General features: G+C 68.7%; 50 protein-coding genes and 9 pseudogenes. 26 read left to right on the top strand and 33 right to left on the bottom strand.

The features are described from left to right. The 9 genes and pseudogenes from ACIRB1_RS45320 to ACIRB1_RS45280 all read right to left on the bottom strand — a co-directional run. A pseudogene (locus ACIRB1_RS45320) lies at positions 1-110 on the bottom strand (LLM class F420-dependent oxidoreductase); the annotation flags it as partial. 123 nt (positions 111-233) lie between these two features. Next, positions 234-488, bottom strand: a complete 255-nt coding sequence (locus tag ACIRB1_RS45315) for a CDGSH iron-sulfur domain-containing protein (protein ID WP_403469822.1) — start codon at positions 486-488, stop codon at positions 234-236. Further along, positions 469-798: pseudogene (locus ACIRB1_RS45310) on the bottom strand (methyltransferase); the annotation flags it as partial. The gene ACIRB1_RS45315 and the pseudogene ACIRB1_RS45310, both read right to left, overlap by 20 nt. Before the next feature lie 77 nt (positions 799-875). After that, complete coding sequence (locus tag ACIRB1_RS45305) at positions 876-1,619, bottom strand: SOS response-associated peptidase (RefSeq protein ID WP_403469821.1); 744 nt, start codon at positions 1,617-1,619, stop codon at positions 876-878. A 946-nt stretch (positions 1,620-2,565) separates the two neighbouring features. Next, positions 2,566-2,769: a recombinase family protein gene (locus ACIRB1_RS45300; RefSeq protein ID WP_403469820.1), complete on the bottom strand. Its 204-nt coding sequence runs from the start codon at positions 2,767-2,769 to the stop codon at positions 2,566-2,568. A 123-nt stretch (positions 2,770-2,892) separates the two neighbouring features. Beyond that, the gene (locus tag ACIRB1_RS45295) at positions 2,893-5,307 is read right to left on the bottom strand and encodes a tetratricopeptide repeat protein (RefSeq protein ID WP_403469818.1); all 2,415 of its coding nucleotides are present in this window, start codon (positions 5,305-5,307) and stop codon (positions 2,893-2,895) included. Between the two features lie 170 nt (positions 5,308-5,477). Beyond that, positions 5,478-5,936 (bottom strand): hypothetical protein, encoded by a 459-nt coding sequence (locus ACIRB1_RS45290; RefSeq protein WP_403469817.1) that lies wholly within the window; start codon positions 5,934-5,936, stop codon positions 5,478-5,480. Between the two features lie 666 nt (positions 5,937-6,602). Then, positions 6,603-6,875 (bottom strand): hypothetical protein, encoded by a 273-nt coding sequence (locus tag ACIRB1_RS45285; protein WP_403469816.1) that lies wholly within the window; start codon positions 6,873-6,875, stop codon positions 6,603-6,605. Continuing rightward, positions 6,875-7,108, bottom strand: coding sequence for a hypothetical protein (locus ACIRB1_RS45280; RefSeq protein WP_403469815.1), 234 nt, complete (start codon positions 7,106-7,108; stop codon positions 6,875-6,877). The genes ACIRB1_RS45285 and ACIRB1_RS45280 overlap by 1 nt, the downstream gene beginning before the upstream one ends. Before the next feature lie 935 nt (positions 7,109-8,043). Between ACIRB1_RS45280 and ACIRB1_RS45275 the strand changes: the two genes are divergently transcribed. From ACIRB1_RS45275 to ACIRB1_RS45240, 8 genes and pseudogenes are all read left to right on the top strand, one after another. Next, positions 8,044-9,177: a serine hydrolase domain-containing protein gene (locus ACIRB1_RS45275; RefSeq protein WP_403469814.1), complete on the top strand. Its 1,134-nt coding sequence runs from the start codon at positions 8,044-8,046 to the stop codon at positions 9,175-9,177. Positions 9,178-9,444: 267 nt separating this feature from the next. Next, positions 9,445-9,720, top strand: a pseudogene (locus tag ACIRB1_RS45270) (biotin carboxylase); the annotation flags it as partial. Positions 9,721-9,727: 7 nt separating this feature from the next. Then, positions 9,728-11,701: pseudogene (locus ACIRB1_RS45265) on the top strand (CocE/NonD family hydrolase). Between the two features lie 149 nt (positions 11,702-11,850). Continuing rightward, entirely contained in the window at positions 11,851-12,168 is a 318-nt protein-coding gene (locus tag ACIRB1_RS45260; RefSeq protein ID WP_403469813.1) for a DUF3040 domain-containing protein, read from the top strand. Beyond that, on the top strand, positions 12,159-13,217 hold the full coding sequence (locus ACIRB1_RS45255; RefSeq protein ID WP_403469812.1) for a DNA topoisomerase IB: 1,059 nt from the start codon (positions 12,159-12,161) through the stop codon (positions 13,215-13,217). Before ACIRB1_RS45260 ends, ACIRB1_RS45255 begins: the two co-directional genes overlap by 10 nt. 38 nt (positions 13,218-13,255) lie before the next feature. Beyond that, a complete protein-coding gene (locus tag ACIRB1_RS45250) occupies positions 13,256-14,782 on the top strand; it encodes an FAD-dependent oxidoreductase (RefSeq protein ID WP_403469811.1) in 1,527 nt (508 codons plus the stop codon). Beyond that, complete coding sequence (locus ACIRB1_RS45245) at positions 14,689-15,594, top strand: polysulfide reductase (protein ID WP_403469810.1); 906 nt, start codon at positions 14,689-14,691, stop codon at positions 15,592-15,594. Before ACIRB1_RS45250 ends, ACIRB1_RS45245 begins: the two co-directional genes overlap by 94 nt. Positions 15,595-15,799: 205 nt before the next feature. Then, positions 15,800-16,102: an ANTAR domain-containing protein gene (locus ACIRB1_RS45240; RefSeq protein ID WP_403469809.1), complete on the top strand. Its 303-nt coding sequence runs from the start codon at positions 15,800-15,802 to the stop codon at positions 16,100-16,102. 255 nt (positions 16,103-16,357) lie between these two features. Here the strand turns inward: ACIRB1_RS45240 and ACIRB1_RS45235 are convergent, their stop codons facing one another. After that, the gene (locus ACIRB1_RS45235; RefSeq protein ID WP_403469808.1) at positions 16,358-17,149 is read right to left on the bottom strand and encodes a SigB/SigF/SigG family RNA polymerase sigma factor; all 792 of its coding nucleotides are present in this window, start codon (positions 17,147-17,149) and stop codon (positions 16,358-16,360) included. Between the two features lie 630 nt (positions 17,150-17,779). Here ACIRB1_RS45235 and ACIRB1_RS45230 point away from each other — a divergent pair. The 3 genes and pseudogenes from ACIRB1_RS45230 to ACIRB1_RS45220 form a co-directional block, all read left to right on the top strand. Next, positions 17,780-18,298: pseudogene (locus ACIRB1_RS45230) on the top strand (TIGR03557 family F420-dependent LLM class oxidoreductase); the annotation flags it as partial. 88 nt (positions 18,299-18,386) lie between these two features. After that, complete coding sequence (locus tag ACIRB1_RS45225) at positions 18,387-18,713, top strand: plasmid stabilization protein (RefSeq protein WP_403469807.1); 327 nt, start codon at positions 18,387-18,389, stop codon at positions 18,711-18,713. Between the two features lie 93 nt (positions 18,714-18,806). Next, positions 18,807-19,343, top strand: a complete 537-nt coding sequence (locus tag ACIRB1_RS45220) for a cysteine hydrolase family protein (protein ID WP_403469806.1) — start codon at positions 18,807-18,809, stop codon at positions 19,341-19,343. A 22-nt stretch (positions 19,344-19,365) separates the two neighbouring features. On the opposite strand, the gene ACIRB1_RS45215 is transcribed toward ACIRB1_RS45220, so the two are convergent. From ACIRB1_RS45215 to ACIRB1_RS45195, 5 genes are all read right to left on the bottom strand, one after another. Beyond that, complete coding sequence (locus tag ACIRB1_RS45215; RefSeq protein WP_403469805.1) at positions 19,366-19,713, bottom strand: hypothetical protein; 348 nt, start codon at positions 19,711-19,713, stop codon at positions 19,366-19,368. A gap of 130 nt (positions 19,714-19,843) precedes the next feature. Beyond that, positions 19,844-20,332 carry a hypothetical protein gene (locus ACIRB1_RS45210; protein ID WP_403469804.1) on the bottom strand — a complete coding sequence of 163 codons (489 nt, stop codon included), beginning with the start codon at positions 20,330-20,332 and terminating at the stop codon, positions 19,844-19,846. Positions 20,333-20,338: 6 nt separating this feature from the next. Next, positions 20,339-20,959 carry a hypothetical protein gene (locus ACIRB1_RS45205; protein ID WP_403469803.1) on the bottom strand — a complete coding sequence of 207 codons (621 nt, stop codon included), beginning with the start codon at positions 20,957-20,959 and terminating at the stop codon, positions 20,339-20,341. 144 nt (positions 20,960-21,103) lie between these two features. Next, positions 21,104-23,614, bottom strand: a complete 2,511-nt coding sequence (locus tag ACIRB1_RS45200) for an ABC transporter permease (RefSeq protein ID WP_403469802.1) — start codon at positions 23,612-23,614, stop codon at positions 21,104-21,106. Positions 23,615-23,681: 67 nt separating this feature from the next. Then, complete coding sequence (locus ACIRB1_RS45195) at positions 23,682-24,437, bottom strand: ABC transporter ATP-binding protein (protein WP_403469801.1); 756 nt, start codon at positions 24,435-24,437, stop codon at positions 23,682-23,684. 122 nt (positions 24,438-24,559) lie between these two features. On the opposite strand from ACIRB1_RS45195, the gene ACIRB1_RS45190 reads away from it, so the two are divergent. Next, positions 24,560-25,708 (top strand): sensor histidine kinase, encoded by a 1,149-nt coding sequence (locus ACIRB1_RS45190; protein WP_403469800.1) that lies wholly within the window; start codon positions 24,560-24,562, stop codon positions 25,706-25,708. Continuing rightward, the gene (locus tag ACIRB1_RS45185) at positions 25,705-26,352 is read left to right on the top strand and encodes a response regulator (protein ID WP_403469799.1); all 648 of its coding nucleotides are present in this window, start codon (positions 25,705-25,707) and stop codon (positions 26,350-26,352) included. The genes ACIRB1_RS45190 and ACIRB1_RS45185 overlap by 4 nt, the downstream gene beginning before the upstream one ends. Positions 26,353-26,388: 36 nt before the next feature. Here ACIRB1_RS45185 and ACIRB1_RS45180 read toward each other — a convergent pair. After that, positions 26,389-26,530, bottom strand: a pseudogene (locus ACIRB1_RS45180) (transposase); the annotation flags it as partial. 796 nt (positions 26,531-27,326) lie between these two features. Between ACIRB1_RS45180 and ACIRB1_RS45175 the strand changes: the two are divergent. Continuing rightward, positions 27,327-28,316 carry an ornithine cyclodeaminase family protein gene (locus ACIRB1_RS45175; protein WP_403469798.1) on the top strand — a complete coding sequence of 330 codons (990 nt, stop codon included), beginning with the start codon at positions 27,327-27,329 and terminating at the stop codon, positions 28,314-28,316. Positions 28,317-28,438: 122 nt separating this feature from the next. On the opposite strand, the pseudogene xerC reads toward ACIRB1_RS45175, so the two are convergent. Next, a pseudogene (gene xerC / locus ACIRB1_RS45170) lies at positions 28,439-30,081 on the bottom strand (tyrosine recombinase XerC). A 160-nt stretch (positions 30,082-30,241) separates the two neighbouring features. On the opposite strand from xerC, the gene ACIRB1_RS45165 reads away from it, so the two are divergent. Further along, a complete protein-coding gene (locus tag ACIRB1_RS45165; protein WP_403469797.1) occupies positions 30,242-30,493 on the top strand; it encodes a helix-turn-helix domain-containing protein in 252 nt (83 codons plus the stop codon). A 161-nt stretch (positions 30,494-30,654) separates the two neighbouring features. Here ACIRB1_RS45165 and ACIRB1_RS45160 read toward each other — a convergent pair whose 3' ends face one another. The 10 genes and pseudogenes from ACIRB1_RS45160 to ACIRB1_RS45115 all read right to left on the bottom strand — a co-directional run bounded on the left by ACIRB1_RS45160 (position 30,655) and on the right by ACIRB1_RS45115 (position 40,760). Continuing rightward, positions 30,655-31,455: an aminoglycoside phosphotransferase gene (locus ACIRB1_RS45160; RefSeq protein WP_403469796.1), complete on the bottom strand. Its 801-nt coding sequence runs from the start codon at positions 31,453-31,455 to the stop codon at positions 30,655-30,657. Positions 31,456-31,574: 119 nt separating this feature from the next. Beyond that, complete coding sequence (locus ACIRB1_RS45155; RefSeq protein WP_403469795.1) at positions 31,575-32,228, bottom strand: class I SAM-dependent methyltransferase; 654 nt, start codon at positions 32,226-32,228, stop codon at positions 31,575-31,577. Between the two features lie 69 nt (positions 32,229-32,297). Then, positions 32,298-32,799 (bottom strand): annotated as a pseudogene (locus ACIRB1_RS45150) (hypothetical protein). Positions 32,800-32,985: 186 nt separating this feature from the next. Beyond that, positions 32,986-34,053, bottom strand: coding sequence for a protein-L-isoaspartate(D-aspartate) O-methyltransferase (locus ACIRB1_RS45145; RefSeq protein WP_403469794.1), 1,068 nt, complete (start codon positions 34,051-34,053; stop codon positions 32,986-32,988). Between the two features lie 91 nt (positions 34,054-34,144). Further along, positions 34,145-34,999: a radical SAM protein gene (locus ACIRB1_RS45140; RefSeq protein ID WP_403469793.1), complete on the bottom strand. Its 855-nt coding sequence runs from the start codon at positions 34,997-34,999 to the stop codon at positions 34,145-34,147. A 350-nt stretch (positions 35,000-35,349) separates the two neighbouring features. Then, a complete protein-coding gene (locus ACIRB1_RS45135; RefSeq protein WP_403469792.1) occupies positions 35,350-36,729 on the bottom strand; it encodes a glutamine synthetase family protein in 1,380 nt (459 codons plus the stop codon). Beyond that, positions 36,729-38,240 (bottom strand): amino acid permease, encoded by a 1,512-nt coding sequence (locus ACIRB1_RS45130; RefSeq protein ID WP_403469791.1) that lies wholly within the window; start codon positions 38,238-38,240, stop codon positions 36,729-36,731. The genes ACIRB1_RS45135 and ACIRB1_RS45130 overlap by 1 nt, the downstream gene beginning before the upstream one ends. Before the next feature lie 127 nt (positions 38,241-38,367). Then, positions 38,368-39,345, bottom strand: coding sequence for a hypothetical protein (locus ACIRB1_RS45125; RefSeq protein ID WP_403469790.1), 978 nt, complete (start codon positions 39,343-39,345; stop codon positions 38,368-38,370). A 159-nt stretch (positions 39,346-39,504) separates the two neighbouring features. Next, a complete protein-coding gene (locus ACIRB1_RS45120; RefSeq protein WP_403469789.1) occupies positions 39,505-39,879 on the bottom strand; it encodes a hypothetical protein in 375 nt (124 codons plus the stop codon). A gap of 401 nt (positions 39,880-40,280) precedes the next feature. Continuing rightward, a complete protein-coding gene (locus ACIRB1_RS45115) occupies positions 40,281-40,760 on the bottom strand; it encodes an ATP-binding protein (protein WP_403469788.1) in 480 nt (159 codons plus the stop codon). A 310-nt stretch (positions 40,761-41,070) separates the two neighbouring features. Between ACIRB1_RS45115 and ACIRB1_RS45110 the strand changes: the two genes are divergently transcribed. The 4 genes from ACIRB1_RS45110 to ACIRB1_RS45095 all read left to right on the top strand — a co-directional run bounded on the left by ACIRB1_RS45110 (position 41,071) and on the right by ACIRB1_RS45095 (position 45,219). After that, positions 41,071-42,414, top strand: coding sequence for a hypothetical protein (locus tag ACIRB1_RS45110; protein WP_403469787.1), 1,344 nt, complete (start codon positions 41,071-41,073; stop codon positions 42,412-42,414). Between the two features lie 349 nt (positions 42,415-42,763). Next, positions 42,764-44,023, top strand: a complete 1,260-nt coding sequence (locus ACIRB1_RS45105) for a hypothetical protein (RefSeq protein WP_403469786.1) — start codon at positions 42,764-42,766, stop codon at positions 44,021-44,023. Beyond that, positions 44,008-44,547: a GNAT family N-acetyltransferase gene (locus tag ACIRB1_RS45100; protein WP_403469785.1), complete on the top strand. Its 540-nt coding sequence runs from the start codon at positions 44,008-44,010 to the stop codon at positions 44,545-44,547. The genes ACIRB1_RS45105 and ACIRB1_RS45100 overlap by 16 nt, the downstream gene beginning before the upstream one ends. Positions 44,548-44,751: 204 nt before the next feature. Further along, on the top strand, positions 44,752-45,219 hold the full coding sequence (locus ACIRB1_RS45095; RefSeq protein WP_403469784.1) for an SAM-dependent methyltransferase: 468 nt from the start codon (positions 44,752-44,754) through the stop codon (positions 45,217-45,219). Between the two features lie 594 nt (positions 45,220-45,813). Here ACIRB1_RS45095 and ACIRB1_RS45090 read toward each other — a convergent pair. The 5 genes from ACIRB1_RS45090 to cutA form a co-directional block, all read right to left on the bottom strand. Beyond that, complete coding sequence (locus tag ACIRB1_RS45090) at positions 45,814-46,527, bottom strand: plastocyanin/azurin family copper-binding protein (protein ID WP_403469783.1); 714 nt, start codon at positions 46,525-46,527, stop codon at positions 45,814-45,816. Further along, positions 46,515-47,039, bottom strand: coding sequence for a hypothetical protein (locus tag ACIRB1_RS45085; protein WP_403469782.1), 525 nt, complete (start codon positions 47,037-47,039; stop codon positions 46,515-46,517). The genes ACIRB1_RS45090 and ACIRB1_RS45085 overlap by 13 nt, the downstream gene beginning before the upstream one ends. Before the next feature lie 101 nt (positions 47,040-47,140). Beyond that, on the bottom strand, positions 47,141-48,172 hold the full coding sequence (locus ACIRB1_RS45080; protein WP_403469781.1) for a plastocyanin/azurin family copper-binding protein: 1,032 nt from the start codon (positions 48,170-48,172) through the stop codon (positions 47,141-47,143). Between the two features lie 58 nt (positions 48,173-48,230). After that, complete coding sequence (locus ACIRB1_RS45075) at positions 48,231-49,565, bottom strand: copper resistance CopC/CopD family protein (RefSeq protein ID WP_403469780.1); 1,335 nt, start codon at positions 49,563-49,565, stop codon at positions 48,231-48,233. Between the two features lie 1,511 nt (positions 49,566-51,076). Next, positions 51,077-51,403, bottom strand: coding sequence for a divalent-cation tolerance protein CutA (gene cutA / locus ACIRB1_RS45070; protein ID WP_403469779.1), 327 nt, complete (start codon positions 51,401-51,403; stop codon positions 51,077-51,079). A 43-nt stretch (positions 51,404-51,446) separates the two neighbouring features. Between cutA and ACIRB1_RS45065 the strand changes: the two are divergent. The 7 genes and pseudogenes from ACIRB1_RS45065 to ACIRB1_RS45035 form a co-directional block, all read left to right on the top strand. Beyond that, positions 51,447-51,587 (top strand): annotated as a pseudogene (locus ACIRB1_RS45065) (S-adenosylmethionine-dependent methyltransferase); the annotation flags it as partial. Between the two features lie 281 nt (positions 51,588-51,868). Continuing rightward, positions 51,869-53,644, top strand: coding sequence for a hypothetical protein (locus ACIRB1_RS45060; protein WP_403469778.1), 1,776 nt, complete (start codon positions 51,869-51,871; stop codon positions 53,642-53,644). Continuing rightward, positions 53,632-54,123 carry a hypothetical protein gene (locus tag ACIRB1_RS45055; protein WP_403469777.1) on the top strand — a complete coding sequence of 164 codons (492 nt, stop codon included), beginning with the start codon at positions 53,632-53,634 and terminating at the stop codon, positions 54,121-54,123. The genes ACIRB1_RS45060 and ACIRB1_RS45055 overlap by 13 nt, the downstream gene beginning before the upstream one ends. A 144-nt stretch (positions 54,124-54,267) precedes the next feature. Then, a complete protein-coding gene (locus tag ACIRB1_RS45050; RefSeq protein ID WP_403469776.1) occupies positions 54,268-55,038 on the top strand; it encodes a hypothetical protein in 771 nt (256 codons plus the stop codon). Next, a complete protein-coding gene (locus tag ACIRB1_RS45045; RefSeq protein ID WP_403469775.1) occupies positions 55,035-55,523 on the top strand; it encodes a hypothetical protein in 489 nt (162 codons plus the stop codon). Before ACIRB1_RS45050 ends, ACIRB1_RS45045 begins: the two co-directional genes overlap by 4 nt. Positions 55,524-55,848: 325 nt before the next feature. Then, positions 55,849-56,022, top strand: coding sequence for a hypothetical protein (locus tag ACIRB1_RS45040; RefSeq protein WP_403469774.1), 174 nt, complete (start codon positions 55,849-55,851; stop codon positions 56,020-56,022). 94 nt (positions 56,023-56,116) lie between these two features. Further along, a complete protein-coding gene (locus ACIRB1_RS45035) occupies positions 56,117-56,512 on the top strand; it encodes an ANTAR domain-containing protein (protein WP_403469773.1) in 396 nt (131 codons plus the stop codon). A gap of 245 nt (positions 56,513-56,757) precedes the next feature. Here ACIRB1_RS45035 and ACIRB1_RS45030 read toward each other — a convergent pair whose 3' ends face one another. Further along, positions 56,758-57,126: a hypothetical protein gene (locus tag ACIRB1_RS45030; RefSeq protein ID WP_403469772.1), complete on the bottom strand. Its 369-nt coding sequence runs from the start codon at positions 57,124-57,126 to the stop codon at positions 56,758-56,760. Between the last annotated feature and the right edge of the window lie 97 nt (positions 57,127-57,223).

Below are 57,223 nucleotides of genomic sequence, written 5' to 3'. Positions count from 1 at the left end.
TCTGACGTGACGGAGAAGTCGAAACCGGCGCGCTCCGCGCCGACCACATGGTCCACCAGCTCCCGTGGGCCGGCCTGCTCGGTCATCATCGTGTACCCGATCTTCACCATGCCGCTCATCTCCTCGTGGGTCACCTACGCGCATACGATCTTCACTGGGGCGAGTACCCCTCTCATGGCCTCTCGCACGACCGGAGTTCTCCGCGACACGCGGAGCGCCGACCGGGCGGCTCGTCAGTCGGAGGCGGCTCCGCCGTCCGGCCTCCTCGGCGGTTCGGACCTGTGGTGACTGGTGTCGCACCACGGATAGGTGCGGCTGCGCCGGCAGGTGCACAGGGCGACGCAGAACCGGTCGGACGACACGGTGGTGCCGTTCTCCAGCGTGACGTCCACCGGCCCTTCCACCAGGAGGGGCCCCGCGCGCCGGGCCAGGATGCGGCAGCGCCGTTCACCGGAGTCGTACGTCACGTCATCGAGGTCGTACGGCACGAATGACCACCAGCTCTTCCTTCTCGGCGTCGTCCTCGATCAGGCCACGGTCGTGCAGCCAGCCGCTGCGGGAACGCAGGACCGGGCCGAAGGCGACACCGCGGCGTTCCACGATGTCGGCGCGCAGGCCCGTCGCCCGCAACCGCCGCAGCGATTCCTCCGGGCGGCTCAGCGCGGACTGGACCACGAGCAGCACCCCGCCGGGCCTCAGGAGTCCGGGGGCGTCCTGGCAGATCCGGTCCAGTACGAGGCGGCCGTCGTGCCCCGCGTCCCAGGCCCGGGCTATGCCCCGCCGGGGGCAGGCACTGGCGCGATCGGCAGGCTTCGCGTTCGGTGTCCCCGCCGTACCGCGCAAACGTGCGTAACTCGTCCGGGGTGGCGCGGCGGCTACGGCGTGACCGGGTCGAGGAGGTGCTGGCCGTTGTTACGGACGCTGTTGACGGCTGTGGACACGGGGCGGGTGTCCAGATGTCCATCGGCGGGTCGCCCGAGGAGGGCGCGAATCTCGTCGGCATCCTGGTTGGCTGGGTCGAGCCAGGCGTCGTAGTGGTCCTCGGCGAGAGCCAGAGGCATGCGGGGGTGGACACGGCCTGCCGCGTCGGCGGCCTCGGTGGTGATGATGGTGCAGGTCATCAGCCAGGCGGCGGGGTCGTCGTCCTGCTTGACCGCCGGATCGCGCCAGTACTCGTACAGGCCGGCGAGCGCCATCAACTGGTCGTCCTCGGGGTGGATGAAGTACGGCTGCTTGCGGGCCTTGCCCGTGTCCTGATCTTTGATCTGCTGCCACTCGTAGAAGCCGTCGGCCGGCAGCAGGCAGCGGCGCTTGGCGAACGCGCGGCGGTAGGCGGGCTTCTCGTGCACGGTCTCCACCCGCGCGTTGATCATCCGGGCACCGACCTTTACGTCCTTCGCCCACGACGGCACCAAGCCCCAGCGCAGCGGCCGCAATTGCCGGCCCGCCGGAGCGCCGTCGTCGTGTCCGCGCGGGATGCGCTCAAGGACGGCCCACACATCGTTGGTCGGCGCGACGTTCCAGTTCGGGGCGAGCGCCTCCTCGGCATGCCAGTCGGTGACCTGGAAGAGCCGGACCAGATCCTGGGGACTGCGGGTGGAGACGTATCGGCCGCACATACAGCCACTGTGCCACCGGCGCTGCTCGAAGGCTCTCCAAAGGTCGCGTGACTAGCCCACCGATGAGCAGCACAGCGGCACCTCACGCGGACGGCACTGCTGATCGTGCACGGGCATTCGACTCGCTCTCACTGAACTGAGCCCTATTCACGATCAGATTGCGAGAAGCCGCAGGTCACCGCCTTCGAATGGGGCGGCGGTTGGTGGGAGTGTCCTCCCGGCCCTGCAGTTGCGCGGCCAATCGCCGCCTGCCCCATCGTGCTCTTGGTCTGCCGACGGCAGCCGCTCCCCCGCGTTCTCTGCGCACGCGAACGCGCACCCGATCCCTACGGAGGCATCCCGTGATCACGTCCTTCAATGGCCGCGTCCCTCAACGCCTCTGCCGTTTCCTGCGAGCTGCCGCCCCGCTGGAGCCGTGTGCCTTCCGCGGGGACCGCTGGAGGCCTCACCGGAGCGCCCCCTGGCGCCTGCCCGCTGCCAGTCGTAGCTCGGAGTGTCCGGGAATCAGCGAGGGGGGGGAACGGCGCGCGGGATTCTCGTTACGCTTGCAGCACGTCACCCTCGGGCGGGGCTTTCAGCTCATCAGGGACGCTCTCACGACAGAGAGCCGTACGGCCGACCGCGCGGCACGCCCCCTGCGGACGACACCAGGCAGGTGTCCGCCACCGTCTTCCTCCGCATTCGAGGAGCCCTGACGTGTTCTCGCGTCCACTCACCGTCTCCCGCGTCGGCGGTGCCAGCCGACTCTGCAGCCGTTGCACCTCCCGGAGCACGGTATGAACGTCTCCTCCGTCACCGGTGTCGTCACGGGCGGCCTGCTCTCAGCCGTCGCCGATGCACCCTGGTGGGGCAGTTGCGCCGTCGTCGTCATCATTTTCGGGATCTGCAGCCGGTCCAGCGACGGGACGACGAGGGTGTCACCCTCGCGCAGGTAGTCGAGGGCCTTTCACAGTTCCTCGCGTTTGGCGTTCCTGCCGGACTTCTTGTCGGCGAAGATCCGGATGCACCCTGCTTCGGTGAGTGCGTGGATCTGCCGGTCGAGCAACTGCCCCTTGGTGGACACGCGTGCGTATCCCACGAGGCCGCCGGTCCGTACGGCCGGTACGGGGGCGAGGAGATCGGCGGTGTCGTCGTCTTGGGGTGACTGCACCCGCCAGATCGTACAGAAAAGGGTGCTCCTCAAGTTCTTGAGCACGTCGACTTTCTGACACCGTTTTATGGGCATGGTCGGGTGCCGATCCGGCCGTGAGCCCTCGCTTATCGATCTTGCTCATCAATCGGTCGATTGATGAACGCTGGCGCCCTCCGCCCGTCCCCTCCAGTGGGAGAGGCTGCGCCGGGCGGTGAGTGTGTGGGGGTGGTCCGGGCCCAGCACGCGCCACGTGTGGTCCAGCAAGTCGGCGAATGCCGCCACGGCTCCGGCCGCGTCGCCCGCTCGTCCGCGCCACTGGGCGAGATTGCCGCGTGTGGCGAGGGTGTGGGGGTGGTCCGGGCCCAGCACGTGTAGCAGATGCTCCAACACCTCGGCATATGCCGCTGCGGCTCCGGCCGCGTCGCCCGCCCGTCCCCGCCACTGGGCGAGGTGGCTGTGTGCGGCGAGGGCCTCGAGGTGGTCCGGGCCCAGTACGCGCAGCGTGTACTCCCACTGCTCGGCGAATGCCGCTGCGGCTGCGGCCTCGTGCCCTTCCTCCCCCAGCCAGGAGGCGAAGACTGTGTGTTGGGCGAGGGTGTGGGGGTCGAAACCCAGGATCCGCAGCCGTTCCATGAGCTGTTTGGCGTATGCCGCCGCAGATCCTGCCGCGTCCCCCGCCTGCGCCAGCCAGAGGGCGAGTTCATACCGGGCATTCAGGAGGTCTGGATGGTCTGGGCCCAGGATCCGCAGCCGGTCGCCGAGCAGTTCGGCGAGGGCGGTTGCGGCTCCGGCCGCGTCCCCCGCCTTCCCTCGCCAGACCGCGAGATTGCTCCGGACAGTCAAGGCTTCTGGATGGTCCGGGCCCAGGATCCGCCGGATGACCACCTCCAGTTCGGCGAAGGCGGCGGCGGCTTTGGCCGCCTCCCCCGCTTCGCCCCAAGAACGGGCAAGGAGGCCCCGGGTGGTCAGGGTGTGAGGGTTGTCCGGGCCGACAACCTGTTCGAAGTCGTCGAGCAACTCGGCGAGGGCGGCGGCGGCTTCGGCAGGTTTACCCGTCTTGCCCTGCAACGCGGCAAGGCTGCCGCGGATGGTCAGGGTGTGCAGGTGGTCCGGACCGACAACCTGTTCGAAGTCGTCGAGCAACTCGGCGAAGTCGGTGGCGGCTCCTGCCGGATCCCCTGCCTCGTCCCGCCAGTGGGCACGGTGGTCCCGTGCGGTCAGAGTGGCGGGGTGATAGGGGCCGAGGCGGTTTCTTGTTTCGGTGGCCAAGTGCTGGAAGTGGTCGCGGGCCGCTGCGGCTTGGCCGGATTGACCGAGGCTTCGGCCGGTCCGGAAGAGCACGAGGTGCGCGCCGCCGGCCTGGTACAGGGCGTCTTCGGCGTGGCGGGTGAGGGTGTCGGTGTTGGCGCGCAGGGCTTGGGCGAGGGCGGTGTCGCGTTCGATGTCGGGCCAGGCGTCGATGAGGGCGTCTGCGGCGGCGCGTGCGGCTCGGCCGCGCTGGTCGGAAGGGAGGTTGTCGCGGGTGGCGCGTTGGATGAGCTGGTGGATGCGGACGCTCTGGTGGGGAGTGCCGGGGGTGTGGTCGACAAGGCTGAGCCGGTGCAGGGCCCGCAGGGCTTCGACGGCGTTCTCGGCGGTTACCGGGGTAGGTTCCCGCTCGCCGGGGGTGCGGTGGGTGGTGAGGTGGGCCAGGGCAGCATCGCTGGTCAGAACGGTTTCCGGGATACCGTTGGGGTCGAGCATCGCGGCGAGCTGGAGCATGGGCCGAGCGAGGCCGACAGGGCGCAGCCGGTCGGCGTGTTCGATGGACAGTGACCAGGTGGCCGCCACGGTGGTGGCCTGGTCGTCGGGCAGCACACTGGGCTCGGGCAGCAGGTCGGCGAGCTTCCTGCGCCGGTCCGCCAGCCGCTGGCGGTAGTCGGCGCAGGAGATGGCGGCGTTGACGATGTAGGCGGCGGCCTGGGCCAGGGCGAGGGGCAGGTATCCCAGGTCGGCGGCGAGGCCGTCGATCTGGTCGGTCGGCTCGTGGCGGTGGTTCTCGTCGAGTACGGCGGTGAGGTACTCGGCGGCCTTCTGCGGGGTGAACAAGCCCACGGCGATCACGCGTCGGCCTGCTCCGGTCAGGACGGCCTCGCGGCGGCGGGTGGTGACCAGGACACGGCCGTGCGGGCTGGCGGGCGGCCACCAGCCGCGCATATCGGCAGGATCTGCGACATCGTCCAGTACGACCAGCCACCGGCACGGCTTCTGGCCGGCTTTGGGCTCCAGCCAGGCCAGGAACGCCCGCGCGCACTGCTCGGGCTTGTCGGGGTCCGCCGCGAGCAGTTCGATGCCCGCCTGTGCGTATCCGGCAATGATGCCCTGGCGGCTGCTCGCGCTGATCCACACCAGCACGTCCACCGTGCCGTTCTTCAAAGCGGTACGGGCGTAGTCGGCAGCCAGCTGGGTCTTGCCCACCCCGCCGGTGCCGGTCAGTACCTGGCTGAGCACTGCCGTACCCCCGCTGTCGAGCGCCGTCCGCAGCTGGTCGGCCTCGGCCCGGTGCCGGAAGGCCAAGGCGCACGGCGGGATGTCGCCGACCCCGTGCGGCCAGACGGCCGGTGTGCGGGATGGAGCGTGGTGGTGGTGATGGACTTCCCTGGCGTAGCCGACGGCGACGCTGCCGTGGTCGGCGAAGACGCCGCCGATGGTCTGAGGCGGCGCGGCCGAGGCGGTACCGGGTACGCTCAGTCCTGGTGCGGACCCGGCTGGGAAGGGTTTCCCAGGGTCACGTTCCCCATGGTCACAGCGGCGGCGGACCCGTTGTCGGCCTGGACGTTCAGGTCTCCGCCGACGGCCAGCCCACTCTGGCCGGCCAACACAGCCCTGTGGGAGGTCTGTTGGGCCTGCAGGGTGCGCAGCTCATCCACGACCCGGGCCCGCTCGACGTCCTCCAGACTTTCCAGCAGGGCCTCGATCCGGCCCTGCCACGCCGCTTCCTGACGGATACGCACCCGCTCCGCCTCGGCTGGCCGAGCCGCCTCCAACTCGGCCGCGGTCTGATCGAGGTGCTCCAGCTCGACCTGCACGCGCTGCGGATTCCCCCGACCGAACCAACGGGCCACCTGCTCGCGTATTCCTGTCCATGCGTCCGTGCCTGCGGCCTGCACCACCGCAGTGCCTCCCGCCGCGGCCAGCGCGGTCATTGCCTCCGACAGCATCCTCGCCCTTCCCCCTGAGAGATCAGTCCGGACGTGGGGCACGCACCACACCAGTGTCTTCAGTACATCACTCCATCAAACACGCACTGCCGTTGTCCTTGGTTCCGTCGAGAGAGCGGGCGTGGCACGGGGGCCGGGCACTGCATCTGGGGTGAGATTCAGCCGGGCGTCCATGTCGAGGTTCACCTCCCGGTGCGGGCGCACGTGAGACCAGAACAGCGGGGTCAGGCCGCGCCGGTCGGCGGACGTGAGGAGGTTCGCCCACTCCGGTTCGCCGAGGATGTTCTGGAGCATCAGGGTCAGGGCGCCCGACGCGCACAGCGAGCGAGCCCGTCCACCGGCCGGGCGGGGCGAGCCACAGGTCGGCGTGGGACTGGAGCCGCTGTTCGTCGGAGCGGTAGTCGAGCACGGTGCCGCACGGCATCGTGCCGTTGTCCGGGTGGTCGACTACGCCGGGCCATCCGTCCAGGTCCACGGTGTGCACGGGGCACAGGTACGCGAGCCAGGCCGCGCCGGTTCCGGAGTCCTGCGCCGGGCCTTCGCGGAGCGCGGTGGCCTTGAAAGGACACTCCACCACCGCTCGGAGCCCTCCGAGCTCGCGGTGGCCGGAGAGCTCCTGGACGATCGACGGCACAGCGGCTCCTTCGCTGGTCAGACTTCGATGTACGCGACGACGACCACGGTGCGAAGCGCCGTGACCCAGTACAGGAGGCGTACGCGCTCGAGGTCGTCGGTGTACTGGCGCAGCTGGGGACCAGAGGCGTCGCCGGGGATCGGCTCACCGATGTCCGGGTCGACGGAGACGACCACCAGGGCGCGGTCCAGGGCATGGATCTCCGCCTCGCTGGTGATGCTCTCCAGCTGCTTGGCCGCGGAGTCGGAGAAGGCGACCCGAGCGCGGCGGGAGCCGTGCTGTGGGGCCATCAGGCGACGGCCGGCCGCTGCTTGGCGAGCCGGGCGAGGTGGGCCTCGCGCAGTTCCTCCCACGGCGTGCAGTCCTCCACCGAAGGCAGCCCGTTGGCGGCGATGTCCTCCAGGACGGCGGCGAGCTGGTCGGCGCTCTCGCGGGTCCTGGCCGCGTACGCGCGCAGCCCGTTCGCGGCGTCGGGCTCCAGCTGCTGCCGGGCGTGGCCGGAGGGGGTCGGCTGTTCGCTCATCGAGGCCTCCATGGCGGGGGACTGCCTTCCTCTGCAACGGTATCGGCCGGCCCGGCCCGGGGGGACCACTCCGGACGAAACCCGGCCCGACGAAGGTGCAGGACCCGGGGGCCCAGGCTCTGGAGGGCTGGGTCCACCAGGGTCCGCCCGCGCGATGACACAGATCAGCTGAGCAGTGACACAGATGAGTGGACCCACCTGGGGAAACGGGGGGTTGATGACACAGGTCGGCCGGACTGTTCAGGCGGGATGCCCGACAGGACCTGGCCGTTGGTGGTCTGGAGGCGGGCGGTCAACGCGCGGCCGTCACCCGCCATCTACCGACCGTCGCCATCGTTACGTTCTGTCACGAGCGCTGGCGATGCATGATCACGAGCGTCACGCTCCGCCTTCGAATCCCGCCCTGGAGAGGCTCACAAGATCCAATAGCTGAACATACCGGGACACATTTGAGGCGGCGTGACATTTTTCCAGAGGCGCGTGACAGACAGCGTCACGCTCACGCTGTGTCAGCGTGACACTTCGAGCAGCAGGTCTGCCTCACAGGCCTCGGACCGAGATCTGTCCCGTCTCAACGGACCTGGTCCCAATCTCGGATGATCTGGTCCGATTCGCTCGTCGCCTCAGGTGATCTGGTTCGCGTGGATGTGCTGTCCCGGATCGATGAATGTGGCGAAGTCCCGGAACGATGAGGGACACGGAGCCCCGTGCCTAGACACTGGAGAGAGCCAACGGAGAGGTCGGCGGGCAAGGATGACGGGGCTTGTTCCCGACGACCCCTAGGTGAACCCCTGAACCCGGCGTCGGGGCGGGCGGCCCTTTGTTCCGGGAACCCCCTTCGTTCCCGGGGTGGATCCGTCGTACTGGCGTGGACGGGCACCATCGTCCACGCCAGTACGACACGGACCACAGGGAACAGCGAGGGCGGGAGAACGATGAGGGGCTCACGATTCGGGGCGTTGGCGCTGCTGACGGTGTGTGCGCTGGCTCCCACTGTGGGCGGTGCGGTCGCCGCACCGCCCACGGTGGTACCGGACGCAACCGCGTTGCAGGCGGCGCTGGATGAGGTGACGGCAACCGGAGCGGTCAGCGCGGTCGCCGAGGTCCGGCAGGGCGATGCCATATGGCGGGGCAGCAGCGGCAGGTCCAGGCTCAACGGCCGGCAGCCCGCCCCCGTCGAGGGCCGCTTCCGTGCCGGAAGCGTCACCAAGACGTTCACCGCCACCGTTGTGCTCCAACTGGTGGGCGAGGGGCGACTGCGTCTGTCCGACACCGCCGAGCGGTGGCTCCCCGGCCTCGTCCCTGCCCCCGGAGGTGACGGGATCACGGTCGGGGACCTGCTCCAGCACGCCAGCGGCCTGCCCGAATACACCGACAGACTGCTCGACGGCGAGCGCCCCCTCGACCGCTTCCGCACCTGGACTCCCACCGAGCTGGTCCGACGGGCCGTCAAGGACGGCAACCACAACCGCCCGCTGCTGTTCCCGCCGGGCACCGACCACCACTACTCCAACACTGACTACATCGTGCTCGGCATGATCATCGAGAAGGTCACCGGCCGCTCGTACCGCACCGAGATCGACCAGCGCATCATCCGCCCCCTCGGACTCCGAGACACCCGCCTGCCGGGCTCCTCTCCCTTCATCACCGGGCCCCACTCCCACGGCTACGAACCAGTCGAGAAAGCGGACGGGACACTCGTCCCGGTCGACTACACCACCGTCAACATGTCCATCGCCGGCGCCGCGGGCGAGATCATCTCCACCACCGCCGACCTCGACCGCTTCTTCCGCACCCTGCTCAACGGCGGCCTCCTGCACCCGGCCGAGCTGCGCGAGATGACCGCCGACCCCAGTGGCCGTGGCTGGGGTCTCGGCCTGGAGATCGCCGTTCTCCCCTGCGGCACGATCGTGGGCCACGGCGGCGGCACTCCCGGCTACCGCACCGTCTCCTTCCACACACTCGACGGCACCCGCCAAGTCACCGTGGACTGGACCGACTGGGGCACCGACGCCGACGCCAGCCCCGCGGCCCTCGCCCTGATGACCGCCGCCCTCTGCCCCTCGTAGCCACCAACAACCGAGCGTCCCGCACTCCGGAACGAGGTAGCAGTTGGAAATGGTGGAACCGGACCAGACCAGCTGAGACGACAACCGGCATCCCTGCACCGGTGACAGACCAGCTGAGAATCTCGTCTGCCTGGCATCTCAGTTGTTCTGGTCACTGCAGGTCACAGTTCCAGTCTCGAACCAGATCATTTAAGACGGGACAAGATCATCTGGTCCACGGATTTTTGAACCTTCGGCAGGAACGCCGCGATTGTCTCGTCAGTGGGTTGGTACCACCGCTGGTTCGCCGACGGAGTCGTGCGCGAGGTGCCGTCGCCCGAGGAAGTGGCCCGTATCGAGAAGGAGATACCCGGCGTCCGGATCGACATCGTGCCCGACGAGGGGCAGCGCCTCTCGGACGTCGACCGACAGGACAGCTACAGCTACGAGGTGGCGCACATCTTCACCGGCGGCGCCGACGAGCACGATCTGCGCGAGAAGTACGACCGCTGCGTCGCCGCGCTTCGCCTCGCCTTCGACCAGCCGACCGACCGCACGACCTGAGAGACATATGCGATACATCGAGAACCTCCCCACACCACCAGGCAGGAGGACCACGTCAGGATCCCGATGCCGGACGGCGTCCACCTCTCGGCACGCGTCTGGCGTCCGGTGTCCTCGGACGACTCCCCCATCCCCGCGATCCTGGAGTACATCCCGTACCGCAAGGGGGACTTGAGTTCCGTCCGCGACTCGATCCATCACCCCTACATCGCCGGGCACGGCTACGCGTGTGTCCGCGTCGACCTGCGCGGTACCGGCGACTCCGAAGGCGTCCTCGCCGACGAGTACCTGGAGGTCGAGCAGAGCGACGCCGAGACGGTGCTCGACTGGCTGGCCGCGCAGCCCTGGTGCGACGGCACCACCGGCATGATGGGCATTTCCTGGGGCGCGTTCGCGGCGCTGCAGGTGGCCGCCCGGCGGCCCGCGAGTCTGCGGGCCATCGTCATCTCCTCGTTCACCGACGACCGTTACGCCGACGACATGCACTACATGGGCGGCGCGATGCTGTCCGACAACCTCGCCGAGGCGGGCACCATGTTCGCCTACGCCACCTGCCCGCCGAACCGTGGGTCCTGAACTGGCTGCGCCACCAGCGCCGCGACGCCTACTGGCGGCACGCGTCGGTGTGCGAGGACTACACAGCCGTACGCTGTCCCGTCCTCGCCTCCAGCGGCTGGGCCGACGGCTACTCCAACGCCGTGACCCGTCTGCTCGCCCACCTGGACGTGCCGCGCAAGGGGCTGATCGGGCCCTGGTCCCACAAGTACCCGCACCTGGGCGAGCCCGGACCCGCCATCGGCTATCTCCAGGAGGTGGTGCGCTGGTGGGACCACTGGCTGAAGGGGGCGGACAACGGGGCGATGGACGGTCCGATGCTCCGCGCGTGGATGCAGGACAGCGTGCCGCCCTCCACATCGTACGAGGACCGCCCGGGCCGGTGGGTCGGCGAGCCCGCCTGGCCCTCGAAGCACGTTCACGACACCGCGTACGCGCTGCGCTCCCGCCACCTCACCGCCGAGGACGAGGCCCCCGACGACGAAACCCTTTTCGACGCGGGGATCCAGACGCTGAAGTCCCCATTGTCCGTGGGCCAGTTCGCCGGAAAATGGGCTTCCTACAACGCCCCGCCCGACCTGCCCTACGACCAGCGCGAGGAGGACGGCGGCTCCTTGGTCTACGAGACCGAGCCTCTGAAGGACCGGCTGGAGATCCTCGGGGCACCGCGCGTCGAACTGGAGGTGAGCGCCGACCAGCCCGTGGCGATGGCGGCCGCCCGGCTGTCGGACGTGGCCCCGGACGGCAGCGCCACCCGGGTCACCTACGGCGTCCTCTACCTCACCCGCCGGGACAGCACGGACAAGCCCGCTCCCTTGAAACCGGGCCAACTCCACCGGGCCACAGTGCACTTGAACGGCGTGCGCAGACGTTCACGCCAGGGCACCGGGTCCGGCTCTCGCTGTCCACCTCGTACTGGCCATTGGCCTGGCCACCGCCACGGCCCACGCTCCTGACCGTTCACGAGCGGCCGTGCCGCCTCGTCCTGCCGGTCCGCCCGGCCGGCCAACCGGACATCCCGGCCCCCTTCGAGGCACCGGAAGGCACGGCCCCCATCACGACAACCCAGGTGACCCCGCCTGAGCAGCGCTGGGAGGTGAGCCGCGACCTGATCGACTACGGCGCCGCGTTGAACATCGTCAAGGACCGCGGCACGGTCCATTACGACGCGATGGACCTGGACGTCGGCTGCCGCGTCCACGAGCGGTACACCTCGATCGCCGACGATTTCGCCTCACCGGCCGGCGAGGTGACATGGACCATGAGTTTCCGGCGCAAGGAGTGGGACGTACAGGTCCGCACGAGCACGACGTTGACCTGCGACACCGAGGAGTTCCACGTCAACGCCACGCTGGACGCCTACGAGGGCGGCCAACGTGTCGCCTCCCGCACCTGGAACGAGTCGGTCCCCAGGGACGCGCTGTAGACCGTGCCCGCAGTCACCGCCCACCGGCCTCAGGAAGGCATCGGTCGGCTTTCGCGGGGCACTCGTCCCGTCATCAGCACCGAGGACTCCCGCGCCGGCCCGGAGCGGGGAGGTCCCGTGCCGCAGCCCGGGAGAATGAGGTACTCACCGTGGAAAGCAGAAACAACCCCGATGACGTAGCACTGTCGTCGCACGAACGCCTCGCCCTGTGGCGGATCGAAGCCGAACTCCGCCAGGACCGACGTCTCGCCCGGCGGATGCGCCACCCGGTGGCCCGGCCGTGGCTGCCCCTGTCGGTGGCCGCCCTGACATGCGCGTCGCTGCTCCTCCTCGTCGTGGGAATCCTCACCTCCGACTCCGCCGCCCTGTGGTGCCTCGCCGCGCTGTGGCCGACCACCATCCTGTTGGCTTTCCGCATGCTGCGCCGTCCGGCCGGCACCGGGGACCGCATCAGGTCATGGCGGTGAACTCCGTGCCGTCGCAAGGCAGTTCACGGCGGCAGGTCCGGTTGCGCGACAGCGACATCCACCGGCCGGGAATCACCCGGATCCGCTGCGGGCGAGGGTTCCGCTACGTCGACCCCGGCGGCCGCCCCATCTCCGACGGGGTCGAGCGGCAACGCCTGCGCGAGCTGGCCGTACCGCCGGCGTGGACGGACGTGTGGATCTGTCCTGAAACGAACGGACACATCCAGGCGACCGGTACCGACGCCGCGGGGCGGCGCCAGTACCTCTACCACCCGCGGTTCCGGGAGCAGCAGGAGGCGGCCAAGCACGAGCACGTGCTCGAAGTGGCCCCCGCCCTGCCCCTGTTTCGGAAGCACACGGCCGAGGACCTCAAGGCCCGGGGACTGTGCCGGGACCGTGTGCTGGCCTGCGCGGCACGCCTGCTCGACCTGGGGTTCTTCCGGATCGGCAACGAGTCGTACCGCCGCGACAACGAGACGCACGGTCTCACCACGCTGCTCCGCGAGCACGCCTCGTGCCGCCACGACGAGGTGCGGTTCGCCTATCCGGCCAAGGGCGCGAAGGACGTGTCACAGGCACTGGCCGAGGAATCCGTGTGCCGGGCCCTGCGCGCGCTGCTGCGCCGCCGTGACGACGGCGAGCGCCTCTTCGCCTACTGGCAGTCCGGCGCCTGGCACGACGTGCACGCGGACGATCTCAACGCCTATCTGCGCGAGCGCTCGGACACCGACCTCACGGCCAAGGACTTCCGCACCTGGCACGCCACCGTCCTCGCGGCCGTCGCCCTCGCCGTGGCGGAGCCCGTCGCCGCCGCATCCCGCACCGCCCGCAGACGCGCAGTGACGCACGCCGTCCGTGAGGTGGCCGGCTACCTGGGAAACACGCCCGCGGTCTGCCGAGCCTCGTACATCAACCCCAGAGTCGTCGAACTCTTCCAGGAGGGCCGGACCATCGCCCCGGCCATCGACGACCTGGGCGCGGGCGTCCGCTTCGGCGAACCGGCCACGCAGGGTGCCGTGGAGGAAGCGGTGCTGAGGCTCCTGGCATAGCTTCGAGTACCCCGTCACCACAGGGGCACCCGGCCGTCATGAACGCCACGGCAGAAACCAAGGGATCGTACTGGCTGGAGACCGCACCACCCGGCGAGCCGGCTCCCCCGCCGTCGCACGACCTCTCCGTCGACGTCGCGGTGGTCGGCAGCGGCATCGCGGGGCTGAGCACCGCCTGGGAACTGGTCCGGCAGGGACGCGAGGTGGCCGTACTGGAGGCCGGACGGCTCGCCGCCGGGGTCACCGGCCGCACGACGGCCAAGCTGACCGCCCTGCACACGCTGGTCTACGACCGTCTCCGCCGCACCCGTGGCCCCGAGGGCGCGCGGCTGTACGCACGCTCGCAGTCCGCCGCGATCAGCCACGCCGCCGAGATCGTCGAGGAGCTGGGCATCGACTGCGAGTGGGAGGAGGCGGCGGCCTTCACCTACGCCGAGGACCTCCAGCGCGTTGCGGAGCTGCGGGCTGAGGCGGAGGCGGCCCGCGAGGCGGGGCTGCCGGCGGACTTCGTCACCGAGACCGATCTGCCCTTCCCGGTGGCCGGCGCGGTCCGGGTGACGGGGCAGGCCCAGTTCCATCCCCGAAAGTACCTGCTGGCGCTCGCCGACGACCTGCGACGGCGCGGCGGTGCCGTGTACGAGGACACGCGGATCGTGGCTCTCAGCGAGGGCGAACCCTGCGTGCTGACGACCGACGCCGGGGTGTCGATCCGCGCCGGCGAGGTCGTGATCGCCACGCACTACCCCGTGTTCGACCGCGCCCTGCTCTTTACCAGGCTCTCCCCCAGGCGGGAACTGGTGGTGGCCGGCACCGTCGACGAGGCGATCGCCCCACGCGGGATGTACATCACGCCCGAGCAGGCCACACGGTCGGTGCGCAGCGCACCGTACGGCGACGGCAAGCGCCTGCTGATCGTCACCGGGGAGCACTTCACCCCCGGCGCCGCCGACGTCGAGGAACGCTTCGCCCGACTGTCCGCCTGGGCTCAGGACCGCTTCCCGGGTCTTACGCTCACGCACCGCTGGGCCACCCAGGACAACGACTCCAGCGACTCCGTGCCCCTCGTCGGCCCCCTCCACGCCGGCAGCCGGCACACCTATGTGGCCACCGGGTTCGGCGGCTGGGGCCTAAGCGGCGGCATCATGGCGGGTGGCCTGATCGGGGACCTCGTCGGCGGACGCGCGTGCGAGTGGAGCGGCCTCTACGATCCGCGCCGCCTCGTCTCGGTGATCCGCGAGGGCGGGTCCTTCCTGAAGCAACAGGCCGACGTGGCCCGGCACTTCGTCGGCGACCGGCTGCCACCGCTGACGGGCCCAGCACCGGAGGACATCCCTCGCGGCGAGGGTGCAGTGGTGCGAACCGGCGGTCGGCAGTGCGCCGTTCACCGCGACGAGACCGGCCAGCTCCACGCGGTCTCGGCCCGCTGCACCCACCTCGGCTGCATCGTGGCCTTCAACCGTGCGGAACAGGCATGGGAGTGCCCGTGCCACGGTTCCCGCTTCGCCCCGGACGGACAGATCCTCCAGGGGCCCGCGGTACGGCCGTTGGAGAAGCGCGACATCTGAAGCGTCGTGACCGTGCCCACTGCCCGGCTTCCGTGCTCGCGGCGGGCGCCCAGCTCACGGGACGTACGACCACCGCCACGGCGATGAAGGTGTCCTCGCTCGCGGCGGTCTCGCTGTCCGCCGCTGCGCTCGTGCACGACCTCGGGGTACCGAGCCGGTTCCCGAACATGCTGCGGGTCCTCAAGCCGACCTCACCGATGAGCGTGGGTTCGTGGCTGCTCGCCGGCTACGGTCCGGCCGCCGGCGCGGCCGCCATCAGCGCCGTCACCGGGCGACTGCCCCGGGCGGGCGCGCTCGCGACTGCGGCGGCTGCCCTGCTGGGCCCGGCGGTCGCCTCGTACACGGCCGTCCTGGCGGCGGACACCGCCGTCCCTGCCTGGCACGGCGCACACCGCGAACTCCCGTACGTCTTCGCCGCTTCCGCGACGGCGGCCGCCTCCGGCATGGCCCTGGCCCTCGGTCCCGCACCCGAGTCGGGGCCCGTCCGCTGCGCCGCGGTCCTGGCCGCCGGGGCCGAGGAGGTCGCCACCCGGGCGGCCGAGCGGCGCCTGGGCATGGTCGCCGAGACCTACCGCCAAGGCCGGGCCGGAACCCTGCTGCGGACCGCCCGCGTGCTCACCGCCTCCGGTGCCACGACCGCACTGGTCCTCGGCCGCCGCAGCCGATCGGCGGCCGTCGTCGCAGGTCTCGCCCTCCTCGCGGGCTCGGCGTGCACCCGTTTCGGCATCTTCGCGGCCGGAGTCGCCTCGGCGGAGGACCCGAAATACACCGTGGTGCCCCAACGGGCCGACCCTCAGCCCGACGAGAGCTGAGGGTGGGGTTCCGGGCGAGGGCTCTGATGCGTCTCATGCCTCCTGTCCCTCTGGCACGGGCGCGCCCGGTTGGCGACCATATACCTGAAGGACGACGACACAGGACCGGGATCGCGACTCGGAGAAAACGATGACTTCAGACACCCGTTCGGCAGACGGCGTGCCACATGACGGCCCGACAGAGCCCTCCGTGCCCGCGGAGGTCATGGAAGAGATCGTGGAACTGCGGGAAGAGGTCGGCCAGTTGAAGGAGGCCGTCACCTCGCACGCCACGGTGGACCAGGCCATCGGCATGATGGTCGTCCTCGGCCGTGTCACGCCGGACGAGGGGTGGGCCGTGCTTCGCGAGGTCTCCCAGCTCACCAACATCAAGCTGCGCAACATCGCGGAACTGATCCTCATCTGGGGGCGCAACGGAGACCTCCCGTCCGATGTCCGGGCACCGCTGGAAGAAGCCCTCGACAAGTACGGGCCCACCCAGATTCCCGGAGCTCCGCCCCCACCGTGATCCACGGTTGCTGTTTGCGGCGGGCCCAGCCCGGTAGTCGGAAGAGAGGCGGACACTTGCCCAACCGCTCCCGGGAGGGTTCGGCAGTGAGCCCGCCACCGGCCGCCCTCGGGAGAAATCCCGCAGGACGGCCGGCCCGCCGCTGAGGCGGGCCCTGAAGGGCCCTGACGGGGCGCGGGGAACTGCGCGACCAGCCACGATGGCGCCGCAGCCGAACAACAGCCACAGCCCATCGCGGCACTTCCAGCGGAGCGCCTACGCGGCGTCGGCCAGCACGCGTTCGCGCACCTGGGCGCAGGAGGTGCTGATCAGCCGGGAGACGTGCATCTGGGAGACACCGAGCCGCTCCGCTATGCAGCTCTGGGTCATGCCCCGGAAGAAACGGAGGTAGAGGATGGTGCGCTCACGCTCGGGGAGCTTCTGAAGGGCGGGTTTGACCCCCTCTCGGTCGACAACCAGGTCGAACCCGGCATCCCGCTCCCCCAGCACGCCCGCGAGCGTCATACCAGGGTCCTCCCCCGGTGTCTCAGCATCCAGCGAGAGCGCGGCGAAGCTGTCCAGCGCTTCCAGACCTGCCTGTACGTCCTCCTCGCTCAGCTGCGTGTACTCGGCGATCTCCGCGATGCCCGGGCGCCGGTCAGGGCCCGTGGCGGACAGTTCCCGCAGGGCGACGCGCACCCTGTTGCGGAGTTCCTGCACCCGGCGCGGGACGTGCAGGGCCCACATGTGGTCGCGGAAGTGACGCTTGATCTCGCCGGTGACGGTCGGGACGGCGTAGCTCTCGAAGGCGTGGCCCCGGTCGGGGTCGTAACCGTCGACGGCCTTGACCAGACCGAGTGCCGCGACCTGACGCAGATCCTCGAAGTCCTCGCCCTTACCCCGGTAGCGGCCTGCGATGCGGTCCGCCATGGGCAGCCAGACCCTGACGAGTTCGTCGCGCAGTGCGTCCCGCTCGGGTCCGTCGGCCAGGTGCGAGAGGCGGGCGAAGGCGGCGGCGGTGTCCGGAGCGTCGTCGTGCGGATGGCGCTTCCTGGTGATGGTGTCCATGGTGCTCACAACTCCCTCACGGGGGTGTCGACTGGACGGTCCCCATGGGAGCGAGCACGCGCTGAACAGGTGGAACACACCCGCAACCCGGCGTATACCGGCTCCCACGGACGTGCCTCCTGTCCGAAGCACTCCATCTCCGCCTTCCCGCGCGGAGACCCCCGAAACAGGTTCACGCAACGATCACACGGAGCCAGAAAAGACCAACAAATCGTGATGAAAGGCGTGAGGGCAACGGTCGCGAAGCTGAGGTTCTGCCGCGCGGCAGGCCGGAGCGGGATGGGCCCGTGGGGCTGCGGATCGCTTCTCTTCTCGCCGTGTCGGGCGGGGACGCTCCGCAGCCCCACTCCCCTTGACCACCCAGCACCGGCCGGGTCCCCCTTGCCGGACGCTTCAAACAGCGCCGCGCGATCAAGTCCCCGCGGTCACCTGGCGGATTCGGAAGCACGCTCACGCGGCCGTACGGTCCGCGACCGCTGCGGCTGCCCGTCGCGCTGATCGTCGTGCCGCGCGAGGGCGGACAGCAGCGCTTCGACCGCCATCCCGGCCTCGGCCGGATGCCGCAGGATGGTCCCTGGCTGGATCCGATATGCGTTGGTCCGGCCCTCCCGCGTATGGGTTAGATAGCCAGGCAAGCACTACACGGTGGAGAACGCCCGCCTGTACACCGTCCCCGACGAGCCGGCGCCCATCGACGTCTCCGCGTTCGGCCCACACACCGCCGAGGTCGCCGGCCGCATCGGAGACGGATTCATCACCATGGCACCGGACACGTCCGCCATCGAACGATTCCGGCGCAGCGGCGGCGGCACCAAACCCGTCTCCGCGGGACTCAAGGTCTGCTGCGCGACCGACAAGGACGAAGCCGTCCGTACGGCACACCGCCTCTGGGCCAACGAACAGCTCCCCGGCGAACTCGCCCAACTCCTGCCCACCCCATGCCACTTCGAGCAGGCCTCCGAGCTCGTCGGCCCCGACCGCATCGAAGCGAGCCTCGCCTGCGGCGACGACCCGGACGCCCATGTGGAGGCGGTCAAGGAGTACGTCGACGCGGGCTTCGACACCGTCTACGTCAACCAGATCGGACCGGACCAACAGGGTTTCTTCGACTTCTACCGCACCAAGGTGCTGCCCCAGCTAGGCAACTGACAAGGCCGCGCGGCCGTTACGCGGCGCGCCGAAGGGGAACCCGTGTAGCGATTCGGGAGGCAGCAACGCACAGGAGAGGAGCAACGCGATGCCGGCAGGATCGAACAAGAAGAGGGAACGACAGTACGAGCACGTGAAGGAGAGCGCCGAGCAGCGGGGCGAGTCCACGCGCCGGGCGAAGGAGATCGCGGCCCGCACGGTGAACAAGGAGCGCGCCCGCACCGGAGAGTCGAAGACCGCGAGCAAGACCTCCACGCGGGACCCGAAGTCCGCCTCCCAACGCGGCGGCCAGCGCTCGCACAGCGGCGCCGAGGGACCCACGAAGGACCAGCTCTACGCCGAGGCGAAGAAGCGCAACATCCACGGCCGCTCCTCCATGGACAAGGGGCAGTTGCGGAAGGCCCTCGGCCGCTGATCACGACGCCCGGCCCGCGGCGACGTCTCCCGGCGGCGTCCCCGCCCCCTCCACAGGGCGCGCGGACGCCGTCGCCGACGCAGGGTGGAAGACATGGCACAGAGCGCACTCATCGTCATCGACATGATCAACACGTACGACCACGACGACGCAGCCCTGCTGATCCCCTCGGTGGAAAAGTCCCTGCCCGCCGTGACCAGGCTGCTGCACCGCGCGCGCGAACTCGACGTCCCCGTCATCTACGTCAACGACAATTTCGGGCAGTGGCGGTCCCACCACGGCGAGATCCTGGAGACGGCCCTGAAGGGGCCGCACGCCGACCTCGTACGGCCCGTCGCACCCGACGACGCCTCGCTCTTCGTCGTCAAAGCACGGCACTCCGCCTTCTACGAGACCCCCCTCAGCTATCTGCTGACCCAGCAAGGCGTCGACCACGTCGTATTGTGCGGGCAGGTCACCGAGCAGTGTGTGCTCTACTCGGCCCTCGACGCCCACATCCGGCATCTGAAAGTGACCGTGGCTCGCAACGCCATGGCCCATATCCACCCGGATCTGGCCGAGGCCGCCCTGCGGATGATGGAACGCAACATGGGGGCGCGTATCTCCACCGCGGAGGACGTCCGGTTCTGACCCGCGACGCCGCGTGGACGCCCTACCGGAGTCCCCTGCGTCGTATCACCGCTCCCACCCCCATCGTCACCGCTCCCGTCGCGGCGGCCAGCACGAGCCCGGGGTGTCGTGCGAGTGCCGCCTGGGCCGACCGGGAGTGGGACCTCTCGTCGAAGGTGCCGTGTGCTCCGTAGTCGCGTTCGGGGGCTTGGTCCGCCGGGTGCCAGAGGTTGGTCTCGCGGGTGCCGGGTTCGTCGGCGTCGGTCCGCTGCGAGGCGTAGCCGGTGCGGGCGAGATAGCGGTCCAGCAGCGCGGGTGCCAGTTTGTTGGCGAGGACGGTCGCGGCGGTGGACGCGCCCACGTAGTACTGCTTGCCTGTCAACGCGATCAAGGCAGGTAGTGCGGTTACCTGGCTGCCCGCGCTGTAGTACCGCTGCGCCCAGTACTTGGCAGTCGACGTCGAGGTATCGAGGTGGACCTCGGTGCCGTCATCCAGGTAGAGCAGGATCGTGTTATGAGCTCTACGTCTCCGATTCCTCCAGGCCAACCGCTCTCTTCAAGACCTGCACGTGAGGATTTCCGGCAAGCGACGGATATTCGGATACAACTCTCCCCAATTCTCTACGGATGAATTCGCGTCCAGCCGCAACGAATTCATCGACCGTGCAGGCCACTGCGCATTCCAGATAGCTAGGAACCACACGAAGGGATCCAGAGTTTCGATCCAGCTCGAAATCTATGGACTCATCATTCTCTGTAAAATCTATCCTACCAAGCCCTTGACCGCCTTGAGAAAAGAGCATCATCTGCTCAAGACCGTACATTGCATCAAATAGCGGCACCCACCCCCACGGGGGGCCGATATCGACGCCAGCATGCGTCAGACGCAAGGCCCCCAAAAAGTAGTACCACCTCAGGTCGGCTCGCGACACCGCCGCCAAGTCGTCGCCGCACAGCTTCTCTCGCCCATGACCCGAATACTCTGTACCCGAATCAAAAGATATTTCCATTTACACTCACTTCACCGGGAAGGCGTTCCGGACATAATTCAGGTCAGGGTCGTAGTAGACGCGGAGCGCGTAGAGCGATGTCCCTCTCGCATCCCGCATTTTCCCAACCGGCTCCTCATAGGTAAATTCCTTCACTATGCCATCCTTGTTTCCCGTATCTCGGTTGACCCTACCGCGCCTCAGCACATCCTTGATGAGCGCCGCTCGCGACGCCGGAGTGGTCTCGGGCAGCCACTCCGTCTTGGACGTGTCATTTGACCACATTCCCTCGGGTGTGTGACCGTTAGCGATGTGCGCATCGTTGATGGTTACGTTGTCGTAGACATCGGCGTTACCGGAACTTCCCGACGCAGAATCACCCTTCGCTTCCCTGAGTGCCTTTCCCAGCCCGTCGTTGATGCGTCCGATGCCGTCGGCCGTTCCGACAGCCCCGACGCCGACCAGCGTCACACCGCCGGCGATGGCAGGGGCTCCGACGATGCAGCCGACAAGAGTGAGGCAGAGGGCCCCGCCTCCGATGACCGCATCACCGCCGACACCCATCAGGATCATGCTCGCGACGGTCTCCGCCCCACCCCGCCAGACGTCAGGTTGCGAGAAGATCGCGGTCCCGTAGTCGACGACCACCCCTGGACCGGGGGGGTGGAGCATCCTCCCTGACGTCCACCGGCTCGTCCGATCAGTCGGCGGGACGTTGCCCCGAACGCTTGGGGCGGGGGATATGGCCCTACGAGCCACCCCGAAGGCATCGCTCCAGGCCGCCCTAGAGGGTCAGTCCGTACTGATGCTCTCCAGCATGTTCAGCCTCGCGGCCCGTCGGGCCGGCCACACCGCCGCCAGCAGACCCACCAGGGCCGCACCAACAACGTACGCGGCGAGCTGCGCGTACGGGATGACGGTCGTGAGTCCGGTCATCGCACTGCTCGACAGCCGCACGCCGGCCCAGGCCAGGAAGCTGCCGATGGCGATGCCCAGTGCCGCGCCGAAGGACGCGATCAGGACCGACTCCAGGCGGACCATCCGCCGCACCGCACCGCGGGACAGTCCGACCGCTCTGAGCATGCCTATCTCGCGCTTCCGCTCCAGTACGGCCATGGAGAGGGTGTTGACGACGCCCAGGGCCGCAATGATCACGGACATGGCGAGCAGTGCGTACATGGCGTCCAGCAGCAGGTTGATCTGCGAACTGAAGTGGTCCCGCATCTGCTGTTTGGTGCGGACGTTGATGAGCGGGTTGTCGCCGGTGGAATCCTTGAGCGCCTGCTGCAGTGACGCCGTTGCCCCTGCGACCCCTTTGACCAGGACCGTGCTGTAGAACGGCGCGATGGTGTGCGGGCTCAGCACCGACCGGCTCATCAGCGCGGATCCGAGTACCTCGCTGTTCTGGTAGACCCCGCCGACCGTCAACCGGCCGCTGCTGCCGTCCGGGTAGGTCACCGGGACCGTACTGCCGACGGTCCAGTCGTCGTTGACCGCGTGGTCCTGATCGACGAGGATCTGGCCCCGCCGGAGGGCCGTGGTGGAGCCGCTGACCATGTTCGGGACGATCAACTGGTCGAAGCTCTTCGCGTCGACGCCGGTGACGGGAAGGTCCTTGCCGCCCGTACGGAGGTGCTGGTCGTCCAGCGCGCTGTACGCGGCCACGCCCGGGGTCCTGGCGATCGCGGGCAGCAGCGTCGGAGCGACCGGCAGACTGAGCAGCGCGCTGACCGCGTAGTCGGCCCTCATGTTCTGGGTGACCTGCTTGTCGATGGCGTGGGTGACGGATGCGCCGAGGACCGTCAACGCGCTGATCAAGGTGATACCGACGGTGAGTGCCGAGGCGGTCGCGGCGGTACGCCGCGGGTTGCGCACCGCGTTCTGCCGGGCCAGTGTGCCGGAGATCCCGAACAGCCGGGTGCAGAGCGGGCCGGCCAGCGCGATCGCCGGCCGGGACAGCGCGGGGGTGAGAACGAACACACCGACCAGCGTGCTCACCGCACCACCCGCGACCAGCAGGTTACCGGCCGAGCCACCCCTGACGGCCCCCCAGAGGACCAGTGCCAGGCCGACTCCGGCCAGGGCGACGCCGATGCTGTTGCGAACGACGAGGCTCTTGCGGGTGGCCGGGGTGTCGATGCCGCGCATCGCGGCGACCGGCGCCACGCGGGAGGCACGCAGACCGGGCAGCAGAGTCGCGAGGGTGGTGACCATGGTCCCGGTGAGCAGGGTGACGAGAACAGTGGTGGGCGAGACGACCAGTGTGCGGGTGGAGACCTGGCTGCCCATGGAGCCCATGAGGCCCTGGAGCGCGGCACCGATCCCGATGCCCGTGAACAGGCCGGCCACCGAGGCACCGACACCCACGAGCAGGGCTTCCAGCAGTACCAAGTTGGTGATCTGGCGGCGACTGGCTCCGAGGGCCCGCAGCAGAGCCAGCTCACGGGTGCGCTGTGCGATCAGCATGGTGAAGGTGTTGGCGATCAGGAAGACGCCGACGAACAGGGCGATCCCCGCGAAGGCCAGCAGTACATTCCTCATCCCGGACATGCCGCTCCGCGACTGTGCGGCCATGTCCGCGTCGAGCCGGGCGCCGGTCTTCACCGTGATGTTCCCGCTGTGCGGGACGACCGGCAGGATCTCACCGCGCAGCTCGTTCTGGCTGACGCCGGGCGTCGCGACGACCTGGATGCTGTCGTACTGACCCGGCTCGAGGTAGAGGCGCTGCGCGGTGGCGGTGTCGAACAGGACGAGTGAGCCGCCTGCCCTGACCTGCGGGTCGTCGGTGGTGAAGATGCCGGTGACGGTCATCTCCAGCACGGGCCCGTTGACGGCCGCCCGCACGGTGTCGCCGACCTTGAAGTCGTTGTCCCTCGCGGTCCTTTGATCGATGGCGATCATGCCTGCCGAGGTGGGTCCGGTGCCCTGTATCATCGGGTACTCGGGGTCCTGTCCGCCCGCGGAGGGAACCCAGTTGGCGCCCCGGGTGTTGCCGCGGCCGCCGATGAGGTCGCCGTGCGGGTCGGAGAGTCCGGCGAAGCCGGTGACCGTGCCGCGTGCCGAACGCGTTCCCGGCAGAGCGGCGACCCTGCGCACCGTGGACTCGGTCAGCGGGCTCCGGGCGCCGGTGTTCTGTCCGGCCCCCGAGTCCGCGTCCGTGCTCACGGCGGTGTCGGTGACCTGGACCGAGATCCGCGAGTAGCTGTCGGAGACGCTGTCCTTGACGGACTGTCCGAGGGAGTCGGAGAAGATCAGGGTTCCGGAGACGAAGGCTGTGCCGAGGAGCACAGCCAGCATCGTCATCAGCAGACGGCCTTTATGGGCCCGCACAGTGCGAAGTGCGGTCCGAAACATGGTGGTCGGCTCCTGTTCAGCTGGTGCGGGCCACGGCGTCAAGACGACGCACGCGGTCCAGGACGCTGTCCGCGGTCGGGGCCCGCAGGTCGTCGACGATGCGACCGTCCACGAGGAACACCACGCGATCCGCGTACGAAGCGGCTAGCGGGTCGTGGGTGACCATCACCACGGTCTGTCCGAGATCGCGCACGCAGTCGCGGAGGAAGGCGAGAATCTGCGCGCCGGAACGCGAGTCCAGGTTGCCGGTGGGCTCGTCAGCGAAAATGATCTCCGGTTTGGAGGCCAGAGCACGGGCGCAGGCCACCCGCTGCTGCTGGCCGCCCGAGAGCTGGGACGGTCGGTGGCCGAGGCGGTCGGCCAGGCCGACGGCTGCCACCACCCGGTCCAGCCAAGCCTGGTCGGGCTTTCGTCCGGCGATGGCCAGGGGGAGAGTGATGTTCTCCAGCGCGGTGAGTGTCGCCAGCAGGTTGAACGACTGGAAGACGAAACCGATCCGGTCCCGGCGCATCGCGGTGAGCCGCTTGTCGTCGAGGCCACCCAGTTCGGTGTCGCCGATCCGGGCAGAGCCCGCGGTGACCGGTTCCAGGCCGGCCATGCAGTGCATCAGGGTGGACTTGCCGGAGCCGGACGGACCCATGATGGCGGTGAACCGCCCCCGCAGGAACTCGACACCGAGGTTGTCCAGGGCAGTGACGTGGGTCCCGCCCTCGCCGTAGGTCTTGCTGAGGCCGACAGCGGACGCTGCCGCTGTGAGGGAATCGTTGGTCACCAGGCTTCTCCAGTCGTAAGAGGCCCTCAAGGTGACGGGCGGGCGGTACCCGGCGCATCTGCCTGGAGGCATACGCCGCAGGGCCGATGCCCCCGCCCTTCCCGCGTGCCTACGCTCGGGCCATGCGTCCTGATCCGCGTCCCCCGCTGCCGGCACGGCTACGGCCCAGGCACCGGCTCGCGCTGGAACTCGCGGGTTCCACCGCGTACGGCCTGTCGGCCTGGGCTCTGCCGAGCCACGGCACCGGCCTTCGGCTCGTGGCTGCAGCCGCCGCAGCCGTACTGCTCACAGCGGCATGGGCAGTCGGCCGGCACCGTCCGCTCGCCGCCTTCGGCGCGGCACTGACGGCCTTCTGGCTGGCCCCGCTGGCCGAGGTCCCGCCGGGCGGGACACTCGGATTCCTGGCGTCGGGGCCGATGGCGTGGGCGCTGTACCTCGTGGCCACCGGCTGCCGCATCCGTACGGCGGCGGTCGCGCTCGCACTCTCCCTCTCCGGCGCGGTGGCCACCGCACTGCCGGACTTCACGCACCGCGGCGGGATCGTCCCCTTCGGGCTGGTGCTCGTCACCGCCTGGACGACCGGCTACGCGGTACGCCAACGGCGCGGGTACGCGCGGGAACTGCTCGCGCAGACCATCGCCGAGGAACGGTTGCGGATCGCCCGGGAGCTGCACGACGTGGTGGCCCACGGCATGAGCGTGATCACCGTCCAGGCGGGCTACGGTCACTTGGTGATCGACGAACGACCCGACCAGGCGCGCGCCGCACTCGGCGTCATCGAGACCACAGGCCGCGAGACGAGCACCGAGATGCGGCGGCTGCTCGGCGTGCTGCGTACGGAGGACACCGCCCCCGCGCTCGCTCCGGCCCCCGGTCTTGCCGACCTGGACCGACTGCTGGCTTCCACGGCCGAAGCGGGCGTACAGGTCGAGCTGACGATCACTGGCAACCGGCGCGCCCTGCCCGTCGGGATCGACACATCGGCGTACCGAATCGTCCAGGAGGCCCTCACCAACGTGGTGAAGCACGCCGAGACCTCCCGCGCCGGCGCCCGCATCAGCTACGGGCCGGACCAACTGCTCATCGAGATCACCGACCACGGGCAGGGCCGCCCGGGCCACACGGGGCCAGGGCATGGGCTCATCGGCATGCGGGAACGGGCGGCCATGTGCGGGGGCGGCTTCCGGGCCGGACCGGTGCCCGGGGGCGGTTTCCAGGTCAGCGTCCAACTGCCGCTCACCGCCCGGGACTCCACCAAGGAGCCCGCATGACGGTCCGCGTCGTCGTGGCGGACGACCAGGCCCTGGTACGCGCCGGCCTGTGCGGCATCATCGGCACCGCACCGGACCTGGCAGTGGTCGGCGAGGCGGCCACCGGCAGCCAAGCCGTCGCCCTCGCCCTCGACACACACCCCGACGTCGTCCTGATGGACGTCCGGATGCCCGACATGGACGGCATCGAGGCCAGCCGACTCATCACGAGCACCGGCACCGTACGGGTACTGATGCTCACCACCTTCGACCTAGACGAATACGTCTACGGTGCGCTGCGCGCCGGAGCCAGCGGCTTCCTGCTCAAGGACGCCCCGCCGGCGGATCTGCTCGCCGCCGTCCGCGTGGTCGCCGCCGGGGACGCGCTGCTCGCCCCGCGCATCACCAGGCGGCTGATCAAAGAGTTCGCCGCCCGGTCCGCCCCCGCGCCCCCGATGCCGACAGGCATCACCAAACGCGAACGCGAGGTGCTGGTCCTGGTCGCCGAGGGCCTGTCCAACTCCGAGATCGCCCGGCGCCTGTACATCACCCACGGAACCGCCAAGACCCACGTGGGACACCTCCTGACCAAACTCGGGGCCCGCGACCGCGTGCAATTGGTGGTCCTCGCCCACCGCACCGGCCTCGCCGACGGGAGCTCATAAGGCTGCCCCGGAGTAGTAGGACACCACCGATCAGCCCGGCAGATCATGGGGCGGACAACGCCACCCATAGCCCCCGGTTCTGGTAGAAGACCGCGTTCACGACCTCCCGGAGACCACAGGTGCCGGGCTTTCCCGTCTCCGACCGGCTCACCCGGTCCTGTTTCCAGGCCGTGATCATCGGCTCGACCAACGCCCACTGCTCGTCCGACAAGCCGCTACACCTGCGTTCGCCGTTTCCTCTTCGGGCCGTTTCCTCGACCGCTCGGCCGTCGCCAGACGCTCTCTCAACAGCCGCCTGCTGCCACTGAACACCAGCCGCACCATCGGCCCGGAGACACCGTCGTCCGGACACGGCCGCGCCATCCCGGCCCCTGTACGGCCCCTGGATCCTGGCATCGATACTCAGGGCAGTCGTCCGGACTGCGAGCGACAACCCCGATCACCCATACCACCGCAGGTCAGAGGGCTTGGAACCTCCAGAACGCCACTGGACTCCGAACTCACGCGCAGCGGATTCAGTCCGCCCAGGCAAAGTTGACGATCCGCCACCCAAAAACAAACGTTTCCGCAGGTCAGAAGCCTGTGCAGGTGGGGCGGGTGGGACTCGAACCCACGGCCGACGGATTATGAGACGGCTGGAAGATCGTTGGCCCTTGTGACACCAACTGACGCACCGTGTCGACTCGTGCCGAAGAGTGCAGGTCACAAGCCTATCGGACTGTCCGCGTCGGCGACCGCCGTGACGGCCTCTTTCGACTTCTGATAGCCCGTGACGGGGTGTTCGGGCGAGCACGGGGCGAGCAGAGAAGGCCTGTGACCTGCGGTGTCGGCGTACACGCTGATGTGCTCAGGCGCGTACGGATGAGCGTATCCACGAGCAACGGCGTGTCGTAGCCGGGGGAATGGGGACTGCGGTCGACGCTTTCGCTGTACGGGTCCCCGACCGGACGACCGGCATCAGGAGGTTGAGGCGCATGCTTGTTCTGGGCCGCTCGCAGGTCGAGGCCCTGCTCGACATGGACTCGCTGATCGATGCCCTGGCCCCGGCGATGGCAGACCTCAGTGCAGGCCGCGCCTCGGTCCCCGACCGAGGCGCCGCCCTGGTCCCCGAACACGATGGATTCCTGGCGGCCATGCCGGGCTTCCTGCCGTCGGCCGGGGTGCTGATGACCAAGCTGGTGTCACTCTTCCCGAACAACGACGGGGCACGGCGGCCTACACATCAGGCGCTGATCGTGGCGTTCGATCCGGACACCGGCGAGCCCACTGCGCTGCTGGACGGTACAGCCATCACCGCAGCGCGCACCGGTGCCTGCTCCGCGTTGTCGGCGCGCCTGCTGGCCCGAGAGGACGCGACCGTCCTGGCGGTGCTGGGCACCGGCGTGCAGGCCCGGTCCCACGCCCGCGCAATCTGTCGGGTCCGCCCGATCCAACAGATCCGCATCGCGGGCCGGGATCCGGCGAAAGCCGCTGTCCTGGCCGCGGAACTCTCAGCCGTACTGGAGGGCGAAGTGCAGGCCGTCTCCAGCTACGCCGCGGCGCTCGACGGCGCGGACATCGCCGCCGCGACGACGCACGCCGTTGACCCCGTGATCCGCCGGTCCTGGCTGACACCCGGGGTACACATCACGTCTGTGGGATACAACCCGGCCGGCCGCGAGATCGACGACGCCACGGTCACAGAGGCTCTGGTGTGCGTCGAATCGCGCCAGGCCGTACTTGCCCCGCTTCCTGCGGGCAGCAATGACCTGCTCATGCCGATCCGCGCCGGCCTCATCACAGCCACTCACGTGCATGCCGAATTGGGCGAACTCATCGCCGGCAGCAGACCGGGGCGCACCACACCGGACCAGATCACCCTCTACAAGTCGGTCGGCGTGGCAGCGCAGGACGCCGCGGCCACGGCCCTGGTCGTCGCCGCCGCCCGCGAGCAGTCAATCGGAGAGGAGATCACGCTGCGGTGATGCCACTGCCAGTCCGCGATCACGGTGGCTGGATCGGCCACGCACGGTCCACCGGTTGAGCACATTCGCGTGTACGCCGGCATGCGGCAACGAGAGTGCCGCGTCGCTGCTCTCGCAAGGCCCTACGCCGCCGTCGGATCGCCGTCCTCGTCTTCCTCACCCGCCACCTCCTCCGCCTCTGGCGGCCTGGCAGCGCTCGCTCGCCGGGCGCGCGGGACGAGGGACGCCGCCTTCTCCGCGATATCCCGGTCGACCTCCTCAAGGAGTTCGGTGTACGTGTCGCCGGTGAGCTGGATCGTGGAGTGGTGGAGCACCTTCTTCACAGCGAAGATGTCGCCGCCGCCGGCGTGTGTCAGCGTGGCCGCCAGGTGGCGGAGGTCGCGGAGGTTGATCGGCGGCAGTCCCGCCCGCCTGTAGATCGGCGAAACTCGTCGGACACCTTCTCGGGGTGAAGCCATGTGCCGTCAAGGTCAGTCCAGACCTTGCCGGTGTCCGCCCAGTCCGCGACGTCTTTCCCCCTCGCGCGCTCCTCGGCCGCGTGCCGGTTCCACTCGTCCCGTTCGACGCGCTGTCGTTCTCGATGCTCGCGCAGAACAGCGACATTGAGGGAGCCGAGGGCGATCGTCGCAGCCGACTCCTCGGTCTTCGGGTCGTCCTCAAACACCTCCCAGTTGTCGACGACGAGTGCCTTCGCCGGCGTGATGAGCCCGGCGTCCAGGTCGACGTTCCGCCAGTCCTGCCCGACTCCCTCACCGCGGCGGAGCCCGCGGAAGGCGATCAGATGGAAGAACGAGTAGAGGCGGGAGCCCTCGGCCTCGTCGAGAAAGACCCCGAGCTGATCGGGCGTCCACACCATGACCGCTGACGGCTTCTCACCGGTACGCCGCCAGTGCGCGACATGGTTCGGCGTCCACAGTTTCGCCTTCGGGCGCTTCCCGGACTCCAGCTCGACCCACTCGGCCGGGTTGAACGTGATCAGCTGCTTCCGGATCGCCGCGTTGAGTGCGGCCCGCAGTGTCGCCCGGATGCGCTGCTTCGTCGCCGCCCCAGGGGTGACCTTGCGGTAAGGCGGCATCGCTTGGAGCTTCTCCCGCTCGGCCGCCAGGCGCGCGGAGACCTCCGGTGACGGCCGGCCACCCTTCGTCCCAGGACGCCATTTGCACCGCGCCTCTTGCTCCCGGCGCGCAGCGTTTTCCGCTCGGATGACCTCGTTCTGGCCGTCGATGGCGTCGACGAACGCTTGCACATGGCCGACGTTGAGCCGGTCGAGCCGGTAGTGCCCCAGGCCCGGATTCAGGTGAACGCGGATATGCGAGACGTACCCGGAGGTCGTGCGCCGCTTCGTCTTCTTCGCCGCCACCCACGCATCGAGCCACTCCCCGACCGTCATGTCACTGTCGAGTGCCACCCCGCCAGCCAGACGCCGCTTCACCTCCGCCGCGTCCGGGATGCTCGCCCGGTCACTCATCACCCTCACCAGGAGATCCGTGATCTGGTGACCGCGGTGAGGGTCCCCCTCGTCGACCAGATCAAGGATGGCGCGGATCTTGTCGAGGTCGCCCTGAGCGTCTTTGCTGGTGGCGTAGCCGGTACGCCGGAACGTCTTCCGGTTGCCGTGAGAGTCCGGCGGGAGTTCCTGCCTGAGCTGGTAGTTCCCGTGGCTGCGCTTCGGCAGCTGTGGGCACTTCGCGCCGAGTCGTCGGCCGCCCTCGTCGCGGCACTCACAGCGCTTCGATATACCGCCAGCACGTCGCGGTCCGGGCATGCCTCTCCTCCGACTCCACTGCGCAGTTTGCGCGTACTTCTGCATAGTCGCCTAGTCGGCAACGTACGCCACCTGTTGATCCATAGCAAGCGATGTCGTAGTGCGCGTAGTCGTGCGCAGTAGTGCGCAGCGGGATCACACGGCAGGGAGTGACGCGAGCATGAGCCACGAGGCAAGCACGGGGCCCCAGGAGCTCACCGTCGGCAACCTACTCAGCCTTCCACCGACGATCGACGTCGAGACGGCAGCGAAGGCGTTCGGGATAGGCCGCACCACGGCCTATCAGCTGGCTCGAAGCGGTGAGTTCCCGTGCAAGGTCGTCCGGGCCGGCCGCTCCTTCCGCGTCGTCACCGCCGACCTCCGCCGCGTCCTCGGAGTCGAGCAGCCCGTCGAACAGGCACCAGCAGCCTGACACCACAGACCACTCTCCATCCCCCCCACCAGCGGGCCCGGCCTCCCCCTCCCCCCCCAGCCTCCGGGGGGCTCACGACCGGCACGGGCCGGCCGCGAGTCTTACGCCGCCAACGACGCGACGTCGGCGGGGGCCGCCGTACGTCGGGCCGTCAGCGGCCGTCACTGCCGCCGCTCTGCCCAGGCCCGCGCGGCGGCGTGCAGCTTGTGTGTCCACTCGTCCGGCTCGTCGGCGCTCGCGATCGTCTCCCAGAGCCGGCGCTGAGCCTGGGCGAACGCGTCGATGGAACGAACCGGCGCGCTGTCCCATGCCGGGTGCTGCCCGGCCAGGCTTTCGGCGCTGTTCACGCTGTGGCCCGAGGCGATCAACCAGATCACCCACAGCGCCGGGTCGATCCACGAGGCGCCGCGAGAGGCCCACGCCCAGTCGACGAGCCGCGCCATGCCGTCGACGATCATGACGTTCTGCGGATTCCAGTCGGTGTGCAGCAGGTGGGCCCCGCCGAACAGCCGCGCCTCTTCCGGATCGCCGACGTGCCCGCTCATCCGCGCAGGCATCGTCTTGAGTTCGACCGACGACGGCGCGCCGAGCGGCGCCAGGCGCCACATTGCTTGAAGGACGAGTTCCAGGTCCGGGGAGCCCGGCGAGTAGTCGGCGTGCCTGCCGCCTAGGTCCTCGAATCCGAGGAGGTTCCATCCGCCTTGCTGGATGTGCCACCGCAGGGCCGGGGCGATGCCGCCGGTGTGCGGATTGACGTCGGCCTCGCGCTGCTGCGTCCACACCCGCGGGTGGTCTTGGCTCAGCCCCTTCACGAAGACCGTGCCGCCGGTGAAGTGGAAGCGGGCAGCGATCTCGCTGTTGTAGCCGGCCGAGAGCATCTCGACGTCGAGGACGGGCCCGGCTACGGCTTCGATCGCTTTGAGCGCGTCGGCGGGAACTTCGGTCAGGCGGTGCGTCGGCACGGAGGTGCTCCAGAAGACAGGTGAGTCAGACGTGCTGAGTGCGGGCCAGGAGGATGGATAAGGCCCCGCCCGCCCACCATGGGGGGAAGCGGGCGGACGGGGCCGCACAAGGGGTCGAACTAGCGGCGTGCGCGCACGATCAGTGTCCCGATGTGCCCGGCTTTCGGCGGGTCGATCAACTCGGCTTGGGCGGAGGCGAATCCGGCGCGCGTGAGCAACCGTTCCCACACGGCCGGCTTGTAGCTGTAGCGGTACGTGAACATCGCCTTGCCCGCGAAGCCGCCCTTGTACATGCCTTGCGGGCCGTACGCGCCAGGGATGGCCGGCGGCTGGGAGAAGACGAACACTCCGCCGGGGTTGAGGCGGCCGTGCACCAAGGGGAACAGACGGGAAGGGTTGGTGAACCAGGCTGCTCCGAAGATGGAGTACACGGCGTCGTAGCGGTCGTGGCATCCGGCCAGCCAGTCCAGGACTTCCCCGTGGTGGAAGACGGCCCCGGTGTCGGCCCACCGTTCGCTGGTCTTCTTCACCATGACCGGGGAGAGGTCGACGCCGTGGGCCTCAATGCCCTGCCCGGCAAGGAACGCGAGGGCGCGGCCGGTGCCACAGCCGATCTCCAGCACGCGGCGCGGACCGCCCAGCAGTTCGGGGCCGGGGCCGTGACCGGCGTACTGGGTCCAGCAGAACGTCGGCTCGGCGTCCGGCTTGAAGGCGGACTCGGCGAAGGTGTCCCACAGTTCGGTCTCGGCTGCGATGTCGTGCGGTACGGGCACAGTGGTTCCTCTGTGTGTGGTGGCGCATCGCCCCCGCCCTCACGGGAGGACGGGGGCGACTGTAGCCGGTCAGTGGCTGTCGGGGACCTTGTTGTCGCACGGCGAGCAGTCCGCACCGTCGATGGCCCACAGCTCCTCATCCACCGCGAATCCGATGGACGTCAGGAACTCCGCGGTCCGCAGGCACAGGCCATGCGCCGTGGCGCTCAACGAACGGCGCATGGTGCTTGTAGGCGCCACCGTTGTAGAGCCGGCAGATCCCCCACCAGACGGGGGTGTCGAGGATGAGCTGATGCACGCCGATGTCCACGAGCTTGCCGACACCCAGGTGTGCCTCGGGGTGCTCGATGCAGCCGATGGTGTACGTGACGGCGTTGCCGAGAATCCGCTCGGCCATGTCCCGGACCATGGTGTGGTCGCGGAGCAGCAGGGCGATCTCGCGGTCCCACAAGCTCATGCCGGAGTCGAAGACGTTCACGGTCAGCTCGGTGATGTGCGGAGCCACCGCGTTGAGGAGTTCTTTCGGGTCCCGCGTCCGTGTGGTGGCGGGCTGTTCCAGAGTGACGGTCATGACCTTCCCTCTCGTCGGGGTTGTCGTTGCCGTTCGGGTGGTGCATCCCGCGCCGGGGTCTGGCCTGCCCACCGGCGCGGGCGTCGTGGACCCGCCCCGAGCCTCCGGGGGGCTCACGACCGGCACGGGCCGGCCGTGAGTCTTGCGGCGGGGTGGACAGGGCGGAGCGCCGTCCCACCCCGTGGATCAGAGGGTGATGGTCCAACCGCCACGGGTCAGGGTGGTTGCGCCGTCCGATGTGATGGTCACCCGGGCGCCGTATACCGGAAGGGCCCCCTCCCGGTTCAAGCGGTTGCGAACCCGCTCCAGCTCGTCCCACAAACGCCGGGGACCGCTTTGGTGCACGGTCGGCGACTCAAGGCGTCCGGACGCCGTGGCGCGGGCCCACGAGCCATCGGGATGCAGCAGCCACACCGTGCGCGCGTCGCCGTCCACCTCGCGCCGGTAGTCGATGCCGGGGACCTTCAGCTCCACCATCGACATGACGTCCCACGCATCGGGCGGATACAGCAGCGGATACCGGCTGGTGGTGATCTCCTCCCCGTCGTCTGTCGCTGCTCCCTTCCACGTGTCCCCCGGCGGCTGCTCGTAGACGGAACCTTTTCGGGTCTGCATGAACCCGGCACGGTCCCACTCGATTCGTCCCGTGGCGCCGCCGTCTGCGTTCTTGTCGGCGGTCAGGATCATCCCGGTGCCGGCGATCGTCGTCACGAGTCGGCCGCCCGGCCGCAGCGCGTGAAGCCAGGTGAGCGGCACGGGCCGCACCGACACGGTGGCAACGATCCGGTCGTACCTGCCGGGCAGGGTCCCGGTGATGTCGCAGACCTCCACCTGTGGCTGATAGCCGCACAGCTTCAGCCGGTCCTTGGCCGTCGTCACGAGTTGTTCGTCGACGTCGACACTCGTGACCCAGTCATCGCCGAGCCGCGCGCAGGCCAGGGACGTACCGTAGCCGCTGCCCGTGGTGACCAGCACCCGATGACGATCGTCGATCATCGCGTGCCGGTACATCCGTACGACGAGGCTGGGCAACGTCGACGACGAGGTGGGCGCCCCCTCGACCGGTATGTCCACGTCGGGGCCGGCCACGGTGTCGGCATGGACAGCGTCGACTCGGGTGATCAGCGTCTGATCGGAGTAGACGGTCTCCAGCCACGTCTGAACATCGCCGCCGCCGTCGCGCAGCATCCACCGGCCGTCGTCGGCTGCCTCCCACCAGCGCGGAACGAACTGGTGTCGCGGCACGGTGGCCACAGCGGTGTGCCAACGGGACTCCGGCCGTACGACCTCGTGCGCCAGACGCCGGGCCAGGGGTAGCCACTTCATCGTCTTCGTCCTCCTCGGCCTAGTAAGCAGGTTCGCAGGCTTCGGTGTTCGACGGATCGCAGTCGCCCGAGTCGTCAGGCGGACACGCCCCCGCGCGCGGCGGAATCCTGGCCGCAGTCTCCGCCCACATCTGTCCGCCGAACACTTCTGCAAGCCCGTCGGCCCTCGCGTTGCCCGTGCCGAGGAAGCGGCCCAGCACGCACGGCGTGACCGTACCGTCGGTCATGACGGCAGCCCGCCCCTTCGCACAGTTGCCGCACAAGTCGCTGACGCTCGGTTCATGCGTCTCGCCGCGCCCGACGCTGCGGACACGGTCCGTACCCACCCGGCCGACGCCCAGGGCGAGCAGCTCCTCACGGGCTTCCGTCACACGCTGCCCGTCGAACACCTCGACAATGCCGACCTGAAGCGGACTGCCGCGGCGAACGGCCTCAATGATGTTCGCCCTGGTCGCGGCGTGCGAGCCCTTCCGGCCCGTGACTTGCTCGTGCTCCTCCGCCACGTCGCTGTAGTACGACGTCGCCAGGGACACCTTCCGATGCCCGAACAGCTCCCAGTGCTCATGCCTCACGCGGTACACGTTGCTGTAGACCTGCACGTCGAGCCCGAGCACCAGGGCGCAGTGCACGAGGCCCTCGAAGTCGGGGCGAAGGGTCGGCTCACCGCCGATGAACTGGACTTTCTTCACGCCGATCTCGGCGGCCTCGCTGATGACCCGCTTCCAATCGTCGGTCGTCATGCTGCCGTGCCCCTCGGTGGGACCCGCCTTCGCGTAGCAGAGGGACGGGCAGGTGAGCTGACACCTGCCCGTGATCTCCAGTTCAAGGAACTCGGGAACAGCGGACTCGGCGGGTGCTTCGGGAGTGATCGTCACATCGGCTCCTTTGTCGGTGGGACTTCAACTGGAACCGGCGCGGGTCATGTCCTGCCCGTGGGGATTCACAAGTAGGGCAGTTGTCCCCGCGCCGGGGGCATTGGTCACTCAGTGGTTGTTGTGTCCCGTCGCCGTAAAGGCTGTCGGGAGTGTGGGTGAGGGGTGTTGTCCTGGTTCCCGCCGGCACCACCCGGCGGGGACCAGGACGGGTCCGGACCCACCAAGGCTCGGACCATCTCCCGGCCGTGTCAGGGCCGGGAGCCGGGGCCCTCGTTCCCCACCCTCCGGGGGGGAACGAGGATGTTGTGGCCCTGCCGCCGAGAGGGGGGAACTCACCCGGCGGCAGGTGTTCAGCGGATGCCGCGTTGCCGTTCTGTGTCGGTGACGCGGCTGCGGTGCCAGTCGAGTTCGGCGCGGGCGGCGCGGGCGTAGTGGCGCACGACGCCTTCACCGAAAGCGTCGTGCGCGATCTTGTGTCCGTCGAAGCCGCGTACGGCTTCCGTGAGATCGACCGGCACGGCAGCCACGTCGGCCACCGTGTACGGGTCACCCGCGCACGGTGGCGGCAGATCAGGGTGGTCCTGGAGGCCGTGGATGGTGGCTGCGCAAGCGGCACTCAGGGCGAGGTAGGGGTTGGCGTCGGCGCCGGGCAGGCGGATCTCCAGGTGCGCGTTCTCACCGGCGCCGGTGACGCGGACGGCGCAGCCGCGGTTGTCGAAGCCCCAGGTGTAGCGGGTGGGAGCGAAGGTGTACGGGGCGTACCGCTTGTAGGAGTTGGGGGTGGGGGCATAGAGCGGGGCCAGGTGCGGCATCCCGGAGAGCAGGCCGGCGATGGCCCGTTCCATCACCGGGGGCAGATCGTCGCCGCGGTGGTAGGTGAAGGCGTTGCCGTGCGGGGACCACAGCGACAGGTGCAGGTGGAGCCCGTTGCCCACGCCGGTGGCGGGTGCCGCCATGAAGGCGGCTGTCATGCCGTGCCGCTGAGCCAGGTCCTCGACGATCAGTTTGAAGGCGGTGTAGGCGTCGCAAGCCGCCATCACGTCCCCGTAGACGAAGGTCACCTCCACCTGGCCCGCAGCGCCTTCGGTCTTGATCGCCTCGACGGGGATGCCGGCATCTTGGAGGGCGTCGTGGAGGTGGCGGAAGAAGTCAGCGGCCTGCGGAGGATGCCCGAGGGCGTAGTCGAGATTGTGCGGCCACGCCGGGCGCAGCCCTTGGTATCCGGCTTGGTGCGCGTCCTGCGGCGTGCCCTGGTAGAGCAGGAATTCCACCTCGGTGCCCACCGCGACGTGGTAGCCGATGTCGGCCAGCCGCTCTAGCTGCGTGCGCAGCATCTGGCGCGGGGCGACCTCGACAGGCTTGCCATCGTGGTGGAAGACATCCCCCATGACCAGGGCGTTGCCGGGCAAGTGGGGCAGCAGGCGGATGCTGGCTGTGTCGGCCGTCACGCCGAGGTCGCCGTAGCCCTGCTCCCAGCCGGTGAGGTCGAACCCGCCGAGCGGGGTCATGTTGACGTCGGTGGCCAGGACGTAGGCGCACATCTCCGCCTCGGCATTCATCCGCTCCACGAAGACGGGCGCGCTGAGGATCTTGCCCTTGGCCCGGCCCTGCATGTCCGGGACCGCGAGCATGAGGGTGGTGATCTCTCCGCGTTTCACTGCGGCCCGTAAGGCGTCCGGAGAGATCAGGCCCGTGAGCTGGGCCGGGAGGTCGGTGTGCTGGTCGTTCATCAGATGACCTCGTCGGAGAGGGCGTTGTGGTGGACGGTGCTGCCCAGGAGGGGGATCTTGTAGGTGCGGCGGCCGCGGGTGACCCACAGCACCCATGCCAGGAGCAGGACCGCGATCAGGGCGACGCCTGCGTAGTTCATCGAGTCGACGGTGACCGGGGAGACCTGGGGCAGGCAGAACAGGACGGTGACGAACGCGACCCACGCCACGGCGGTCCAGCCGACCGGCTTGCTCCAGCGGCCGAGGTGCCAGGGGCCCGGCTGGAACCTGTCGCCGACGCGCAGCCGCAGGTAGACGGGGATGGCGTAGGCGGGGGTGATGCCGATGACGTTGATGGCGGTGACGGCGGCGTAGGCGGTGGGTGAGTACAGCGAGGGCAGCGCCAGGACGAGCGCGACGCCGGCGGCCAGCCACACCGCGGCGACGGGGGTCTGGGTGCGAGTGCTGACGCGCCGCCAGGTGGCGGCGAAGGGGACGGCGCCGTCACGGGAGAAGGCGAACACCATCCGGCTCGCTGCGGCGGTCTCGGCGTTGCCGCAGAACAGTTGGGCCACGATCACGATCAGCATGAGGATCTTGGCGCCGGTGGGGCCGAGGACGTCGAGGAAGATCTGCGCGGGCGGCACGCCGGTGGCGCTGCCCTGGGTCCCGGCGTAGTCCTGGATGGAGAAGGTCAGCCCGGCCAGCAGAATGAACCCGGCGATCCACGACACCCAGATCGAGCGGACGATGCCCTTGGGAGCCGATATCTGGGCCTGGGTGGTCTCCTCCGACAGGTGGGAGGAAGCGTCGTAGCCGCAGAATGTGTACTGCGCCAGCAGCAGGCCGAGCGCGGTCACATACAGGCCGTTGCCGAAACCGGTGCCGTTGTTGAAGTGCGTGAACACAAAGTCGGCGCTCTGGTGTGGGACGGGGGCGATGAACAGCGTGCCGACGATGACGCCGACGCCCAGCAGGTGCCACCACACGCTGATGCTGTTCAGGAGGCTGACCAGGCGCACGCCGAACGTATTGAGGACGGCGTGCAGCAGCAGAATCACGGTGAAGATCACCATGGTCTTCTGCGGTGTCGGCGCAAATCCCCACTGAAGGTTGGCGAGCGCCCCCACGAACAGAGCGGCGCCGTAGTCGATACCGGCGATCGCGCCCAGCAGCCCGAGCAGGTTCAGCCAGCCCGTCACCCACGCCCAGCGGGGACCGCCGAGGCGGTGGGCCATGTAGTAGAGGCCACCGGAGGTGGGGTAGGCGGAGGCCACCTCACCGAGCGACAGGCCCAGCAGCAGGACCATGAGGCCGACACCGGCCCAGCCCCACATGATCACGGCCGGGCCGCCGGTGTTCAGGCCGAAGCCGTACAGCGTCATGCAGCCGGACAGGATGCTGATGACGGAGAAGCTGATCGCGAAGTTCCCGAACGGGCCCATGCGGCGCGCCAGCACAGCGTGGTAGCCCAGTCCGGCCAGAACAGCGTTGTCGTCACCCAGCCGGTGGGAGGCAGTTCTTGCAGACACCGTGAGAAGTCCTCTGGATCGAAGGGAAACCGTGGGGTGTTGCCGGGACCGCTTCGCGAGCCCGGGAAACCGTGGGGTGTTGCCGGGAGCGCGTCGCGGGCCGGGGGTGCTCGACTTCTCATCGGCCTCACGCCTTCTGTTTCAGGGCGAAGGCACGGGCCTTGAGGAACTCCTCCTGCCACCAGCCGCTCTCGCTGAGCTGCGCCCACGGCGCGCGCGTGGCGTACGGTCCGATCGCCTCGAACACCGCGCCTGCGCCCGGCAGGCCGGAGGCGGTCAACGCGTAGGCCAGGTGGTTGAGGTCCAGCAGGGAGCAGTCGGCCCGGTCGGTGACGTAGGCGAACCATCCGTCCCGTGCGCGGGCGACGTGGTACTGGATCAGCTCGTTGGTCCAGAAGCCGAGGGAGCTGGAGACCTGGCCGCCGGCCGTGCGGCTGCGGTACTCCTCGGCGTAGGCGTAGAGGGGCAAGGTCAGCAGTACCGACCCTGTCGGCGCCACGGAGCACACCCACCGCGTGAAATCGACCGCGCCGTTGCCCCGGGCGTGAAAACACTGAAGCATCCGGTGGTAGGCCTCCCGGTTGCCCGGGTCGCGTCTGTTCGCCTCCCACAGCAGGGGCCATGGCCCCGGCGGCAGAAGCGCCTCCGGCGGATGCGCCCAGTGCTCCACGCGGATCCTGCGGCGGGGATCGATGTCCAACTGGGCCAGGGACAGCAGACACACCCAGAACACCGGGTCGTAGGGCCAGCGGCGAGTGCCGTCCCAGCAGGCCCTGAGGGCTGCGTCGATCAGCGGGGAGAGGGCGTGGCGGTCCGCGCCGTCACGGTGAGCGTTCAGCGCCCGCTGGGCCAGCACCCTTGCCCGCATCATCAGCGCGTCAGCGCTACCCGGTTCCTCCAGGCACCAGGCGTCGACGGCGAACCCGTTCGCGGCGACAGCCGCCAGGACCTGGCTGCGGGAGGTACGCAGCGCCCCACTGTCCGTGTGGGCGAGCAGGTTCTTGGTGGACAGCCAGCGGCCGACCTGGAGATCTTCCAGAGCCAACCGCAGATCATCATCACGGCCCGCCACATGCATGATCAGGGACATGTCACTAGCGGCCATCAGAACACCCCTGTAACGCGCCCTGGGCGGCATCAGACAGCGTGGGTGCGGAGTGCATCTGGGGTGTCCTCGCGAGGGATGTGGGGGAACGGGTACCGGGGCGGGGTTGTGCCTGCTGGACGGCTAGCGCGGAAGAGCAACGGAAGAGCATCCCGGCCACTACGCGACCGACGGAGACAGCTCCCGCGTCAGCTCTTCAAGGTCGACGGTGCGAAACGAGGTCAACCGGCGGACCAGTTGGGAGGCCAGGAAGGTCCGCGTGTTGGCGTGCCCGTACGGCAGCGGACCGTCCGGTCTGGCAGCCACGTGGATGCCGTCGCGGCCGTAGCCGTAGACGATGCCGTGCACCCCGTACAGGGGTGCGCTCTGCGCCAGGTAGACCACGGGCCGGCCATCAAGGTGCGGGCACAGACGGGCCGCGGAGGCGATGTGCTTTCTGCACACCGGCGGCTGGGCCGTAAGGACCGATGACCGCTCAGGCGCGTCGGGTCCGGCCAGGAAGACGAAGCCCAGCGGTGTTCGTGCGGGCCTCACGCACACCTGGCAGAGCATCGCCTGCATCGTTTCCCGCTGCCGCGCCGGGTGCATGAGCTTCCACCGCGGTTTCCCGGTCGGCATGTGGTGCTGATCTCTTCGGGCCTGCGAACACCGCGCCCACAGCACACCCCGCACGTCTCGGTCGTCGGGTCCCTCATCCAGGTAACGCAATCGCGGATGGTTGTTGGGCCACTCACGGACGATGCCCAGCGTGTCCGGGGCGCCTTCTTCCCCTTCTCTGAGGGTGACGTAAGGCACTAAGCCCGGCTCGATCGGGGTTCGCACGGGGGGTCTGTCTCTCTTCTCGGGTTGGACAGCAGCCAGCGCACGGTCCTCATCGAGAGGCGCGTCCGCCGGCCGCACTGAGTGATCCCAGCGCGGGAAGGTGTCCGGGGCCGTCACGGTCCCTCCCTCGGTGGCACGTTGAGGCGGCACCAGGTGGTAGCCCCGGCGTCGCTGGTTCCCCAGTCCCCGCCGTTCTCCTGCACCAGGTTCTTGACGAGCGCGAGGCCCCGCCCTGACTCGGCGTCGTCATCCGCCGACTTGACCTCGGCGCAGCCCGGCATGCCGTCGCCGACGGCGATGCGCAGGGACTGGTTCTCCACGGTGATGTCCAGGCTGATCTGTGCGGTGCCGCTGTGCAGGAGTGCGTTCGTCAGCAGCTCCGAGAGGATCAGCATCACGTCGTCGTGCAGCGCCTCAAGGCCGCAGTATCTGAGCCGGGCTGCCGCGATCCGGCGCATGGTTCCTACGCGGCATGCGTCCTCTGCCCGGGGCGGGCCGTCGCCATGGCGGGGGGTGACGCGGAAACGCTCGTTCAGCACGTCGCCGCCGCGGCGGGGGGCCGTGCGAAGCGCGCGTACGGCTGTCGTCGTCATCACGTCCTCTTCGGGGAACACAGGGCCGACCTGACAAGGCACGCAAGACCCTCGATGGGCGCTGCGCGGGTAGGGGTGTTGGTGCGGCTCTTCTCGTGCGTGGTGCTGGATCTGGTCATGGGTGGGGCCTTTGCGTCGATCTGGGGGCTCGCCGGCCCCCTCGGGGGATCCAGGACCGGCGGGCTGTCCACGAGCCGCCCGTGCCAGGACGCGAACGGCCGGTAATCACCCAACCGCGAGACGCGAACATGGGTAAGGGAGCAGAGTGGACGGACGGTTGAACTGGTTGAACGCAGCTCGGGGGTTCTCCATGGCGCGACGGACACGCACACCGAACCCGGCTCTTGCGGCCCTGATGAAGTCGGGAGGGGTACAGAACGCGCAGCTCGCCCGGCGAGTGAACGCCGTCGGGCGGGAACTCGGCGTGACCCTGCACTACGACAAGACGTCGGTGTCTCACTGGCTGAGTGGCAGCGTGCCGAAACCGGAGGCGCGGCCCGCTATCGCTGAAGCCCTCTCGCGGCTGCTGGCCAGGCCCGTAACGTGCTCCGAGATCGGCTGGGAGACTCCTCCCGCCGACGAGCACGACACCGTAGCGGGAGTGATCGACCTGAGCCGCGCAGACATGGACCCCTCCAGGCGAGGGGTGCTGAAGACCGGCATGTACGCGGCGGCGCTGGCCGTCCCGAAGTTCGAGGACATCGCCGACCGCACCGGGCACACGGAGGCGGCACAGGCAGGGGCGACGGTCCACATAGGGGCCTCGGACGTGGAAACCGTCCGCATGATGACAGACAAGATCGCTGACATCCTGGACCAGGTGGGAGCCGGCCACGCCCGGCCGATGGCCGCCGCCTTCCTCGTCAACTCCGTGGGCACCTACCTGCATGCTTCCGGCACGGACCGCGTGCAGCGGGACATGAAGGCCGCCGCCGCCGATCTGGTCTACCTCACGGGCTGGATGGCCATGTACGAGAACCAGCAGGGTCTTGGCCAGCAGTACTACCGCAAGGCGCTCGATCTCGCCGGCGAAGCCGGGGACCACCTCACCTTCTGCCGCACCCTGCGCGGGATGAGCCTTCAGGCCTCGCACCTGGGGCACGGGAAGAAGGCGCTCGCCCTGGCGGACTCCGCTGCCGAGGCGGCCCCGGCCGCGGGCCCGCGCCTGGTGGCGTTCCTGCGCGGGCAACAGGCCGCCGCGGCGGCGATGACCGGCGACCGCAGCACCGCCCTCACCCGGCTTCAGGAGACCGAAGACGCGCTCTCCCGAGCCGACAACCGGCGTGACGCCGTGGGCGGTTACGACCAGGCCGCCTACTTCTTCCATGAGGCGCACGTACGTTGGCACCTGAAGGACCCCGAGGGGTCCATCCGGGCCCTGCGCCACTCGAACGCCGTGCGGTCCCCGCTGGAGCGGCAAGGGCGCCTGCACTGCCTTGGGGTGATCGGTGAGCGGCAATTCCGTATGCGGCACGTCGAGGCCGCCTGTGAGACATGGGGAGCCTTCCTCGACGAGCACAAGACCCTCAGTAGCGCCCGGGGAGACGAACACCTGAAGACCATCCTCAAGGCGCTCCCGGCGTACCGGAGCGTCGCCGTGGCGCGTGAACTCGAAGAACGTGCCCGACAGGTAGCCACCCTCAAAGCAGCCTGAGCCCCCATCACGGCGGCCCGTCTCCCTCGCTGGGGGCGGGTGGGGGGTGCGTATCCCTCCGGCGGCATCAGCAAAGGCGCGTCGACAGGTGCGCTGCTGGGCCGCTGAGTGCGTCGTCGTCATCGCTGCCCCTCGGTGGTTGTCTGCCTAGGCGGGCCCGTCTCCCGTTGGGGTAGGGGGACCAGCCCGCAACGCCGGCCGGGGATGCAATCCGGCGCGATGCGCGTCCAGTTCAACGGGCAGGAGCCCGTGAGGGGCAGGAAAAACGGCGGGGTTGATACTTGTAGCCGACCGGAAATTTCCGGTCGGCTGCGTTCACCAGTCATGAGCACCGGGCTACGGTGAGTAGGTGACCGGAAATTTCCGCCTCAAGATCGCGATGGCCGAACGGGGTTTCCAGCAGGCCGAGTTAGCCAGGGCCGTCAATGCTGAGCTACTGGCCGCGGGTGAGCGGGACGGCGTAGGGGACCGCACCGTGCGGACGTGGCTGACCGGAAAAACTACCTGGCCTCACCGTGCCAAGCGCAACGCCTTGGAGGCAGTATTTGGGTGCCCCATTGAGGCCCTCGGGTTCTACCCGCCAGGGTCGCCAGCACCGCCGCAGGAGGACCCCGACGTGATCCGCCGACGCTTCCTTACCGGCGCCGGAGGTAGCGTCGCCGCCGTCGCCATACCCCTAGTTTCTACTCGGCCCTCCAGCGTCGGCGCCTCAGACGTGATCCGGCTTCGCAAGGGCATGGACGGCCTGACCGCTCTGGACCAGAACCGTGGCGGACACGCCGATCTCGAACGCAAGGCTCTCGGGGGCGCAACAGAAGCCGTCGCTCTTCAGTCAAGGGCCGCAACGCAGCGCATCAGGCAGCGCCTGTTCAGTGTCGCCGCCGATTACACCGCCATGGCCGCCTGGTCCTGTATCGACGCCCGCCAGCTCGACCGCGCACAGACCCACCTGAACGAGGCGCTGCGGCTCGCCGGCATGGCACAGGACCCCGTGGCGCAGATGCGGGTCTGGAATTCCACCGCCATCCTCGCCCACCAGCGCGGTGACACCGGCGAGGGCGTCGCCGCCGCTCAGGCCGCGCAATCCACCACGATCACTCGCCATGATCCGCTGTTCGGATCCCTTGCCCATGCCCGAGCCGCCATCGGGCACGCCCACCAAGGGGACCGGCAAGCGGCTCTTCGCTCTCTCGGATACGCCGAGGAGGCCCTCGGCAAGGTTCAAGAGCAGCAGCGGCCGGGCTGGGTGGCGTTCTACGGGCCCGCAGAGCTCCACTCGCTGGCTGCGATCGTCCGTGAGTACCTGGGACAACCGGCCGATGCCGAGGCCGCCTCGTACCGGGCTCTTGCCGCGCTGCCCAAGGGGTACCGGCGCAACCGGGCGATGGCCACGGTCCACCTCGCCGTCGCCCAACTCCACCAGGGCGACGCTGAACAGGCATGCGCCTCCACCGAGGGCGTCTTCGACCTGATGTCCGGCAGCCCACAGCCCGGCCGCCTCCGGGTCCTGCTTGGCGATTTCTACCGTGACCTTCTCACCCATGCGCCGTCTGCCAAGGTGGCGCAAGAGTGGGCCGACCGTTACCGATCTGAATGGAGTGCCCGTTGACCACGGCAGTTCAGCTAAGCCACTACGGCCATGCCGACCTTCCCGACATACGGCAAACGCTGCTCGACATTCACGCCGATGCCTACGCCGACAGGCGCCATGAGGAGTTCGTGCAGCGGTTCCCCTGGTTCGTGGACCACTGGGGCGGCCGGGAAGGATTCGCGTGCGTAGTGGCCTATGAGGACGGCGAACCCATCGGGTTCACCTACGGGGCGCCGGGCGAGCCAGGCCGCGAATGGTGGCGTGAGTATCTGGACGAGGAGCCGGCCGATACCTCCACGTTCTCCGTCTCTGAACTCATGCTCAGGCCGAAGTGGCGCAAGCAGGGTCTTGGGGAGCAGCTGCACGCCGCACTGGTGGCCGACCGGCCCGAAGCCCTTGCCGTGCTCACCGTCGACATCAAGCGGCCACGTTTGCAGGCACTGTACGAGAGCTGGGGGTACCGGAAGGTTGGTGAGCGGCAGCCCTTCCCGGACTCTCCGCTGTATGCCGTGCTGCTCAAGGAACTCAAGCCCGAAGCCTGATCCCGCAGCACTGCGGCCCGCCCTCTTCTCTCCCCAGGGCGGGCCGTTGACGTCGGCCATGCCCGGCAGCGCGTGGTGGAGATGCGGCAACTCCTCTCCCCTACCGACGCTGCGGCCTCCCGGTCGCCACCGAGCTCGAACCCCGCGCGGCCGACTACCTGCGCACCGTAGATTGATCACGTCACCAGGGATGAGGGGAACGCCATGGCGCTACAAATCGAACCCATCGGCACGGTGGTCGCGGGCCGTACGGAAGTTGCCGATGACAATTGGGGAGGCGTCGAGTCCATCATCCGGCTCAACTCGGCGTTCCCGCTGGACGTCGTCAAAGGCCTGGAAGAGTTTTCTCATCTGGTCGTCACCTGGCACTTCAGCGAGGCATCCCCGGACGATGTCGCCCTGCACGCGCGCAGCCCACGCAACGATCCGCGGTGGGAGCCCTCAGGCACCTTCGCTCACCGCAACCACCGGCGCCCGAACCAGCTTGCGACCAGCTTCCCGCGGCTACTCAAGGTCGACGGCCTGGATCTCTATGTCGCCGACCTGGACGCCGTGGACGGCACACCTGTGTACGACCTGGGCCCGTACTTCCAGGAGATGGGTCCGCGCGGGGACGTGCACGAGCCCGAGTGGCCCGGCGACATGCTCAAGGACTACTGGACCGAGGCGTAGAACACCACGCGGGTCGTGCCGGGCTCCCCGGCACGACCCGGCGGCCTATCCTCCGGCGTCCTCCGCGATCTGGTCGGCGCTGGCACGCACCACGGATTCGTGCACAGAACCGCCGTGGCGGGACGGAGTTGAGCGGGTCGTGGGTGCCTACGCCGTATCCGTGGCCGGCATCATGTAGTGCGCCGACGCTCAGGCGTTGTAGCCCTTCTGCCTCACGCCGGGCACCCACTTCGCTGCGAACTCCGGGAAGCAGTCATGACACAGCGGACTGGCCCCACATCAGGCTTCTCGCGATCGAGAGCTGACCTAAAGAGAAGCGACGATCTTCGCCTCTTTCTCCGGCGCAATCCCATGTTCCACTGACCCATGTTCGGCGAGGCGCTCAAGGTCGGCGCGGCTCGTATGGTCTCCGTGGATCGTCTCCACGGCGTGCACGTCGCGACCCGATCGCCCCCGGTTGAAGTGCTGACCTGCCACCCCCGCGTCAGGGCATTCTCCGCAATGTGCCTGCCCAAGAACCACGTTCCGCCCATGACCAGAATCCTCATGAGAAGGATCCTGCCGCGCGGGCCCGGGTGCAGCCGCACACGCTGATCAGGTCTTGTCCGCGTTGCCGTCACCCGCTGTGGAAATGACGGAAGAGTTCGCGGAGCGGGAGCCGACGAGCAGTAGGCACAGCACCGCGATGCCCGCGACCACGCCGGCGAGCAGGAGGAGCGGATCGAGGGGGCGGGTGCTGGAGGCGGTGTCCTGCGTGGCGGTGGCGGGTTCCTGCGCCGGGGCCGCGGAGGAGGGGGGTGTGCTGTGCGTCGTCGCGGGGGCGGCGGCCTCGTGGGTGTGGTCGGCGTGGCTGGCCGCCGCGGTGGTGCGGGGAGAGGGGGTGGCGGGTTGTGCGACCACGGGGGCCGATGCGGCGGACTTGTGCTGGTGCCGGGTCGGGTGGGCGGTGGGGGTGGCCGCAGCCTGGACGACGAGTACGGCGGTCATGCCGGGGTGCACCGTGCACTCGTAGCCGTATGTCCCCGGTGTGGTGAACGTGTGGCTGAAAGTGGCGCCCTTGCTGAGCATCGAGGACTGGACGGAGGCGGGGCCGGAGGTCGTCTTGACGTTGTGCGGGGCCTGGTCCGCGTTGACCCAGGTGACGGTGTCCCCTGCGGTGATGGTCAGGGAGCGAGGGCTGAATGCGTAGCCGGACATGACGACTTGGTGCGTGGTGGCCGCTTGTGCCGTGGCGGCTGGCAGGACGAGGGCGGCCGCGGTCAGAAGCAGACCGCTCAGAAGGGCGCGCAGGAAGGTCAGGCGGGGCATGTGAACTCCGCGGCGACGAGCAGACGGAGGCGGTCTGCGGGGCGGATACGGGACAGGGTGAAGCCCGTGATGCGGCGCAGCGGGCCGTAGGGCACCTGGAGGGTGCCGAGGACGAGGAGCAGGTCGTCGGTGCGTTCGACGACCCGCAGGGTCAGGGTGGCCGGGACGGAGGGGACGGTCGGGTCGCCGGTGGCGAGTTCGCCTGCGACGCGCAGGCGCGAGCCTCCGGCTTCGGGTTCGAGGGTGGTGCTGGCGAAGGTGAGTTCGTCACCGCCCAGTGCGTCGCCGGTGAGTTTCAGGCCCAGTGCGCATTCGTCGGCGGTCGGCGCGACGGTCAAAGTGGCGTCGTCCGCGGTGAGGCGGCGGCGCAGGGTGACCAACGGGCCGAACCGGGAGGTGAGTTCGACGATGCAGCGGTCGACGGTGGCCGTGTAGGTGCCGGCGAGCGGGAGCCAGGCAGGCCCCTCGGGCACGGGCGGGAGGGTGGCGGTGGGACGTGTTTCGGTGGTCATGGCGGGTACCTCGGTGTACGAGGGGCGGGGACAATGACGGCGGTGGCCGGGCCGGCCGACTGCGACTCGGCCGGCCCGGCCACCGTCTTGCGGGATCCCGCTCAGCAGGACGTGGTGAGGTAGTTCGTGGTCGGGGCGAGCAGGTGCTCGGCCCAGACGGTGTGCATCTTGATGTAGGCGTCGGGGTTGAGGAGGTCGGAGACCTGCTGGCCGAGCGACTCCTCCAGGTGGGCGGAGTTGATGTGCTGGAGCAGGACGCTGAGGGTGTCGTCGAGGGTCGCGCCGCCGCCGTTGACGGCCGGGGTGAGGATCGACTCGATCCACACGGTGTGCATCTTGATGTAGCTGTCGAGGTTCAGCGCATCCTGGACCTGCTGGCCCGGGGACTCCTCCAGGTGGGCGGATTTGATGTGCTGCAGGATCGGCAGCAGGACCTGCTGGACGCTGTGGCACTGCTCGGTACCGCCGCCGTCACCGCCGGTGGAGCCGCCCGAGCCCGTGCCGCCGCTGGAGCCGCCCGTGGAGCCGCCGGTGCCGCCGGTGGAGCCGCCCGAGCCCGTGCCGCCGGTCGAACCGCCCGTCGAGCCTCCTGTGCTGCCGCCCGTGGAGCCTCCTGTGCTGCCGCCGGTGGAGCCGCCCGTGCTGCCCCCGGAGCTGTCGGCCGCCACGGTGATCGAGGCTGTCATGTCCGGGTGCACGGCGCAGTAGTACTGGTACGTCCCGGCCTTGGTGAAGGTGTACGACCAGCTGTCGCCCTTCTGCAGGTTCCCCGAGTCGAATTTCGCGGGACCGCTGGTGGTGGTGACCGTGTGCGGAGCGGTGTCCTCGTTGATCCACTTCACGGTCTGGCCGACCTTCACGGTCAGCTTCGGCGTCGCGAACTTGTAGCCCGTGATCTTGATCGTGTAGTCGGCCGCCTTGGCCGCGGCGGGCTGCGCCATGGCCATGGAGTGGGCGTCGGCCGCAGGCGCGGCCGTCTGTGGAGCCGAGGCCCCGGCGGACGCCTGCAGCAGGCTGAGGCAGGCGACCGCGGCGATACCGGCGCCCACGCCGGTGGCCAGCAGTGCACGGTTGCCCACCCGGGAACGCTGGTGGTGCTGCGGCGGGGCCGCGGGGGTGTCGTCAGTGCGCATAGTGGTACGCCTCCGTTGTGAGATGAGATGAGATGAGTGGGGTGGGACGGGTTGCGGGTCAGCGTCCGGGGGCGGCCGTGACCAGCACACTCGTCGCGGCGAGGACGACGAGGACGAGCCCCGTCTCGGCCGCGACCGAGTAGATGAAGGGCCGTACGGTGGCGCGGTCACCGCGCAGCAGTACGGCGATGTCGAGCCGGGTATGCACCCAGCTCCGACTGCGCTGCGCGATGAGCAACACTCCGGCCAGCAGGGCGAGTTTGACCAGCAGCAACTGCCCGTAGCCGGTGGAGAAGAGGGCGCCGAAGGAGCCGACCACCTGCCAGGCCAGGACCGTTCCGGCCGCCGCGATCGCCGCGACGGATACTCCCGCCAGGGTGGAGTAGCCGGTGACCGCTGCCGACAGTTCCGCCGGACGGCGCCGGGGCAGCACGCCGAGCAGCAGGAAGGTGAGTCCGCCCAGCCACAGGGAGACGCTGAGCAGATGCACCAGATCGGCGACCGCGCCCCAGCCCGGATGAGTGCCCTCGGCGTTGTGGCCCGCCATACCGGTGGTCCGTAGCAGTCCCAGGCACAACACGCCCGCGCCGACCCGCCAGCCCGGTGACCGCGCGGCCCGCTCGCCGCCCTGCAGGAGCGCGGCCAGCACAACGGCTGCCAACACCCACAGCAGCGCCCGGGAGGCCAGCACCACGCCCACCTCGCTGTCCAACAGGTCCGTGTACGTGGACAGATGAACCACGTCGCTGAACGAACCCATAGCCCCATACGCGCCCTGCAAGCCGGCACCCACCACGGTCGCAAGAAGCCCGCACGCCCAGGAGCCGGCCAGGATCCGACGGCTCCTTCGGTCCTCGCTGCCCTGCGGCCACAGCATCGCGAGGAAACCCAGCCCGCCCACGAAAAGCGCGAGCGCGAGATAGCCCACCCAGCGGGAGACGGCCCACACGCCGCGCACGGCCTCGGAGGGTACGGCCATCCCGGCGCCGGCGCCGGCGCCGGCATCGGCATGTGCAGCGGACGCTCCGGCATCACCGGCGCCGATACCGAAGGACAGCGCGCCGGACGTCGGATGACCGTCCTCCATGTCAAGCACATGCCAATCCAGCACCAGCAGCCTCTGGCCTGCCGCCGCAGGGCGGACGGTCACGGCACCGCGCCCCCCACGGTCCGCGCGCGCCACGGCCAACGGCTTCCCGCCCGAAGTGACGTGTACGTCAGCGAGGTCCACGGGTTCGCTGAAGACGAGGGTCACACTGCGCGGGACCTGTTTCAGATGGGCGCCGTCCTTGGGCGAGGACGAGTCCAGCTCGGTGTGAGCGGACGCCGTCGGGGCGCCGAACAGCAGCGCCAGCAGGACGAGAAGTCCCGTGCACAAAGCGCGAGTTCTCATGGATTCACCCCGACAAGAAGGGATGGAGAGGGGGCCACACCGACACATACGGCGGCCAAGTCGCCGGGTGACGAAGAGGAAGGAGAAGGCGACGGAGAATTACCCGCCAGAAGTCCGTCCAGCAGCCCAGTCACCGAACCGACCACCCCGCTCAACAACGGCTGCACCAGATGTACTTGACCGTCCTCGCAGGCCCTGGTGGGGCTGGGAGACGGCGCTGGTGTGCCTGGAGAGGAGGGGGAAGGAGACGGGGACGGGGACGGGGACGACCCACCGCCGGGGCCGGCTCCGCCGCCGCTTCCACCGCTTCCACCAGGCAGGCTGGTGTGGGGTCCGCCGTTTCCGGCGGGCATATCAGCCACCGGCAGCAGACCTGAGCTGTCCGACGTCCCGACCTCTGCGTTGCCGGGGGAAACGACAGACTCGGCGGGGCCGGAGCTGCTCCGTGCGGACGGCACCCTCGGGGCCTGAGCGGCTGGCGGGGCCGCACTGTCCAGCGTCTGAGGAGCCAGAGCGCCGATGCCCGAGGCGTAGCCGACGACGACGATGACCGCCGCGGCGAGCGCGCCCGCGACGAACTCGTCCCGGTGATCTCCTGGCCAGGACGCCCTGGCGAAGAAGGACATGACCCCTCCTGACGACTGCATATGGGCTGCGACGTCAAGGAGTGCACCGACGCGAGGATTCCCTATGAATACACGTCAGTTAATGAGCCGTTTCGTTTCCTCATTTCTGCACCACCCCCCTCTGTGAGAACGGGCCACCTCAGCCCGAATGCACACATTCCCCACTATGGAGGAAGAGTGAATTCAAACACTCTCGCCATCATTTCTTCACCAAGCCTACCCGAATGAATATTTCGTGGAATTCGAGAGACTCGGAAGCCGGGCGGGAGCAGCGATGCCGGAAGCCGCCTGAGCGCTCAGCCGGCCGCAGCACCGCCGAGGCCGCGAAGCACAAGCAGCAGGCCGTGCCGACTCTGTGCTGCGATCTTCACCCGCATTGATGAACCGGCGCACTGGTGAACGTTCCTGCATCTCCCCGCCCTCCTTTGCTAGCGGCTGGCATGGGCCTGCGCCACCGCCAACCGGCCGGCGGAAACCGAACGCGCCCTAGCCGCCGCCCGAGCCGCACTGGATGAGCAGCGGCAGGATGAAGCGGCCCCGGATTGGGCGGCGTGGGTGGATGACACGGAACTCGACATCATGGCGGGCCGCTGCTGGACGGAACTCCACCGCCCGCTCCGAGCGGCCCCTGTGCTCACTGCGGCCCTAGCCCAATACGACGACATCCACGCCCGGGATAAGGCTCTTTACCTTTCCTGGCTCGCGGATGCCCGCCTCACCGTCGGTGAGGCGGAAGAGGCCGGCCCGGGTGACCAGTGATGCCCTGGACCTCACGGTCGGCGTTGCCTCGGTACGTCCCCGTAAGAGCCTGGCCCCGGTGCTCATTCAGCTCGGTCAGCACCGGCAACTACCCGCCGTCCGGGACGCCCTGGACCGGGCGAGCGCCTAGTCCTTCGGGGCCACGCTATGCGTGATCCACTCCAGGCACCGGGACGCGCCGTGAACGATCGGCACAGCGATCACCTCCGGGTTGTCCCACGAGTGCGCATCCAGGAGGTACCTCTCCAGCTCCGGGTACCGCTCCGTCGTGGTCGTGAGCAGGAGTCGCCACTCCTCGCCCTCACCGAACTCCCCGAGGTGCCAGAACACGGACGTCACTGGGCCGATCACCTGCGAGCCCGCCGCCAGTCGAGCTTTCACTGCTCCCTGCGCCAGCGTGACGGCCTCCTCACGGGCGGGCGTAGCGGTCGAGACCTGCACATAGGAAGTCATGGCCGGGAGACTAACGGCACTGCGCCCCGGAGGGCAGAGCGCCCTCTATGTCACCGATCTGGACGCCGTGGACGGCACGCCCGTGTACGACCTGGGCCCGTACTTCCAGGAGATGGGCCCGCGCGGGGACGTGCACGAGCCCGAGTGGCCCGGCGACATGCTCAAGGACTACTGGACCGAGTCGCAGAACACCATGCGGGCCGTGCCGCGCTCCCCCCGGCACAGGCCTGGCGGCCTATCCTCCGGCGTCCTCCGCGGCCTGCTCGGCGCGGGCACGCGCCACGGCCTCGTGCACGTGACCATGGACTTTATTCGCCCTTTACCCAAGAGTCATTGATCGTTTAAGTAAATGATCCTTACGATCCTCCAACCCGGACATGATCCCCATAGGGGATCGAAGTCCATAAAAAACTGGGGGGTCTATAAATGTTGCACACCGGCTATACCGGACGAAGACGCCTATCCTTGGCCGTCGCGTTCTTTGCGGTCCTTGCCTGCCTCGGCTTGGGCAGCATCGCCCAAGCTGGTGCGGACACCGCAAGCGGGAACTTCTCTGCCATTTCCCCCTCTGGCAAAATCGTCGACACCCGCTCGGCCCTCGGTGTCAGCACCGCGCTTGGTGCGGCTTCCACCAACACTTTCCAAGTACTGGGGCAGGGCGGGGTCCCCAGTTCCGGTGTGTCGGCCGTGTCGTTGGACATCACTGCGGCCAACGCCACCTCGTCCAGCAGCTACCTGGAGCTGTGGCCCGACGGCACAACCAGGCCTTACCCGGCGTCCGTCATCAACTTCTCAAGCAGCGCGGACTCAAGCAACTCGGCCATCGTGGCAGTCGGTTCGGACGGAAAGATCGACGCCTACAACTCCAGTGGCACCGTCGACCTCATCGTGACCGTGAACGGATATTTCACCTCCGTCGGCAGCACCTCCTCTCCGGGCGGCTACGTTGCGGTCACTCAGTCACGACTCGTCGACACCCGTGACGGCACAGGCGCCTCGCAGGCGAAGATCGCCCCCGGCGGGACGCTGAACGTCCAGATCGACGGTAAGGGCGGTATCACCAACGAGGGGTCGGTCTACGCCAACATCACCGTCCCCTCCCCTGGGAGTGCCGGGACCCTGTACGCCTACGCCACGGGCGGATCGGCCGGGCAGCCGGTCGTTGAGTTCAAGAGCGTCACCACCTCGCAGGGCGCGGTGATCCCTGTCAGCACAGGCGGCCAGATCACCCTCAAAAACGGATCAGCCACCCAGTCCATCGACGTGGTACTTGACGTCTACGGCTACTTTGCTCAAGCCGCTTCCGGCAGCGGAGGCTTTACCGCCGCCCAGGACCGTCTCCTCGACACCCGTACGTCCACGGCCATTCCGGCCAACAGCAGCGTCAGCGTAATGGTGGCCGGTAACGACGGCATCCCCACGTCCTTCGGCGCAGCTGTACTCAACCTGACCGCGACCGGACAGCAGAATTCCGGCTATCTGCGCGTGTGGCCAACCGGGCAACCGATGCCGACGACCACGTCGGTGGACAACTTCCAGGCGAACACTTCCACGGCCGACCTGGTGATCGCCCAGCCCGGCGATCAGGGAGCGGTGAGCATCTACAACGCGAGCGATGGCACCATCCAGCTCATCGTCGACCTGCAAGGGTGGTTCTCCATTGACGGCAACGACGATGATGGCACTCTGACGACACTTCCGCCGGTCGATCCCTCGGAGACGGATCTAACCGACGCGCCGACGGACCCTGCGGCTGTCACCTCCGAGCCGGCGACTCCCACAGACACAGCGAGCGGCAACGCTGCCGACGGACTGCGCTGCGAAGTGGACAGCGTCTACCGGCCCACTCACCTCGGAGGAAGATACATTCGCGCTATCGGCCCTTACCAGTCCAACTACAACGGCACCAGCAACAAAGAGAGCACCACCTTCACTGCCGAAGCATCGGGGACTGTCGGCATCAGCTTCACCGGATCACTAAAGGTCTCGCTCAGCGAGGTCGTCTCGCGCCAAGAAGTCACCTACGGCATCAACCTGTCGGCGTCCCTGACCGCGAAGCTGGGTAATTCAGTAACCGCCACCATCCCGCCGCACAAGACCGTCAGTGCCAAGTACGGCGTTTGGCGACGCAAAATCACCGGTACCAGCTACTACGTGTACAGCAACTGCAAGACCTCCACGCCGTCGACTATCGTCTCCTACACGCCCTACACCGTCGGCTGGTACACATGGGAAAGCTGACCAACACTCGTATGGCTGTGACGATCGCCCTGGCAACGAGCCTTCTATTCATCGCAGGCTGTACAGCGCAAAACAGCCAGGAGTCACCGCTCAAAACCCCAAACACCTCCTCCGCAACTCCTTCCCAGCCCTCTTCTCCCATCGATCTGACGAAAACTCCACCCGACATCTCTGGCTCGGCCAAGGCCATCATCCGCCTGGCAGACAAGACAGGGTCGGAAGAAGTGACCGTCATCGAGAGCATCAAGGCCGGGACGGTTTCTGTAGCGACCGAATGCACCGGCGAGGGAAAAACGACGATAGTCATCGGAAAACTGACCACCTATACCATCCCGTGCGCGACCGAACCTTCGACGACTTACAACGAGATCGGCCTGGGCAGTAGCAAAAAACACGTGAAAATCACGGTCACAGCGAGCGCCGGAATCCACTGGGGCTTGTCAGTCGGATGGCGCCCAGGGATAGAGAATCCATCCTAAGAGGCGGCACTCCATAAACGGTCCCCGGGGACGTTATGACTGATTCCCCGGGGCCGCAGCATTTTCGAAGGACACCCATGGCGTACGCTCGTACACCGGACGGCGCGTCACCGGCCGGGGTGCGCCTCAGTGAAGTGTTCTGTGATGGCTCCTTCAACGCGGGTGCGGAAGGCTGAACTGGCCGCGGCCGCCGCAAGCATGGCGTGGGAGGCTGGCAGTCAGCGCAGAGCCCAGGACTACTACCGGCTCGCACTCCGCGCCGCCCACGCAGGAAACGACACCTTCTTCGGCGCAAACGCCCTCGCCGCAATGGCCCGACAGATGCTCTACCTCGACCGGCCCGGCGATGCTCTCGAACTCGTCCACCTCGCCCAGCACGGCATCCGACGCCAGGCCACGCCCCGTGTGTGTGCCATGCTCGCCACCCGGGAGGCATGGGCATACGCAGCGATGGGCCGCATCAGCGCCTTCCGTCGCACCACCGAAGAAGCCGCCGACCACCTTGCCGACGCAGGGCGCGACGAGCCGTACTGGATCAGCTACTTCGGCGAAGCCGAACTGAACGGCGTCACCGGCGGCCGCCTCCTGGATCTGGCCCGGCACGAGCCACGCCAGTACGCGGGCCAGGCCGCCGACTCCATCCAACAGGCCCTGGCCGTCCGCGGGCCGGAAGCCGGACGCAGCTACACCCTCGACATCATCGGCCTCGCCGAATGCCACTTTCTCACCGGCGACCTGACTAGCGCTGTAACCCGCACCAGACAGGCCGTCCAGGCTGCATCCAAGAGCCGCTCCCGGCGGGTCCGTGAGCAACTCGCCAAGCTGTACCCGCATACCGTCGGCCTTACCGCCAAGCCTGTCGCCGAAGCACGCACAATGATCCGCAACCTACTATCCGAAGGAGCGCCTTCTTGACCACTCTCGCCGTCACCGGGCACATGGACCTGACCAAGGACAGCGTGCCGCTTGTGCGCGACGCGCTGCGTGAGACTCTCAAGCCCTACGCGGCCGAGGGAAGTCTGGTGGGTGTCTCGTGCATCGCGAAGGGCAGTGACTCCATCTTCGCCGAAGTCGTCCTGGACCTCGGGGGCAGCCTGGTCGCGGTGATCCCCTCGAAGGACTACCGGCAGAACAAGGTCAAGCCCGACCATGCCGCCACCTTCGACCGGCTCATCGACGCCGCAGACAAGGTCCTCGTCCTCGACAACGAGACGGCGAACCGGGCCGCCTACGAGGACGCCAACCGCGCCATCCTCCAGCGCGCCGAGCGCCTGGTCGCTGTGTGGAACGGCGAGCCGCCGTCAGGTAAGGGAGGCACCGCGGACACCGTCCTGGAGGCACGCGCCGCTGGTCTCCCCGTCGATGTGGTGTGGCCGCAGGGAGCTGCACGGACCGACTGACCTGCGCGTAGTCAGTAGTCATGCCGCGAGCTAGGCGTTGTAGCCCTTCTGTCGCACGCCGTCGCCCACTTCGCTGCGACCTCCGGGAAGCAGTCACGACACAGCGGATTGGCGCCGCTTCCGTAGCGCTTGCACTTGGCGTAGCACTTGCAGCACGAACCCTCTTCAGAGGAGTCCCACACGCTCATCGGGTAGTCCTTCAGCGGGATCACTGCGGGTGTGGCCATGACGCACATCCGTTCTGATCAGGCGAGGGCAGTCGCCTCGAACAGATTAGAACAGAGCTGGTGAGGGGATTGTCAGTGGCGCGCCGTACGGTACGGGCATGCCCTTCACGCCCCGGCCTCACGGCCAGGTGACGCCTGCCCTCGACGACCTCAACGACTGGATCCGGCACCTCATGCAGCAGCCCTCGAGCCCCAGCCGCTCCGAGGAGTATCGCCGACTGCTCGACCTCTGGGGCGAGCGCACCCGAGCCGAGGTTGAGCCGGCTGCGTGAGCGCCCGAGTTCTGCACCGTGAACTGAGATCGTTGCCGCGAGACAATAAAATGGGCAGCACTGTGTTGGTGCGAGCGTGGAGCAGGCGACTGGTATGGGACATCCCCAGGAGCAGATGGCGCATGGTCCTGTCGGGCCAGCGGCCTTCCCTGCCGGGAGCGGCCGGGCAGAGGAGGATGCGGACGTCCCCGCGCCGGAAGAGATTGCGGAACTGCTGCAAGAGCGTGAGCAGCTCAAGCGCGCGATGGAGACTCGGCCGGTCATCGATATGGCCCGCGGTGTACTGATGGCGAGCTTCGGCTGTCAGCCGGAGGACGCGTGGGAGATCCTGGTCGCCGTATCCCAGCATTCCAACGTCAAATTGCGAGTGGTCGCCGAGGCCATCAGTGAGGCCGTGGCCGGGGAGTCGATGTCTGCTCAGTTGCAGGATCACCTGGCGGCGGCTGTGCAGGCATGGCGGGCCGGGCGTGAGCCGGGATCGCCGGGGTAGGTGGAGCGGTGCTGGTTGGGGAAGGGCCGTCCACGCCTGGGGAGGTCGAAGCGGCCCTTCCCCGTCTCCCCGGTCCCTGACACCGGCTGCTTCAGCGCGCGAAGAGGGCGATAGCCCCAGTTGCAGCGCCCGCGACACCGGTCAGCGCGCCGAGGACACCGAGCGGCCACCGGCGGGCCTTGAGCGCCTCGACCTCCGCCCCGAGTACGCCCCCACAGCCGGGAAGGGCGGGCGTGCGAGTCCGGCTACGCCAGTGACGCGTCCGGCGGGGCAGGGTCCTCCTCGTCTTGGCACAGCCGCACGAGGCGCACGTTCGCCAGGTCGACGGCGTCCCGCAAGGACTCGCCACTGTTGGGGTGCAGCTCATGCTCGACACGGGAGAGACGCTCCTCGATCCCGCTCACGCGTTCCATGACACCGGGGCGTCCCGGCACCCCCGGCCGTTCCTGCTCGCCGTACCAGTCGTCCATGAACTGGTCCATGCGGCGGCCGAGGTGGAGTGCGCTGCGGACGGCGCGCCAGGTGATGGTGCCCACCCCGGCGAGGAGGGTGATGGCCCCGCCCCACACGAGCACGGTGTCCAGGGCGGGGATGCCGGTCCCGTCCGCACTCATCTGGCGTCCCTAAGAATGTTGGCGGTCCGGGAGGACCGGGTGTGGCTGATCGGGCGTTGCCGTTGATGGCTCCGGAGGAATGGCCGCCTGGTCCTCC

Source organism: Streptomyces sp. NPDC096013, from assembly GCF_044763565.1.
GTDB lineage: Bacteria > Actinomycetota > Actinomycetes > Streptomycetales > Streptomycetaceae > Streptomyces.
This window is presented reverse-complemented; position numbering and strand designations above follow the sequence as displayed.

Bases quoted from the DNA above. Each gene is read 5' to 3' on its own strand.
- ACIRB1_RS45305 (WP_403469821.1), bottom strand. From the start codon at position 1,619: ATGTGCGGCCGATACGTCTCCACCCGCAGTCCCCAGGATCTGGTCCGG.
- ACIRB1_RS45290 (WP_403469817.1), bottom strand. From the start codon at position 5,936: ATGACCGCGCTGGCCGCGGCGGGAGGCACTGCGGTGGTGCAGGCCGCA.
- ACIRB1_RS45285 (WP_403469816.1), bottom strand. From the start codon at position 6,875: ATGGCCCCACAGCACGGCTCCCGCCGCGCTCGGGTCGCCTTCTCCGAC.
- ACIRB1_RS45280 (WP_403469815.1), bottom strand. From the start codon at position 7,108: ATGAGCGAACAGCCGACCCCCTCCGGCCACGCCCGGCAGCAGCTGGAG.
- ACIRB1_RS45275 (WP_403469814.1), top strand. From the start codon at position 8,044: ATGAGGGGCTCACGATTCGGGGCGTTGGCGCTGCTGACGGTGTGTGCG.
- ACIRB1_RS45255 (WP_403469812.1), top strand. From the start codon at position 12,159: ATGGCGGTGAACTCCGTGCCGTCGCAAGGCAGTTCACGGCGGCAGGTC.
- ACIRB1_RS45250 (WP_403469811.1), top strand. From the start codon at position 13,256: ATGAACGCCACGGCAGAAACCAAGGGATCGTACTGGCTGGAGACCGCA.
- ACIRB1_RS45245 (WP_403469810.1), top strand. From the start codon at position 14,689: ATGGGAGTGCCCGTGCCACGGTTCCCGCTTCGCCCCGGACGGACAGAT.
- ACIRB1_RS45240 (WP_403469809.1), top strand. From the start codon at position 15,800: ATGGAAGAGATCGTGGAACTGCGGGAAGAGGTCGGCCAGTTGAAGGAG.
- ACIRB1_RS45235 (WP_403469808.1), bottom strand. From the start codon at position 17,149: ATGGACACCATCACCAGGAAGCGCCATCCGCACGACGACGCTCCGGAC.
- ACIRB1_RS45225 (WP_403469807.1), top strand. From the start codon at position 18,387: ATGCCGGCAGGATCGAACAAGAAGAGGGAACGACAGTACGAGCACGTG.
- ACIRB1_RS45220 (WP_403469806.1), top strand. From the start codon at position 18,807: ATGGCACAGAGCGCACTCATCGTCATCGACATGATCAACACGTACGAC.
- ACIRB1_RS45210 (WP_403469804.1), bottom strand. From the start codon at position 20,332: ATGGAAATATCTTTTGATTCGGGTACAGAGTATTCGGGTCATGGGCGA.
- ACIRB1_RS45200 (WP_403469802.1), bottom strand. From the start codon at position 23,614: ATGACGATGCTGGCTGTGCTCCTCGGCACAGCCTTCGTCTCCGGAACC.
- ACIRB1_RS45190 (WP_403469800.1), top strand. From the start codon at position 24,560: ATGCGTCCTGATCCGCGTCCCCCGCTGCCGGCACGGCTACGGCCCAGG.
- ACIRB1_RS45185 (WP_403469799.1), top strand. From the start codon at position 25,705: ATGACGGTCCGCGTCGTCGTGGCGGACGACCAGGCCCTGGTACGCGCC.
- ACIRB1_RS45175 (WP_403469798.1), top strand. From the start codon at position 27,327: ATGCTTGTTCTGGGCCGCTCGCAGGTCGAGGCCCTGCTCGACATGGAC.
- ACIRB1_RS45165 (WP_403469797.1), top strand. From the start codon at position 30,242: ATGAGCCACGAGGCAAGCACGGGGCCCCAGGAGCTCACCGTCGGCAAC.
- ACIRB1_RS45135 (WP_403469792.1), bottom strand. From the start codon at position 36,729: ATGAACGACCAGCACACCGACCTCCCGGCCCAGCTCACGGGCCTGATC.
- ACIRB1_RS45125 (WP_403469790.1), bottom strand. From the start codon at position 39,345: ATGGCCGCTAGTGACATGTCCCTGATCATGCATGTGGCGGGCCGTGAT.
- ACIRB1_RS45115 (WP_403469788.1), bottom strand. From the start codon at position 40,760: ATGACGACGACAGCCGTACGCGCGCTTCGCACGGCCCCCCGCCGCGGC.
- ACIRB1_RS45110 (WP_403469787.1), top strand. From the start codon at position 41,071: ATGGCGCGACGGACACGCACACCGAACCCGGCTCTTGCGGCCCTGATG.
- ACIRB1_RS45100 (WP_403469785.1), top strand. From the start codon at position 44,008: ATGGAGTGCCCGTTGACCACGGCAGTTCAGCTAAGCCACTACGGCCAT.
- ACIRB1_RS45095 (WP_403469784.1), top strand. From the start codon at position 44,752: ATGGCGCTACAAATCGAACCCATCGGCACGGTGGTCGCGGGCCGTACG.
- ACIRB1_RS45090 (WP_403469783.1), bottom strand. From the start codon at position 46,527: ATGCCCCGCCTGACCTTCCTGCGCGCCCTTCTGAGCGGTCTGCTTCTG.
- ACIRB1_RS45085 (WP_403469782.1), bottom strand. From the start codon at position 47,039: ATGACCACCGAAACACGTCCCACCGCCACCCTCCCGCCCGTGCCCGAG.
- ACIRB1_RS45080 (WP_403469781.1), bottom strand. From the start codon at position 48,172: ATGCGCACTGACGACACCCCCGCGGCCCCGCCGCAGCACCACCAGCGT.
- ACIRB1_RS45075 (WP_403469780.1), bottom strand. From the start codon at position 49,565: ATGAGAACTCGCGCTTTGTGCACGGGACTTCTCGTCCTGCTGGCGCTG.
- cutA (WP_403469779.1), bottom strand. From the start codon at position 51,403: ATGACTTCCTATGTGCAGGTCTCGACCGCTACGCCCGCCCGTGAGGAG.
- ACIRB1_RS45055 (WP_403469777.1), top strand. From the start codon at position 53,632: ATGGGAAAGCTGACCAACACTCGTATGGCTGTGACGATCGCCCTGGCA.
- ACIRB1_RS45050 (WP_403469776.1), top strand. From the start codon at position 54,268: ATGGCTCCTTCAACGCGGGTGCGGAAGGCTGAACTGGCCGCGGCCGCC.
- ACIRB1_RS45040 (WP_403469774.1), top strand. From the start codon at position 55,849: ATGCCCTTCACGCCCCGGCCTCACGGCCAGGTGACGCCTGCCCTCGAC.
- ACIRB1_RS45035 (WP_403469773.1), top strand. From the start codon at position 56,117: ATGGGACATCCCCAGGAGCAGATGGCGCATGGTCCTGTCGGGCCAGCG.
- ACIRB1_RS45030 (WP_403469772.1), bottom strand. From the start codon at position 57,126: ATGAGTGCGGACGGGACCGGCATCCCCGCCCTGGACACCGTGCTCGTG.